This is a genomic window from Streptomyces natalensis ATCC 27448, from assembly GCF_000935125.1.
Lineage (GTDB): Bacteria > Actinomycetota > Actinomycetes > Streptomycetales > Streptomycetaceae > Streptomyces > Streptomyces natalensis.
Genome location: NZ_JRKI01000063.1, coordinates 282568 through 340049 on the forward strand (window position 1 = coordinate 282568; position 57482 = coordinate 340049).

Here is a 57482-nt window from a genome sequence, read left to right on the forward strand (position 1 = left end):
GCCGCAACGACGGAATCAGCCGTCCCGCGCCCGGCGACTGCGCCCGGTAGCGCCGCGACTCCGTCAGGAACGCCTGATAGAACGCCGTGCTCCCGCCGGCCATGGTCACCCCGCGCCGCCGGTAGACCGCGGCCGCGCGCCCCGCCTCGAAGGTCTCCAGCACCACCGCGGGAAAGCCGCTGACCAGCATCGCGATGACGTAATCCGGACCGGCGACATGCGCGTACGGGAACGCGATCGAGCCGATGTCGTCCGCCGACATCCCAAGCGCGGTGGCCAGCCCCACGCCACCGGCGATCAGCGAGGCGTCCGTGTGCTCGACGCCCTTGGGGGAGGCGGTCGTACCGGAGGTGTAGTAGACCCAGGCGGTACGCCCACGGCCGTCGGCCCCACGGCCGTCGGCCCCACGGCCGTCGGCCCCGCGGTCGCTGCTGCCGCTGCTGCCGCCATCCCTGCTGCTGCCAATCCTGCCGCCGCCGTCTTCGCCGTCCTCGCCGGCCGGATCGGGCACCGTGGCCGGATCCCCCGCCGGCAGTCCGCCCGCCAGTGAGACGACCCGCACCCCGTCCCCGGCCAGCTTCCGCGCCATCGCCCCGTAGTCGAACCCCCGCCACACCCCGGGCACGAGAACGAATTCCGCCGCCGATTCGGCCAGGATGAACCCGACCTCCCGCTCGCGGTGCAGATGAAGGACGGGCGTCTGTACGGCCCCCAGCCGGGCCAGCGCCAGCGAGGCCACCACCGTCTCGATCCGCGTCGGCAACTGCCACACCACCCGCGTCCCGGCTCCGATCCCGAGCCCCCGGAACCCGGCCGCCGCCCGCACCGCCTCGTCCCGCACCTCGTCAAAGGTGACGCTGCGCCCGTCCTCCTCGAAGAACATCGGCCGCCCGGCCGAGGCCCGCGCCCGGTACTCGACCAGATCCCAGAGGGTGTGCATGCGGGCGGGGTCGAACATGGCGCCTCCTCGCGGGTCGCGGGTGGCGTGACTGTAGCAGCGAATCTGACGGTGCGTCAGTATGCGGTCGCTACGCGGGTGAGGCGGCGACTCCTGCGACTCCGGCCGCTCCGCCGCAGCGGTGGCGATGCGTCAGGACTGGTGCCACTCCTGGGCGCCGAGGGCCGCGCTGACGGGCATGTGGCGGTCCAGAGGGGCGACGTTCGGAGCGGCGGCCCGGATCCGGCCGGCCGCCGCGGGGGCGCCGATGGCGCCGGCGAGCGCGGCCGCGAGTGCGAGAACGGCTATGGCGTGTGTGCGGCGGTGCATATCGACTCCTCGACGAAGGTGAATGAGTGGTGTGCGTCAAAAGACGAACGGAAAGACGAACCAGAAGACGCACGGAAAGGCGACCGCGGTGGCAGGAGGCCGGAATGCGGCGCGAACACGCCGCAGGGACCGGTGTCGATGGCCCCCCTCCAAGCCATCGAATCCGGCCCCTGCGATCCCCCGATACGTGCTGGCTTACTGCGGCTCGCCGATGGGCATGTGCTTATCGGCGGCAGCCACCGTCGGGGCCGGGCCACCGTCCCCGGTCACCGGCTTGACGGGCTTCTTCTTCGGCACACGGGGTGCGCCGATGGGCATGTGTTTGTCCAGTGGCTTGATGATGTCGCGGTCACCCGCGGGCGGTACCTGTTCGTTGCTCACTGTGATCAACTCCTGTGTGTGGGCGCTTTGGAAGTGCCCGGCCGGCGACTCCCCCGTGGGCCGCCGGACGGGCACTTCAGAGCCGCTCACCCTAGCGGTGGGGCCTGGCTGCCGAGCCGCTTGCCCCCCGAGGCGGCGGATCGACACTAGAGAGAGTGGCCCGCAGCGATGAACGATCGATAAACGCCCGCGATGAGCGTCCCCACCTGCGATGTTGCGCGGCGCAGCGTCACACTACGTGCGCCGGGGTGAGCAGGGCCTGCACTTCGCGGCCTTCGGGCGAACCCAGCTGTTCATAGATGGGCAGGGCTTCCTGCCAGCACACCCGTGCGCGGCCGCGGTGCCCTATGGCGTCGAGGGCGCGCCCCAGCAGCGTCAGGGCATTGGCGCGCCACCGCTCGCCGCCCACCGCGCGCAGGGCCTTGAGCGCCTGTTCGGCGTGTTCGGCGGCCACGGCCGGACGCCCGTTGCCGAGCTCTATCTCGCCCAGCCTGAGCAGCGTCATCCCTTCCCAGAAGCGCTGGCGGTTGTCCTGGAAGATGGTCAGGGCCTCGGTCAGCTGCTGAAGGGCGTCGTTGAGCCGTCCGGCGCGGGTGAGCGCCAGGCCCAGTGAGTACATGCCGTTGGCCAGCCGCCGGGTGGCGCCGAGCCGCCGGTAGATGCCGATGCCCTCCTCGGCGAGCCGGATGGCGCTGTCCACCCGGCCGACCCCCAGGTGCACGCGGGCCAGGTTGCAGAGCGCGCTCGCCTCGGACTGCTCGTTGTGGTCGTCACGGAACGCCGTGCGCGCCTGGCTGAGGTAGAGCTCGGCGTCCTCGTAACGCTGCTGGATGCCGGCGATGATGCCCCGGTCATTGGGCGCGTTGGACGACGAGAACGCATCCCCGGTGGCCAGCCCCAGCAGCATGGCCGACTGCGCATGCGCGTCCGCCTCGTCGAGCCGCCCCGCCAGGGTGTGCACATTCGTCAGCGAGGTGTGCAGACGAGCCTGTGCACGCTCGTCGCCGATGCCCCGGGCGGCGGCCAGCAGGGTCATATTGGCCTGCTCGTACTGATGCGAGTCGGCGCTGGACTCGGCGAGGTCCAGTGTGAGCAGCAGCAGATCGACGGAGCGTCGCAGGGTCTGCGGTGTGGCCGACTGCTGGGCGCAGGCGAGCAGGCAGCGCGCCTCCCCGAACAGCCACTGGAGCGCCTCGGGGCGGTCGGCGAACTCCAGGCCCGGATAGCCGGGCCGTTCCATGTGGTCGATGAGACGGTCGCCCGGCCGCTCCAGCGCGTACATGTGGGCCGCCGTGGCCAGATAGAAGTCCAGCAGCCGCGACAGCGCCGCATCCCGTTCCGACGGCGGCTGTTCGTCCCGTTCGGCGCACGCCCGCGCGTACAGCCGCACCAGGTCGTGGAAGCGGTACCGGCCGGGGGCCGCCGACTCCAGGAGGGAGGCGTCGACGAGGGACTCGATGAGCTCCTCGGCCTCATCAATATCCAGATCCAGCATCGCCGCAGCCGCCGCCAACGAGATATCCGGCCCGTCCGCCAGCCCCAGCAGCCGGAACGCCCGTGCCTGCTGCGGCTCCAGCTGGCCGTAGCCCAACTCGAAGGTCGCCTTGACGGCCAGGTCGCCGGCGCGCAGTTCGTCCAGGCGGCGTCGTTCGTCGGCGAGTTTGCGGGCCAGGGTGGAGACGGTCCAGGTGCGGCGGGCGGCCAGGCGGGAGGCGGCGATGCGGATGGCCAGGGGCAGGAAGCCGCAGGCGCCCACGACGGCCATGGCGGCCTGGCGTTCGGAGGTGACGCGTTCCTCGCCGACGATCCGGGTGAAGAGGGCCAGCGCCTCCTCGGGGCTCATCACATCGAGGTCGATGAGGTGGGCGCCCGCCAGATCGATCATGCGGGCGCGGCTGGTGATCAGGGCGGCGCACCCCTCCGTACCGGGCAGCAGCGGCCGGACCTGGGCGGCGTCGCGGGCGTTGTCCAGGAGGGCCAGGACGCGCCGGCCGGCGAGCGTGGAGCGGTAGAGGGCGGAGCGCTCGGCCAGCCCGTCGGGGATGGCGGAGTCCGGGGTGCCCAGGGAGCGCAGGAAGGCGCCGAGGACGGCCTCGGGTTCGGACGGGGTGTGGCCGGCGCCCTGGAGGTCGACGTAGAGCTGCCCGTCGGGGAAGTGCTCGCGGGCGGCGTGGGCGACATGCACGGCCAGCGTCGTCTTGCCGACGCCGCCGATGCCGGTGAGCGCGGAGACGGCCATCACGCTGCCCTCGGCGGTGGCGAGTTGATCGCCGAGCTCGGCGACGAAGGAGGCGCGGCCGGTGAAGTCGGCGACGGTGGCGGGAAGTTGCTTGGGGCGCAGCACGACGCGGTCGGCGGCGTCCGGGCCGTCCGGGACGACGGCCGGCGCGTCCAGATCGGTGTCGGCGCGCAGGATGCGCTGCTGGAGATCGGAGAGCGAGGCGCGGGGCTCGACGCCGAGTTCGTCGTCGAGCAGCTTGCGGGTGTCGGTGTAGACCGCCAGCGCCTCGGCCTGCCGCCCGCTGCGGTACAGCGCCAGCATCAGCAGCTCGCGCAGCCGCTCGCGCAGCGGGTGGGCGGCGGTCAGGGCGGTCAGTTCGGAGACGGCTTCGGCGTGGCAGCCCAGTTCCAGCTCCAGTTCGAGCCGGGTCTCCAGGAGGGACAGGCGCCACTCCTCCAGCCGGGTGCGCTGGGTCTCGACGTACGGGCCCGCGAGGCCGGCCAGCGGTTCGCCGTCCCACAGGGTCAGCGCGGAGTCCAGCAGCGCCCGGGCGCGGCCGCGGTCCCCGGCGGCGCGCGCCTTCTCCGCCTCCGCCGCGTGCTGTTCGGCGTGGTCGTGGTCGAGGTCGAGGGGGTGGCCGTCCGTCGACCGGATCGCATAGCCGCCGGACTCGCTGACCAGCGCATCGGCGTCCGCGCCGAGCGCCTTGCGGATCCGGGAGGCGTAGGTGCGCAGCGCGGCCAGCGCGGCGTGCGGCGGCTCGTCGCCCCACAGGGCGTCGACCAGTTCGGCCGCGGTGGCGGTGTGCCCGCCGCGCAGCAGCAGTGCGGCCAGCAGCGCCCGCTGCTGCGGGGAGCCCGCCACCAGGGGCGTTTCGCCGCGCCAGGCCCGTACGGGACCGAGCACGGTGAAGCGGAGCCGCTCCTGCCGCTGCCCCGTACCGTCGTCCATCGTCTCCCCCTGCCCTGTCCGATCGTCTACGCGCTGTTCGCGCGCATCCGCTGTGCGCAACGGTCAGTCTGCCTTGTCAGGGCCCCTTGCGTCAGTAGGGGTCCGGAGCGTCCACAAAGCCTCCCCGGGTGTTCATGGGCGCCGACAGGGAGGCGCACGAGGGGGCGCGGAGGCCCGTATTCCGTGCGCCCCCTGTGTGCGCCTCCTGGGTTTCCCTTGGTGTCAGCACCCTGAAGTCCCTTGGTGTTCCCCGGTGTTCGTTCCCGGGGTTCGCTCCCCGGGCATCTGTACGCGGATGAGCCGCCGGTCGGTTCCCGTACCGCGCGGTTTGCGGGCGCGATCGCCGGCGCAGCGATTGCTGACGGATCGTCAGATCGACGCTACCGTGGCGCCATGGAGACCACGGAGACCATGGACGCCACGGAGACCTCCCCGACCTTCCCCCGGATCATTTCGGTGGACGACCACACGGTGGAACCACCCCACGTCTGGCGCGACCGACTCCCCTCGAAGTACCAGGACATCGGCCCGCGCATCCTCCGCGCCCCCGTGAGGTCCATGAGCTTCGTGGGCGGGAAATTCGCCCCCGAGATGGGCGCCCCGGGCGACGACGGCCCGATAGCCGACTGGTGGGTCTATGAGGATCTGCACCGCCCGCTGACCCGCCTCGACACCGCCGTCGGCCACTCCCGTGACGAGATCCGGCTGGAGGGCATCACCTACGAGCAGATGCGCCCCGGCTCCTTCAGCGTGCCCGAGCGGCTGGCCGACATGGACGTCAACCACGTCCAGTCCGCCCTCTGCTTCCCCACCTTCCCCCGCTTCTGCGGCCAGACCTTCACCGAGGCCAAGGACCGCGAGCTGGCCCTGCTGTCCGTGCGCGCGTACAACGACTGGATGGTGGAGGAGTGGTGCGGCCCGCGGGCGCACGGCCGGCTCATTCCCCTGACGCTCATCCCCTTGTGGGACCCGGAACTCGCCGCCACGGAAGTACGGCGCAACGCGGCCCGCGGCGTCCGCGCCGTCTGCTTCAGCGAAATCCCCCCGCATCTGGGCCTGCCCAGCATCCACACCGACCACTGGGACCCGTTCCTGCGCGCCTGCGACGAGACCGGCACCGTCATCGCCATGCACATCGGCTCGTCCTCGAAGATGCCCTCCACCTCCCCCGACGCCCCGCCCGCCGTCGGCTCCACCATCACCTTCGCGAACTGCTGTTTCTCGATGGTCGACTGGCTGATGAGCGGCGCCTTCGACCGCTTCCCCCACCTGAGGATCATGTACGCCGAGGGCCAGGTCGGCTGGATCCCCTACATCCTGGAACGCGCCGACGTCGTCTGGGAGGAGAACCGCGCCTGGGGCGGCGTCGCCGACAAGGTCCTGCGCCCGCCGTCCGAACTCTTCGCCGACCACGTGTACGGCTGCTTCTTCGACGACGCCTTCGGCCTGAAGAACCTGGACGCCATCGGGGTCGGCAACGTCCTGTACGAGACGGACTACCCGCACTCGGACTCGACCTGGCCCAAGTCGAGGGAGGTCGGGGAGTCGCAGATGGGGCACCTGGCCCCGGACGTGGTGGAACGCGTCGTACGGGGCAACGCGATCGAACTGCTGGGGCTCACGGGGGAGGGGCTCTGGGGGGCGGGGGGCCAGGCTCGCCCCATGGCTGACTGAACTTCCTTCAGGTGCCCACCGCGACGGAGCACCGCGAGGCGGCCTTGAAGTCGGCCCAGTCGGTCGTGACAGCCAGGCCCGCGACGGTAGTGCGCGGGCGGCCGCTTGGTCCGGCCGTCAGTATGGTGTCCGCATGATTCGCGCTGTGGTCTTCGATGTCGGCGAGTGCCTGGTCGATGAAACGCGGGAGTACGGCACATGGGCTGATTGGCTCGACGTGCCGCGGCACACTTTCGCAGCGATGTTCGGGGCGGTGATCGCGCAGGGGCGGGACTACCGGGACGTATTCCAGGAGTTCCGGCCCGGCTTCGACCTGTACGAGCAGCGTGAGGCGCGCGCCGCTGCCGGGCAGCCGGAGCACTTCGCCGAATCGGACCTGTACCCGGACGTCCGGCCTGCGCTGGCACAGCTGCGCAGCGAGGGGCTGTGGCTCGGCATCGCCGGGAACCAGACCGTACGAGCGGGGCGCATCCTGCGCAGTCTCTTCGCGGACGACGTCGACCTCATCGGCACATCGGACGACTGGGGGGCCGGCAAGCCGGATCCCGAATTCTTCGCCCGTGTCGCCGCAGCAGTCCCCTTCCGGGCGGAAGAGATCCTCTACGTCGGTGACCGTGTGGACAATGACCTACGGCCCGGTGCGGCTGCCGGAATGCACACCGCTCTCGTCCACCGCGGGCCTTGGGCCACCATCCAGTGGAACACCCCCGAGGCGCGCGAACTGCCGACATTCCGGATCGAGTCGCTTTCGGAACTTCCGGAGGCGATCGCGAAGTTCAACGCGACAGCGCGCTGACGGTCGTTGCCCAGCCGTAGAGGCGCTCATCGAGGTCCCGCACGCACTGATCGTGTTGGTGCGGGGTGAGTGCACGGCGAACTTCCCGGATGCGCTCCATGCCTGTCGCGTACCAGGTGATCTCCAGCTGATCGAGCGCGAGGCAGGCGTACCGGCACGCTTCCTCTGGTTGTCCGGCGGCCGCCTCCACGGCGGCCAAATCGCCGTAGATCACGGTGCGTTGCTTGTACTCCGTGGTTGGCATCTGATCAAGGGCATCCAGCAGTGTGGTGCGCGCCTGCGGCAGGTGCCCGGCCTTCAGCTGAGTGTTCCCCTTGAATGCGGCCAGACGTACCGGAGTGAACCAGTCCATCCATTCCGGGGTGGGGTACTTGGAGCCGTGCGTGAGGGTTTCCTCGCCGTGTCCGATCAGGTGTAGTGCGGTGCGCGTGTTCCCGCACCTGCTTTCGCACTCCGCCTCGACGGCGTCCAGCCACGCCAGCAACTCCGCAGAGGCAGGTCCCCGCCGGGCGTACGTCCGGGCCGCCGCAATGCGTTCCACGACCTTCTCATGGTCACCTGCCCAACCAGGGATGAAGGCGCTGTGGGCGAGGATCGCGGCCCCCAGCAGGGAATCGTCTGCTTCGCCCGCGGCTTGAAGAGCGCGGAGCAAAGTGGGGCCGGCGTCATCAGGCTCGCGAAGATCGAAGAATTCGATGCGCCCCGCGAGCAGCCAGGTCTCGGCGAGGGCCGCCGCCACGGAGTGGCGAGTCCGCCCAGCAGTCTCGGCGAGCAGGGCACACCCCAGGTCCGCGTGAGCGCGGACAGCTGGATGGAGGGTGGCGGGAGCCACGGACCAGTACAGGTGTCGATGGGAGCGGGTGATGCTCTCATAGTCGGATGCCACCGATGCGGGCTGCATGGGTGCGCCGGACTGTGAAGGTACGGCAGGTAGGTGGGCCGCCGCACCGCGTGGTGACACCGGGACGTTTCGCTTCGCGGCCGGGCGGTCGCGGCCCGTGGGGATGACAAACCCAAGTGCTTCTAAGTCCTGGCCGGTGAGTTGCGTGAGACGTTGCTGCATGTCTGGGTGCGGCCAGGGCGGCTTGTCGGATTCCCATCGGCGGACCTGGCGTACGTCGACGCCGAGCGCTTCGGCGAAAGCCTGCTGGGTAAGGTAACCGGCCGCCATGCGAGCCGACTTGAGTCGAACGTTTCCTACAGGCCGCGTCACATTGCACCTCCGTCGTGGGGTCTCTGGGCAGTGTCCCTCCAAAGTCCTTGCTGTGGCTACAGATCACTCGTATGGGGTGCCAAGAGTCCTTATTGACGCGAGGAAATGTCCTTCAGAAGTCCTCGCCATTGGTGAACGGCAGCGCAATTCTTGATTCACGCTCAGCCGAACCCGAACGCCCCAGTGCAGGGGCGGGGTTCCCTACCCGACTGGCCACGTGCAAGACCCCCGCGACGCTGTGGACGTCCGGGGGCGTGGCCTTCAACCCTCTGGAGGTTGACGACAGTGCTTCACGCTATCGGAACGCTCTTTGAATTGCTGCTGTGTCGGTTACTGCCCTCCAGGGGCTGCCACCGCGCAGCCGGCCCCGGCGCCGCCACCCTGTGTGAGGCCGCAACGACTCGCGTGTCTCCCCGCGTGCCCGTCCGGCCGCTTGAGCTGCTGCGTGGCGAGGACTCGTACCTGATCCGCCCGTACGTCCTCACCCCCGAGGAACGGCAGGAACGACGGGCCCAACGCGGTCGGCGACGGACGCTATGGCTGGCCGTGCACGGATACGACGCGGGGCCGCACTGGATTCACGGTGTGGAGGTGACGTCTTGATCGCCGACAGCGCGACGCAGAAGGGCGAGCGGCCTCAGGGCGACACTGGGGACCTTTCGGAGAAGGTCAAGAAGGCGAACGACCAGAGCAAGAAAACGATGGGGAAGCGGTGAAGGGCGGTCGCTGGTCGGCTGATTGGTGGCACCGCCGTGCCCAGCTCACGCAGCCAAAGCAGGCGTCACTCCGGCATAGACGCCAGTTGCAGCGGGAGTTGGACGCGCTGGCTGTCGATCCGGTCTTCGCTGCCGAGTTCGCCACGCAGCTACGCCGGTGCATCGTTCAGCGGTGCGAAGAAGCCCTGTTGGCAGCCATCTTTGACGAAGTGGTGCTCGACTTGGGCGACCGAATCCGATCAACGGGCATGACCGCAGCATCTACAGACTCCGCCCAAGAGAGTGCTCGCTGAGGCGGCGCAGGGTGTACTGGGGAGTCGTCTATGACGTCACTGCTCGGATTCTGCGTCGACACACCCTGTCCTGATGAGGCTCAGACCGGTACCTGAAGCATGTGGGTGCCACCGGCCACGCCCGTTTCGACGGGGCGGGTACGCCCCGCGGCGACTTGCCCGCCGTTCCGGCTTGCGCTTTCCGCTGCGGCAACTTCTACGGTCATGTGTGTGGCCGGAGAGACCGGCCCGGCGAGGGAGGCACCGGCAATGGCCTGGTCGATCGCGGAGGTGGCGCGGATGTCCAAGGTGACATCGCGGACGCTGCGGCACTACGACGAGATCGGCCTGTTGCCGCCCGCATGGATCGGGAGCAACGGGCACCGCTACTACGAGGAGGCCGATCTGCTGCGGTTGCAGCAGATCCTGCTGATGCGGGAGCTGGACCTGGGGCTGCGCGAGATCCAGGCGGTCCTGGACAGCCAGCTCGACCAGGTGGCCGTGCTCCGCGAGCACCACCAGCGGCTGCTCGCGGAACGGGACCGGCTGGAGACGCTGGCCCGTACGGTCGGCCGCACCATCGCCGAACTGGAAGAAGGCAGGGACAACGGAGAGATGACGAAGATCAACAGGCCGGAGAACCTGTTCGAGGGGTTCCAGCCCCCGTCCGAGGCCGAGGCCGAGGTACGGGAGCGGTGGCCGCAGCAGTGGGAGCAGTCCCGGCAGGCCGTCGAGGCGATGACCGCCGAGGACACGGAGCGCTGGCAGCGTGAGGTGACGGCGCAGATGATCCGCATGGCGGAGTTCATGGTGGCCGGCACGCCGGTTGACGACCCCGCGGTACAGGACGAGGTGGACGTCAACTACCAGGGCATCTGCCGGTTCTGGACCCCGACCGCGGCCGCGTACAAGGGAGTGGGCCAGACCTATGTCGACGACCCGCAGATGCGGGCCAACTTCGACAAGATCGCCGACGGTCTGGCCGTCTACCAGCGCGATGCGATGGTCGTCTACGCCGATGCACGGCTGAGCTGACCGCATGCGCACGGCGCGGCGCCATCGGGCTGACCGCGCGCACGGCGCCGGGGGGCTGCAGACCCCCGGCTGTACGCGGCCGTTCCGGCCGCACCACGTTTCGACTGGTCCGTCCTGCTCAGGCCGGTCCGCGGGATTCCGTAGCAGCGCCACCGCCGTGGCCACCAGGTTCCAGTCAGGGGACGCTGTGCCGCTCGCCGAGTGCTCCCCGTGGAAGCCCCCAACACCTCGCGCACGTGCCCACTCCACCGAATCGGCCGCGGCGCGGTCCTTGAGGTTCCAGCGGATGGCGACGTCGACGGTGTTCGCGCCCTCCAGGCCGTAGGTCAGTGCGGCCGCCCACAGTCCGGTCACACCGCCCATCCAGGAGCGACGACAGGTGGACGGGGTGGCCCGGGTGCGCAGAGCCGCGGCGCACCCACGGCAGTCTGTGGCACATCCGAAGCGGTCCCGGTATGTGCCGTGCACACCCCTTGCCTGATGTGGCAACAGTCAGGACGATGGCTCGGCGTTCGCCAAATTGACGATGCGTCAGATATCTGCCCAATGGAGCCGTGAGGAGCCGTCCAGATGGTGCGGACACTGCCCGAGGGACGACTGGTGTACGGGATGCAGCTTCCGGTGCAGTCGCAGAGCACCCTGTACGCGGAGAGCTGGGAGGCGGCGGCCGGGCCCGCCGACCTGGTGGAGATCGCGCGGGCCGCCGACCGGCACGGTTTCGCGTACATCGCCTGCTGCGAGCACCTCGCGATTCCGCAGCGGCTGGCCGCGGCGATGGGCACGACCTGGTACGACCCGGTGGCCACGCTCGCCCATCTGGCGGCCGTGACCGAGCGGGTACGGCTGCTCAGCCATGTCGCCGTAGTGGGGCTCAAACATCCGCTGATCACCGCCAAGCAGTACGCGACGCTGGACCGGCTCTCCGGCGGGCGGCTGATCCTGGGGGTCGGCGCCGGGCACGTACGGGAGGAGTTCGAGGCGCTGGGGGTGGACTTCGGGCGGCGCGGTGCCGTGCTGGACGAGAGCATCGACGCGCTCAAGGCGGCGCTGGGGCCCGAGGAGTTCGCCGAGTTCAAGGGTGTGCGGTTCGCGTTCGCGGGGCTGGGGCAGGCGCCGCGGCCGGTGCAGACGCCGCGGCCGCCCCTCTGGGTGGGCGGCTCCTCGCCCGCCGCCGTACGGCGGGCCGCGGTGCGCGGCGACGGATGGCTGCCGCAGGGCGACCGCCGGGAGCAGCTGCCCGGCCAGATAGACAGGCTGCTGGCCCTACGGGAGGCGGCCGGGATCGAGGAGCCGATCACCGTGGGGACGATCGCCGAACCGCTGTATGTGGGCGAGCCGGGGTGGGAGGTCGGGCGGTGGACCTTGTCGGGGGCCCCGGAGCGGATCGCGGAGTCGCTGCGCGCGTACCGGGCGATGGGGGTGGATCAGATACAGGTGCGGTTCCGCAGCCGGAGCCGAAGCGAACTGGCGGACCAGATGGCCGCGTTCGGGAGTGAGGTCGCGGTGCATTTCGGCGACTGAGCGGCCGAGTGGCTGAGTGGTTGAACGGCTGAATGGCTGAGCGGCTGAGCGGTCTAGTGGTTGAGCGGCTGAGCGGTTGAGTGGCCGGTGGGCCGGTGGGCCGGTGGGTCGTGAGTCGGGTGGGCCGGGCGGGCGGGGGCGCCGTACCCCCGGCACACACACGCACAACGCTGGGAGGCAGGCATGGGAAAGCTGACGGACCGGGTCGTCCTCATCACGGGCGCGGCGCGCGGGCAGGGCGAGCAGGAGGCGCGGCTCTTTGTGGCGGAAGGGGCGCGGGTGATCCTCGGTGACGTACTGGACGGACCGGGGGAGGCGCTGGCCAAGGAGCTGGGGGAGGACCGGGCGCGGTATGTCCATCTGGACGTGAGCCAGGAGGCGGACTGGACGGCGGCGGTGGCCGCGGCGAAGGCGGCGTACGGGACGATCGACGGGCTGGTCAACAACGCCGGGATACTGCGCTTCAACGAGCTGGTCAGCACGCCGTTGGCGGAGTTCCAGCAGGTGGTGCAGGTCAACCAGGTCGGCGCGTTCCTGGGGATGAAGGCGGTGACGCCCGAGCTGGTGGCGGCCGGCGGCGGGACGATCGTGAACACCGCCTCGTACACCGCGCTGACCGGGATGGCCTTTCTGACCTCGTACGCCGCGACCAAGGCCGCGATCGTCGGGATGACGCGGGTGGCGGCGATGGAGCTGGCGGGCAAGGGGATCCGGGTCAATGCGATGTGCCCGGGGGCCGTCGATACGCCGATGACCAACCCGGACCGGGTGGCGGCGGACGGCGGGCCCAAGGCGGCCGACGAGGCGGGCAGTGCGGCACTGGACGAGTTCTACGGGAAGGTCGTCCCGATGGGGCGGATCGGGCGGCCGGAGGAGGTGGCCCGGCTGGCGCTCTTCCTGTCGTGCGAGGACTCGTCGTACATCACGGGGCAGCCGTTTGTGATCGACGGGGGGTGGATGGCGGGGGTCTCGGTGTTCTGAGGGCGCCGGGCTCCGATGGGTTGCCTGACGGGGCGTCAGGTATTGACGGTGGGTGCGGGCGCTGTCAGAGTCGGTCGGGTCGCGAGCTGACGATCCGTCAGATTGTCGAATGTGCAGCGAATGCGCGGCGGGTGCGCGGCGGGCGTAGGGCGGGTGTACGGCGGGCGTACGGCCCTCCGGGGTGCCCGTTCGCGGGTCGCGAGGGCCCCGCTCGCCCGTGCCGGACGGATTGTCAGTGGGGCGGGGTACCGTCGAAGACGTGACGGAGAGTGTTGCGGTATTCGGCGGAACGTAAGCAGACGGACGGTAATCTTCCGGGGGGCGACCCCCGCACCCCGAAGGAGTGAACTCCCTTGGAATTCGGGCTCTTTGTGCAGGGATATGTGCCGGCGGCGCGGGCGAAGACCGACCCCGAGGCCGAGCATCACGCGCTGATGGAGGAGACCGAGTACGTCATCCAGGCGGACAGGTCCGGCTTCAAATACGCCTGGGCCTCCGAGCACCACTTCCTGGAGGAGTACTCCCACCTCTCCGCGAACGACGTCTTCCTCGGCTATCTCGCCCACGCCACCGAGCGCATCCACCTCGGCTCCGGCATCTTCAACCCCCTCGCCCCGGTCAACCACCCGGTGAAGGTCGCCGAGAAGGTCGCCATGCTCGACCATCTCTCCGGCGGGCGCTTCGAGTTCGGGTCCGGTCGCGGTGCGGGGAGCCACGAAATACTGGGGTTCATGCCGGGTGTGACGGATATGAACCACACCAAGGAGATCTGGGAAGAGACCATCGCGGAATTTCCCAAGATGTGGCTCCAGGACGAATACCCCGGCTTCCGCGGCAAGCATTGGCAGCTGCCGCCGCGCAAGGTGCTGCCCAAGCCGTACGGGAGGTCCCATCCGGCGATGTGGTACGCCGCCGGGTCGCCGTCCTCGTACGCGATGGCGGGCAAAAAGGGGCTGGGCGTCCTCGGCTTCAGCGTGCAGAAGGTCTCCGACATGGAATGGGTCGTCGACTCGTACAAAACCGCCGTCAAGGAGGCCGAAGCGGTCGGGGACTTCGTCAATGACAACGTCATGGTGACCTCGACGGCCATCTGTGCGGAGACGCACAAGAAGGCGGTGGAGATCGCCGTCGGCGGCGGGCTCAACTACCTTCAGTCGCTGCTCTTCCGCTACCACGACACCTTCCCGCGGCCCGAAGGCATACCGGAATGGCCCGAGCTGCTCCCCGAGTACACCGAGGAGATCATCGAGCTGCTGATCGCCGAGGAGCTGATGATCTGCGGCGATCCGGACGAGGTGCTGCGGCAGTGCAAGCGGTGGGAACAGGCCGGCGCCGACCAGCTCTCCTTCGGGCTGCCGATCGGGGTGAGCTACCAGGACACCCTCAACACCATCAAGCTCATGGGCGAGCACGTCATCCCGAAGATCGACACCGACCCGGTGCACCGGACGACACGCTTCCGGCAGGCGGGAGCGTGACGACGGGGCAGGGGGCGGGCCGCCGCCGGTAGGGCCGCGGCGCCGCGCCCCATGAACCGCACCGGGCCGGGCCGCCGCCGGTAGGACGCGGCCCGGCCGGTGCCCCAAGAACCGCACCAGAAAGGGATCCCTGCCATGCTCGACCACCTCATCAAGGGCGCGACCGTCGTGGACGGGACCGGTGCGCCCTCCTACCCCGCCGACCTCGGCATCCGCGACGGGCGCATCGCGATCATCGCGAAACCCGGAACGGTCGCCGAACCGGCCCGTACACACGAGGACGCCCAGGGCCTCGTCCTCGCCCCCGGCTTCGTCGACCCGCATACGCACTACGACGCCCAGCTGTTCTGGGACCCGTACGCCACGCCCTCGCTCAACCACGGCGTGACCACCGTCGCGGGCGGCAACTGCGGATTCACCCTCGCCCCGCTGCACCCCGACCGCCCCCAGGACGCCGACTACACCCGGCGGATGATGAGCAAGGTCGAGGGCATGTCCCTGGTCGCCCTGGAGGAGGGCGCGCCCTGGAACTGGCACGGCTTCGGCGACTATCTGGACGCGCTCGAAGGCAGGATCGCCGTCAACGCCGGCTTCATGGTGGGCCATTGCGCGCTCCGCCGGTACGTCATGGGCGCGGACGCGATCGGCGGACAGCCGACGCCCGAGCAGATGGCGCAGATGCTGCGGCTCTTCCACGACGCCATGGACGCCGGGGCCTGGGGCCTGTCCACGACCCAGTCCGCCACCCACTCCGACGGCGACGGCGCACCGGTCGCCTCGCGCCACGCCCGCCCCGAGGAACTGCTCGCGCTCTCCCGGGCGGTGGCCGACCACGAGGGCACCCAGATCGAAGCGATCGTCGCGGGCTGTCTCGACCAGTTCTCCGACGACGAGATCGAACTGCTCGTGGAGATGTCGGCGGCCGCCGGACGCCCGCTGAACTGGAACGTCCTGACCATCGACGCCGCGGTGCCCGAGCGGGTGCCGCGCCAGCTGGCCGCCGGCGAGCGGGCCCGCAAGGCCGGCGGCCGCATCGTGGCGCTGACCATGCCGATCCTCACCCCCATGAACATGTCCCTGGGCACCTTCTGCGCCCTCAACCTCATCCCCGGCTGGGGCGAGATCCTCGGCCTGCCGATACCCGAACGCATCGCCAGGCTGCGCGACGCCGACGTACGGGCCGCGATGCTGCGCCGCGCCACGAGCAAGGAGGCCGGCGTCTTCCGCCGCCTGACGAATTTCGAGCGCTATGTCATCGGGGACACCTACTCCCCGGCCAACGAAGGGCTCACCGGCCGGGTGGTCCGCGATATCGCCGCCGAGCGCGGACAGGACGCCTTCCACTGCCTGGTGGAGATCTGCGCCCACGACGACCTGCGTACGGTCCTGTGGCCGATGCCCACCGACAACGACCCGGACAGCTGGGCGCTGCGGCAGGAGACCTGGCAGCACGAGGACGTCCTGCTCGGCGGCTCGGACGCCGGTGCCCATCTGGACCGCATGTGCGGCGCCCCGTACACCACCCGCTTCCTCGGCGACTGCCTGCGCGGCCGCCGGCTCGTCGGCCTGGAGCGCGCCGTACAGATGCTGACCGATGACCCGGCCCGGCTCTTCGGGCTGCGCGACCGTGGCCGGATAGCCGAGGGCTACCACGCCGACCTGGTCCTCTTCGACCCGCAGCGGATCGACGCAGGGCCCGCCACGCTGGTGCACGACCTGCCCGGCGACAGCCCGCGGCTGGACTCCCGGGCCATCGGCGTGGTGAGCGTACGGGTCAACGGCGTCGAGACCATCCGGGACGACGCGGTGACCGGGGCGGTGCCCGGGACGGTGCTGCGCTCCGGGCGGGACACCAGGACGGTGAGCACCCGGTGAGCGCGGCGCGGAGCACAGCGGCGGGTGGCGGGGCGGCGCACGGCAAGGGCGCCGGTGGCAAGGCGGCCGGTGGCAAGGCGCCCGGCGGCGAGCGGCTGTTCATCGGCGGGGAGTGGGTGACGCCGGACGACGGCCACTACGACGTGATCGACCCCGCGACGGAGGAGGTCGTCGGGCGGGCCCCGGAGGCGAGCCGGGCACAGGTGGCCGAGGCGGTGACGGCGGCCCGCGAGGCATTCGAGGGCTGGTCGCGCACCGCGCCCGAGGAGCGCGCGGCGGTCCTGGGCCGCGCCGCCGAGGTGATGCGCCGCGAGTTCGTCCCGTACGCGGAGCTGGCTCAGGCGGAGACCGGCGCGACCACCGCCACGGCGCGCGGCATGCAGGTGGGGGTGTCCCTCGCGCGTTTCCAGCGCTATGCGCGCGGCGCCCTGGAACCGGTGGAGACCGCGCTGCCGCCACAGGTCAACGAGGCCGGGCATGGGGGCACCTCCCATGCCCTTAAGGCTATGGGGGACGGGAAGGCGGGCATCTTCGGCGCCCTGGCGGTGCGCCGGCCCGTCGGCGTCGTCACCTGCATCACCTCCTACAACAACCCCTGGGCGAACGCCGCGGGCAAGGTGGCGCCGGCCCTGGCGATGGGCAACACCGTCGTCGTCAAACCGGCGCCGCAGGACCCCCTCTCGGTGTACCGGATGGCCGAGGCGCTGGCGGAGGCCGGGGCGCCGCCCGGGGTGGTCAATGTCGTCACCGGGGCGCGGCCGGAGGTCGGCGAGGCGGCGGTCGCGGCGGACGGCGTGGACATGGTCAGCTTCACCGGCTCCACCGCCGTGGGCCAGAAGATCGCCGAGGAGTGCGGCCGCGGAATGAAGCGGCAGCTGATGGAACTGGGCGGCAAGGGCGCGGCGCTGGTCTTCGACGACGCCGACCTGGAGACCGCGGTGGCCGCTATCGGCACCACCTTCTCCTTCTACAGCGGCCAGATCTGCACGGCGCCGACGCGGGTGCTGGCACAGCGCGGGATCCACGACCGCCTGGTGGCCGGGCTCGCGCGGTACGCGGAACGGCTGACGGTGGGCGACCCGCGCGCCCCCGGCACGGTCGTCGGCCCGGTGATCTCCGCCGCACACCGGGACCGTATCGAGGCGTATGCCGAACTGGCCGTGAAGGAGGGCGCGCGACTGGTCACCGGCGGCCAACGCCCTCCGGGGGAACGCGGCTTCTACGTGGCCCCCACGCTCTTCGCCGACTGTACGAACGCGATGCGGGCGGTCCGCGAGGAGATATTCGGGCCCGTGGTGGTGGTCGTCCCCTTCGACGACGAGGAAGAGGGCATCGCCCTGGCCAACGACAGCGACTACGGGCTGCTGGACTACGTCTTCTCCGCCGATGTCGCCCGCGCCTTCCGGGTCGCGGGCCGGCTGCGGGCCGGCGGCGTCGGCATCAACACGGTCGGCCGCAACATGGAGGCCCCCTTCGGCGGCTTCAAACGCAGCGGCGTCGGCCGCGACGTCGGCTCGTACGCGCTGCATGCGTACAGCGAAATGCAGTCGATCGTTTGGCCGGGGTGAAGGGGGAGGGGAGGGGAGGGGAGGGGAGGGGCCGGCCTCCGCCTCTCCCCGGGGCCCCCGCCCCCCCCCCCCCGCCCCGCCCTCCCCTCCCCCTCCACCACCGCTTCGACGCAGCAGTCACTCACGGACGGGCGCCGGCTCACCCCGCCCCCCTCACCCCCGTCCCAGGAACACCGGATTGGTCATCGCCGCCATGGGCCCAGGGAGCCCCGTCGACGTGGGCGGGTGACGGACCTCGGCGCGTATGTAGGCGGCGTTGTCGGGGGTGGTCTGCCAGGTCACGGTGCCCGTACCGGACGGGGGCAGCGCGGTGGTGAACAGGCGTCCCTGGTCGGTGACGAAGGAGACCGCGCAGCCCGGGGCTCCGGAGACCTCCAGGCGGGCGGTGGCCCTGGCCGTACGGGCGAGGGCCAGGCGCTCGGCGATACCGGCATGTTCGCCCCGGTCGCCGCTGACCGTGAAGGTCAGGTCGATCGCCGAGGACTCGGCGATCCAGACCCGGCCGGCCCGGATGCCGTCCTGGAGGGCGCGCCGCGTCAGATCCTCGGCCAGGACGACGGTCTGCGGCAGGCCCACCACATCGGGGTCACGGTGGGCATCGCTGTGGCCGACGGCCGGAAGCCACGAGGAGCGGCCGCGGGTGTGGGCGACCAGGGTGTTGTCCCACTCGGCGAGCGTGATCTCGTCATCGGGCCCGTACGGACCGTTCCATACCTCCACCGCATCCGCGTCGTCGAGGCCGAACTTCCAGTTGCAGCCGATGCAGGTCGCGTGCGGATGCGCGGGGATGACCAGCCCGCCCGCCCGGCGGATGGCGCGGGCGTATCTGCCGAACGCGTTGTCGCGGGCCCGGTAGCGCCAGTCGATGAAGACGCCGGGGTCGGTGCCCATCGCCAGCACATGGCCGTTGCGGGTGGTGACCTCCTCGCCGGTCAGGATCAGCAGGTCATCGCCCCACAGGCCGTCCCAGGCGCGGTGGGAAGCGGTGGTGTTGTGCTCGGAGGTGGTCAGGAAGTCCAGCCCGGCGGCGCGGGCCAGCGCCGCGATCCGGGCCGGGGTGCGTTTGCCGTCGGAGAAGACGGAGTGCAGATGGTTGTCGCCCCGGTACCAGGCGCGGCCACGGCCCCGGGCACGTTCGGGAGGGTAGACGGGGGCCGGGGTGCGCCCCGGAGGGCCGAAGCGGAGGGTGACGGTGATGTCGTAGCTCAGGCCCTGGGGCGCGATGGTGTACGGGCCGAGGGCGATGTGCCAGGTCCCGGCGTCGACGGGGCCCGGGAGATAGCCGGGGGTGGCGTCGTCGGCGCGCAGGAAGAACTCCGTCCGCGCCCCGCCCGACCAGCCGCGGAACCCGGCGCCGCCGAGGGCCGTACCGCGCTCGTCGAAGATGCCGATATCGCAGGCGTTGCCGGGCGTGCCCTCGGGGACGGTGGGCTTGTCATAGGTGTAGGAGACGGCGATCTCCCGTACTCCGTGCGGGACGTCGACCGGAAGGTAGACGAAGTCCGGTGTTCCGAGGGGTAGATGGCCCGTGACCCGGCGCGTCTGCGCGGTGCCGTCGGCCCGGCCCGCAGGCCCGCCCCCGGCCCCGCCACCTGGTGCCGCATCGGCGAAGCGCACGGTGCCGAGTGTCAGCGCGCCCGCCGCACCCGCGACCGCCGAAAGCCGCAGTACATCGCGTCGTTCCATGACCTGTAACCCGTCCCCGTGTCGTCGATGCGTTGGATGTGTTCCCTGTTCCCGGTTTCCTGTTCCCGGTGTCCTTGTGTCCTTGTGTCCTTGTGTCCGCTGTTCTCGCTGTTCGCGTGAAAACTGTTGTACGCGGGTGTGAAGCGGACGGAAAGGGCTGTGGATAACCGTCGGCCGGTGGGGCAGCATGCGGTCACCCCTACGCCTGACGGAGGTGTTCTCAGCATGCGGATCGCGACGACGATCTTTCTGACGGACGAGACGATCCGGCCCGTGCGGCTCGCCCGTGAGCTGGAACAACGCGGCTTCGCCGGGCTCTATCTGCCCGAGCACACCCATATCCCCGCCAGTCGCGATACCCCGGCCCCCATGGGCGACCCGCTGCCGCGCGAATACGGCCGCACCCTCGACCCGTTCGTCGCGCTCGGCCAGGCCGCCGCCGTCACCGACCGGCTGGGTCTGGGTACCGGTATCACCCTGGTCGCCCAGCACGATCCGGTCGGTCTGGCCAAGCAGATCGCCACCCTCGACTTTCTCTCCGGCGGCCGGTTCACCTTCGGTATCGGCTACGGCTGGAACGTCGAGGAGGCCGCCGACCACGGGGTGGAATGGTCGACGCGGCGCGCGCTGACGCGTGACCGGGTGGCGCTGATGCGGGCGCTGTGGGCCGAGGAACCGACGTCCTACAAGGGCGAGTTCGGGTCCGTACGGGCATCCCTGGCGCATCCCAAACCGCTGCACGGCGCGCCGCGCACCCTGATCGGCGGGGCCGCCGGGCCCAAGCTCTTCGGGCAGATCGCCGAGTACGCGGACGGCTGGCTGCCGATCGGCGGACGGGGTCTGACCGAGACCCTGCCGGTGCTGCGGCGGGCCTGGGCGGATGCCGGGCGCGCCGGGGACCCCGTCGTGGTGCCGTATGCGGTCCGGCCCACAGCCGGGAAGCTGGCGCACTACCGCGAGCTGGGCCTCCAGGAGGTGGTGCTCCAGCTGCCGCCGGCGGGGGAGGCGGAGGTGCTGCGGACGCTGGACGACTTCGCGCAGTATTTGTGAGGTGACGTCGCGCACGGGCGGCCGGGCGGGGCTCCAGGGCGCGGGCGCCACCGGGGCCTCAGGGCGCGGGCGGCGGTGCCTAGGACCAGCGGCGTACGGCCACCGGGTGCGGGTCGGTACCGCAGACGGATCCGCCCCGGCCCCGGACGGTCCTAGCGTTGAGGGTGAGCAGTCTTCGCAGATCAACGGTCCAAGGAGAATGTCATGCCCAGCCTCGACCACACGATCGTGCACAGCACCGACCGTTTCGCCGCCGCCCGTTTCCTGGCCGACCTCCTGGGCGCTCCCGAGCCCAAGGCCTACGGTCCGTTCGCCGCCGTCAGGATGGACAACGGGGTGACGCTCGACTACGCCGAGCACGCTGCCGGTGGCAAGGAGTTCGTGCCGACGCACTATGCCTTTCTGGTGACGGAGGACGAGTTCGACGCGATCCTGGGGCGGATAGCGGAGCGGAAGCTGCCCTACTGGGCCGACCCCATGCACTCCCGGGCGCAGCAGATCAACACCCACGACGGCGGCCGCGGCCTGTATCTGAACGACCCCGACGGCCACAACATGGAGTTCCTGACCCGTACGTACTCGGAGGAGCTGCTGACAAGCATGTGACGGAACCGAGGCCGGTCTCCGACCGCACCGGTTGCGAGGGGCCGCCGCCGGGGAGTGCCCCGCATTCGCCGGAGGGAACCTCCGTCTGACGTGACCAGCCGCACACCGACGGCCGGTTGCCGGGCGGCCGCAGTGTCGGTGGGCGCTCGTATGCTCGGAGGATGACTTCCAGCGCGCAGGGACCTGACGAGGGAGCGGGGCAGGAACCGGAGCAGAGGCCGGTCCTGGGATCTGACCCGGAGGCTCGCCCCACGGCGAATGCGATGCGCCGCGCCCTCAAGCGTGCCCGCGATGGCGTGGCGCTGGACGTCGGCGAGGCCGCGGTGCTGTTGCAGGCCCGCGGCGAGGACTTGCACGACCTGTGCGCCTCGGCGGCCCGGGTGCGCGATGCGGGTCTGGAGGCCGCCGGGCGTCCCGGAGTCATCACGTACTCCAAGGGCGTCTTCATCCCCCTGACGCGCCTGTGCCGGGACACCTGCCACTACTGCACCTTCGTCACCGTCCCCGGCAAGCTGCGCCGCGCCGGCCACGGGATGTTCATGTCGCCCGACGAGGTGCTCGACATCGCCCGCCGCGGCGCCGAACTGGGCTGCAAGGAAGCCCTCTTCACGCTCGGCGACAAGCCCGAGGACCGCTGGCCCGAGGCCCGCGAATGGCTGGAGGCGCACGGCTATGACGACACGCTCTCCTACGTACGGGCCATGGCCATCCGCGTCCTGGAGGAGACCGGGCTGCTCCCGCACCTCAACCCCGGGGTGCTGTCCTGGACGGACTTCCAGCGCCTCAAGCCCGTCGCCCCGTCCCTGGGCATGATGCTGGAGACCACCGCCGAGCGGCTGTGGAGCGAGCCCGGCGGCCCGCACCACGGCTCGCCCGACAAGGAGCCCGCCGTCCGGCTGCGCGTCCTGGAGGACGCCGGCCGCTCCAACGTCCCCTTCACCACCGGGCTGCTCATCGGGATCGGCGAGACCTACCAGGAGCGCGCCGAGTCGATCTTCGCGCTGCGCCGGGTCCAGCGCGCGTACCACGGCATCCAGGAACTGATCATGCAGAACTTCCGCGCCAAGCCGGACACGGCCATGCGCGGCAAGCCGGACGCCGAGTTGGAGGAGCTGGCCGCCACCATCGCCGTGGCCCGGCACATCATGGGCCCCTCGACCCGTATCCAGGCGCCGCCCAACCTCGTCGACGGCGCCTATGCGCTGCTCATCGACGCGGGTATCGACGACTGGGGCGGCGTCTCGCCGCTGACCCTCGACCACGTCAACCCCGAGCGCCCCTGGCCGCAGATCGAGGAGCTGACCGAGCGCTGCGCCGCCTCCGGCTTCACGCTGCGCGAACGGCTGCCCATCTACCCCGAGTTCCTCCGCCGCGGCGAGCCCTGGCTGGATCCGCGCCTGCTGCCGCATGTGCGCGCCCTGGCCGACCCGGAGACGGGCCTGGCCATCGAGGACGCCCCCGTGGTGGGCCGCCCCTGGCAGGAGCCCGACGAGGGCTTCACGATGAGCTCCTCGGGCCGTACGGACCTGCACCACACCATCGACACCGAAGGCCGCACCGCCGACCGCCGCGACGACTTCGACGAGGTCTACGGCGACTGGGAGGCGCTGCGCGAGGCCGCCGCCCCCGGGATGGCGCCGTCCCGGATCGACGCGGACGTCCGGCAGGCCCTGTCGCAGGCCGCCGACGACCCCACCCGGCTCTCCGACGACGAGGCGCTGGCCCTGCTGCACGCCGACGGCCCCGCCCTGGACGCGCTCTGCCGTATCGCCGACGAGCTGCGCCGCGCCACCGTGGGCGACGACGTCACCTACATCGTCACCAGGAACATCAACTTCACCAACGTCTGCTACACCGGCTGCCGCTTCTGCGCCTTCGCCCAGCGCCGCACCGACGCCGACGCCTACACCCTGTCCCTGTCCCAGGTGGCCGACCGCGCCCAACAGGCCTGGGACGTCGGGGCGGTGGAGGTGTGCATGCAGGGCGGTATCCACCCCGACCTGCCCGGCACGGCCTACTTCGACATCGCCCGCGCCGTCAAGGAACGCGTCCCCGGGATGCATGTGCACGCCTTCTCCCCGATGGAGGTCGTCAACGGCGCCACCCGCACCGGCCTGTCCATCCGGGAGTGGCTCGGCGAGGCCAAGGCCGCCGGGCTGGACACCATCCCCGGCACCGCCGCCGAGATCCTGGACGACGAGGTCCGCTGGGTGCTGACCAAGGGCAAACTCCCCACCGCCACCTGGGTCGAGGTCATCAAAACCGCCCATGAGCTGGGCATCCGCTCGTCCTCGACGATGATGTACGGCCATGTCGACCAGCCGCGCCACTGGCTGGGCCACCTCCGCCTGCTGGCCGGGATCCAGCGGTCCGCGCTGTCCAAGGGCGTCGCGGGCTTCACCGAATTCGTCACGCTGCCCTTCATCCACACCAACGCGCCCGTCTATCTGGCCGGTATCGCCCGCCCCGGCCCCACCACCCGCGACAACCGCGCGGTGACGGCGATGGCCCGGCTCCTGCTCCACCCGTACATCACCAACATCCAGACCAGCTGGGTCAAACTGGGCACCGAAGGCGCCGCCGAAATGCTCCGCTCGGGCGCCAACGACCTGGGCGGCACCCTGATGGAGGAGACCATCTCCCGGATGGCGGGCTCCAGTTACGGCTCCTACCGCTCCCTACGGGACCTGACCGCCATCGCGGACGCCGCGGGCCGCCCGTCCCGTCCCCGTACGACGACCTACGGCCCGGTCCCCGAGGAACGGCAGGCCGCCGCGCTCGCCTCGGACGGGCATCTGCCGGAGCTGCTGCCGGTGGTGGACCAGTAGGGGAGGAGCGAGCCGGACCGCCCCCGGGGGGCTCACTCCCCCTCATACTCCGCCTCGTGTTGCAGGATGCACTGCTGCCACTGCGACAGTGCCTCCGCGCGGTCGCCCCCGGTGTCCTGGGCGGCGACGATCAGCGCATCGGCGGCCATGGCGGCCAGCCGCACCGCGATATGGCAGACATCGCGCTGGGGGAGCGGCCGGAGAAGTTCCACCGCGCCGTCGCTGTCCCCGGAGAGCGCGGAGGCAACGACCGCCATGGTGGTGCGATCCCACTCGTACTCGGACATGGGGGAAGCATGCCCCGCATGCGCCGCCGCCATGGTCGAACGGATGAGCGCATTCCGGGCCGCCGCGGCGCCCCGGCCTCAGCCCAGCTCCCGGACCGGCTTCCCCTCCAGGAACGCCACGATGTCCTCCACCGCCTGCTGGAAATAGCCCTCGTAGTTGCGGCGGGTGACATGGCCCAGGTGGGGCAGGGCGAGCACGTTCGGCAGGGTGCGCAGCGGGTGGCTGGCGGGGAGCGGCTCCTGCGCGAAGACATCGAGTCCGGCGCCCGCGATGCGTTCCTCGCGCAGCGCGTCGATCAGGGCGGACTGGTCGACGATGGCGGCGCGGGAGGTGTTCACGAGGTAGGCGGTGCGGCGCATCCGGGCCAGTTCCGGAGCGCCGATCAGCCCCCGGGTGCGGTCGCCGAGGACGAGATGGACGGAGACGAAGTCGCTGGTCTCCAGGAGCTCTTCCTTGGAGGCGGCGGCCCGTACGCCGACCTCCGCGGCCCGCTCGGCCGACAGGTTCCGGCTCCAGGCGACGACGTCCATACCGAAGGCCAGTCCGACCCGGGCGACCCGGGCGCCGATCTTGCCCAGGCCGAGCAGGCCCAGCCGGCGGCCGTACAGATCGGCCCCCAGGGTGCTCTGCCAGGGGCCGCCCGCGCGCATCGCCGCGCTCTCGGTGGCGACGCTGCGGGCCAGGCCCAGGATCAGCGCCCAGGTCAGTTCGACGGGCGGTTCGGTGTTGCTGGCCGTCCCGCAGACGGTGACGCCGTGCCGGGCGGCCGCCGCCAGGTCGATGGCGGCGTTGCGCATCCCGGAGGTGACCAGCAGCCGCAGCCGGGGCAGCCGGGCGAGCAGGGAGGCCGGGAACGGGGTGCGCTCGCGCATCGCGACCACGATCTCGCAGTCGCCGATCGCCTCGACCACCTCGTCCTCGGAGGCGAAGGGGCGACGCAGCGTACGGACGTCCACCCGCCCGTCCAGAGGGGACCAGTCGGCGAGCGAGAGGGCGACGCCCTGGTAGTCGTCCAGTACGGCGCAGCGCGGAGTCATGGGGGTCTCTCCCGGCGGGTCGGGGGCGGGCGGAAGCGGGCGGCCACCGGCGGCGCCGGGCCCGGTTCGGCGGCGTAATCCCGGCAATATCCCGGCAATCGCGGCGAGCCGGAACGGCGTCCGTGGGTGACAGCTCACATTACGATCCCGGGCCCGTGGCGATCATTCGCGGTCGATTACAGTGCTGCGCCGGGGAGCCTGCACGGCCCCGGAACGGTGCGAGTTTCTGGAGGTCGCGCAGTGAGTGAGCGCAGCCGGGCCATGGAAGGGTGCGCGCCGCGCGGAGGCGAGGCCGGGCCGAGCGAGGTGCCGGTATGAGTGCCGCGCCGGGGCACACCGCTATCTGGGGCCGCGCCGAACAGCAGGACTTCCGCAGCCGGGTACGTGGCTGTCTGCTCGGCGGAGCCATCGGCGATGCGCTCGGCGCGGGCATCGAATTCGACTCCCTCGAGGCGATCCGCGAGGCGCACGGCGCCGACGGCGTCACCGACCTCGTCCCGGCCTACGGGCGGCGCGGTGCGGTCACAGACGACACCCAGATGACCCTTTTCACCATGGACGGCCTGATACGCGCCCAGGTGCGCCGCGACACCGGGGCCTGGCATCCACCGACCGACGTCCACCGCGCCTATCTGCGCTGGGCCGCCACCCAGCACGACTGGGGCCCGGACGAGCGTCGGAAGGACGACGGCTGGCTGGCCCGCGAGGAGTGGCTCTACTCCCGGCGGGAGCCGGGCCGGGCCTGCCTGACCGGCCTGGGCGACGAGGTGATGGGCACCCTGGAGGCGCCCAAGAACCGCGACTCCAAGGGCTGCGGCGCGGTGATGCGCTCCGCGCCGTTCGGGCTGCTGGTCGGCTGGGAGCCGCAGCTGGTCTTCCAGCTGGCCGTCGAGTGCGCGGCGCAGACCCACGGCCACCCCACCGGCTATCTGGCGGCCGGAGCCTTCGCCGTCATCAGCCACTCCCTGGCCCGCGGCGAGGTCCTCGACGGCGCCGTCCAAAAGGCCCTGGCCCATCTGGCGACCCGCCCCGGCCACGACGAGACCACCGACGCCCTCAAGCGCGCCCTGGGCGCCGTACGGCAGGGCATGCCGACGCCCGCCCGGGTCGAGTCGCTGGGCGAGGGCTGGACGGCGGAGGAGGCGCTGGCCATCGGCGTCTACTGCGCGCTGGTCGCCGAGGACATCCGGCACGGTCTGCTGCTCGCCGTCAACCACGGCGGCGACAGCGACTCCACCGGCGCCATCTGCGGCAACCTGCTGGGCACGCTGCACGGCGAGACCGCGCTGCCGCCCGACTGGCTGGTCGAACTGGAGGGCCGCGAGACGATCCTCCAGCTGGCGGACGATTTCGCGATGGAGATGACCCAGGGCGCCGCGCTGCACGGCCCGGCGGGCTCCTCACCGGGGTGGCTCGCCCGCTACCCGCGCGCCTGACCCCGCGCCGCCGGCCACGCCCCGGGGAAGTTGGTCAGCCAGAAGGCGAACGGCCCCGCCGCGCAGGACGTCAGCGCAGCCGTCGGACCCGAGCGGCGGAAGACCGGCAGCATGCCGAGCAGGAACGATCCCGACCGCGATGGCTCCAGCGCATCAGCTCGCCCGCATTGACCAGCAGCGACTGGCCGGTGACCGCACGGGCCCCGTCCGAGCAGAGGAAGGCCGCGCTTCGGCTTCCTGCGCGCCATCATCCGCTGGTAGTGCGCGAGGCGCTGCGCGGCGTTCTTCCCGTGCTGCGGGTGAGGGAGGTCGTGGGCGTCGGACGTGGTGGTTGCCGTCTCCTTCACGCCCCAGTCGATGCCGATCACCGCACCCGTTTCCGCAAGAGTCTCGGTGTTGGTGGCTACGACGAAGGACGCGTACCAGTGTCCGATGCTGTCGCGGTAGGCGCGCACGCTGGACGGGGTCTTGGGCAGCTCCCGCGACCACACGACGGTCACCGCAATGCCCCCGGCCAGGTGCAGGCGGCCGTCCTTCAAGCGGAATCCGCGCCGGGTGTATTCGAGGGTGGGGAGCGCGTCACGCTTCTTCTTGTACTTCGGCATCCCGGCCCGCTGCCGCATCGGCAACCGTGCCTTGATGTCCTTGAGCGCCTTCGCCCGGGACTTGCCGAAGTCGCGTATCAGCTGTTGCTGCGGAACGCATGCGCCCTCACGCAGCCACGCCGTGCGGGCGCGCGCCTCGGTCAGCATCGCGGCGAGCTGCACCGGGCCACACGTCTCCTTCTCGCCGGTGGCCTTGTTGTGCGCGTACAAGGCCTTCGACTTGGCCACGCACTCGTTCCACACCCACCGACACCGGTCCCACTCCACTTCCAGCGCGGCACGGGCCGACGACGACACACGAACACGGTAGGTGTAGCGGGCGTGCCCGCCACCTGCCGTCTGCACTTCCGTTGTCACGACCATCGACCTATCGGGGGAGTCTGACAGTTGAGAGCCCCCTGCCCTGTGGTTCCTTCAGGAGGACCCGCGTGCGGTCTGGGCGGACCACTTCGCCGACCGGGAGACGGCGGTCGCGGAGTCGGGGCTGGGGAGGGTGGAGCTGGTGGCGCCGTTCATCCCGACCGTCCCGGGAACCGACCGCTATGTGTCCGAACTGCGCTGAGCCGTACGGGAGTTGAGTCGCATGCCGACTGTACGGGCGCGCACCGTACGGCGGTCCACCTGCGCCCGGACAGGGCCGAGCCCCCTCGGCCGGGACGGCGATCCAGTCGAGAGGGCTCGTGTCTGCGCGCTCCGCGCAGAGTGGGGTGCGTGACGGCTCAGCTCACGCCATGTCGAACGAGCCGCCGGCCACGTCCGACACGAAGGTGTTCCAGGCGGCGTTGTCGAAGGTCAGGCGCGGACCCTCGGGGTCCTTGGAGTCGCGCACCGCGATGGCTGCCGTGGTCGGTACGGCCATCTCCACACAGGCGCCGTTGCCGCCGGAGTACGAGGACTTCTTCCAGGAGAACGCGGAATTGGGCTGGACAGCCATTTTCACTCCAACTCACTTTGGGAACTCACGCTGAACTCGGCGGAGTTACCGGGGGATTCGGTACTGCTGACGCTACGCGCCAACATCACGAGCCGCAGGAGTCGTTCACCCATCCGAATGTCATATTCCTTGATCTCTTTTCATGGCGGGTGGCGCCGGTGTACCGTGCGATCCCGGTTTCCGGAATACTCCATTCCGCACCGCAATGCCCCATTTCATCCGGCGGCGTTTCCCCCGGCGTCACCCCATGGCATCCGCGTGCTTCTTGGCCGCCAGAGCGATGAACTCCCGGCTCTGGTCGGCATTCAGCGCCTGCGCGCGCAAGTGCTCGTACATGATCGTGTATTTGTGCACATCGTTGGTTTTCTCCAAATACAGATCACTGGTGACGCCCTCGATGTACACCACACTCGAATCCGAGGCATCGTCGAATTCCAGGATCGAGAACGTCCCCGACATCCCGGCGTGCGCACCCGTGTCGTACGGCAGCACCTGCACCGTCACATGCGGCAGATGACTCATCTCGACGAGATGGTCCAGCTGTTCGCGCATGATCAGATGGCTGCCGACGACCCGCCGCAGCGCGCTCTCGTCCAGCACCACCCACAGCCGCAGCGGGCGCTTGGGGTCGCTGACCCGCTCCTGGCGGCGCATCCGCACCTGGATGCGCTTCTCCAGATTCTCCGGCGCGAGCTCGGGAACGGCGCCGGGAATGACCGCCTCGGCGTAGCCGGGGGTCTGGAGCAGACCGGGCACCAGCAGGGACTCGTACACCCGCAGCGACGCCGCCTCGGTCTCCAGGCCGATGTAGACGCTGTACGGGATGTCGCCGAAGGCGTGCCACCAGCCCTGCTGGCGCGAATCCTTCGCCATCTGCATCAGCGAATCGACTATGCGGTGGTCCTCGACCTCGTACACCGAGCACAGATCGCGGACATCGCGCTGGCTGATGCTGCGGCGGCCGTTCTCGAGCCTGCTGATCTTCGACTGGGAGACCAGCAGGCGCTCGGCGACCTGTTCGGCGGTCATGCCCTTGTCCTCGCGCAGCCTGCGCAGTTCCTGGCCCAGTCGGCGTCGCCTGACAGTGGGGTTGATGTTGGACGCCACGGGTAGTGCACCTCCGGCTCCGTACTGCTGTCGTGTTCTGTCCAGCAGGGTGCCACTCCGATGCCACGCCGCGCAGTCAAATGGGCACAGAAGGCGAGCGGGTGTGCGCGTGGGGTGGCGGTCCGGCCGGTGTCCAGTGCGGCCGGACCGCCACCCCACGCTCTCTTGCTGCGGCTCCCGAAGGGTCCTGTGGGACAGCGGAACTGGGAAGTGGGTCTTGAGGGGTAGCGGTACGCATGCGGTGGTCGCCCGCGGCGCGCATGCGCTCGTGCGGTGGTGCGGCAAAGCGGTCGTGCGGGTCGTGAAAGCGGTTGTGCGGGTCGTGCGGCCGTGCGGTTGCAATGGCGCACGCGCGGTGGTGCGTGTCCGGTGGTGCGCCGTGCCGTGTCAGCGGGCGCCGACGCGGGCCATGCTGCCCCGGCCGTGCCGCGACTGCACCGGCACACCGGCCGCCGGCTGCGCCGTGGCACGCGTCGCGGACTGCCGTACGGGTCCGGCTGCTGCCGCGGCCGGTGCCCGTCGGGGCTGCGCCGCGGCGCCGTTCTGCACATCCATGACGGCGTGCGCCACCAGCCCGCCCATCGGGTCGTGCCGGATCAAGTCCCGGAGACGGGAGCGCGAGGAGCGCCCTTCGTTGCCGGGGTAGAGGTGCTTGCCGAGTCCGACCGCATGGGCCAGCGCGGCGAGCGCCGCGGTCCGCGGGTCCGGTGGTACGCCGGTGCGGATCGCGTTGTCGAGCCGGGCCCTGATTTCCCGGCTGATGGCCGTCTCCGTCGCCTGGTAGCGCGTCGTCGGCAATACCCCGCACATCTGGCCTTCGACGGCATGCACCATGCCGCACCGTTCCAGATGCGTGAGATACGTCTGGCGCAGCCCCAGCCGGGGCCCGCCGATCCAGTGGACCGCACGCACCGGACTGCCGCGTCGGCGCAGCAGTTCGAGCGCGGAGTCCAGAGTTGGATCTCCTGTCGGCCGTGGCATCACCACGGCGATACGATCCCCGTCTGGGGCTATCCGTCCTGCCAGAGCCAGCTCCACTAGCTGGGCCCCGGCCAGGCCGAGGTCGAGCGACTGCGGCTGCGCTGTGGTGCCCGTCGTCGGGTCCAAAGCGAGCAGCAGAAGCTCCTCCGGAATTGTTCTGCGGCTCCTGCCCATCCATGCCTCCCCGCGTGGATGAATGACAGGGTGACCCCTCTCACATTCATCTGTCGAGAGTGCGTGGTGGGTTCGGTAGGGAACCGGTAGGTATGTCGTTCTCGTCTAGCACGTCGGCGACATATTCCGTTGGGGTGCGGAGCGTGCTGGTACGCGTGGCGGTGAGAGGGCGCCGAGCGGACACAGGACACTTGGGAACACTGGCTGTGGTGGAGCGGGCGAGGTTGTGAAGGAGACATCGGTGGCGGGCGAGTCCCCCGACAAGTCGGACAAGAAGCGGACGTCGGGGGAGCCGGCACGCAGCGAACACGATCCGCGCCTTTCGGTCTTCCGTGGGGAATCGGGGAAGCCGGGGGCGTCGGCCGGGGAGGCCGACGATGCGGCGGAGGGGGCGGAGCCCTCGGAGGGGCCGGACTCCTCGGGCGCCTCGGGGGGTTCGGACTCTTCGGGTGCCTCGGAGGGGTCGGATACTTCGGAGGGTTCGGGCGGTCTGGAGCGTTCCGGGCGTTCGGACGGGTCGGAGGGTTCGACCGAGACGGACGAGGCCGACGAGGTCGACGGGGCTGGCGAAGCCGACGAGGCCGAGGAAGCGGCGGACGAGGCGGCGGCCGGGTCCGCTGCCGGGGCTGCGCCCGAGAAGGGCGCTGAGGCGCCGCGAGAGGCCGCGGAGGACGCCGGGGACGGTACCGAGGGTGACGAGGACGGCGAGGGCGGTTCTCGGGCTGCCAAGGGTGCGGGAGAGGGCGCCGATGCGGGTGCTGGCGCCGGTGCGCGTGACGAGGTGCGTGACGAGGCGCGTGACGAGGCGCGTGACGAGGCTCGTGACGAGGCTCGTGACGAGGCTCGTGACGATGCGGTGACGGAGTCGGACCCCGACACCGGCACCGACACCGACGCAGAGCCGGACGCGGCTTCCGAGGATGACGCCGAGCCGGACGCCGAGACCGGGGCGAAGCCCGAGGCCGCTGCCGACGCCAAGGTCGACGACCCCGCCTCCGAGGCCGACGCCAAGCCGAAGGTCGTCGATCAGCCGACCGCCGTCTTCAAGACGCTCGACCCCAAGAAGGACAAGGGCAAGAGCAAGGGCACGGGCAAAGCCGGGGGCAAAAGCGATCAGGCTGCCGCCGACGAGGAGCCGGCCGACGACGCGACGCGGGTGTTTGCCATCGCGAAGGCGACGGCGAAGGGCAAGGCCGCGGCCGGGGAGGCCGTGGACCAGCCCACCACCGCGTTCAAGATCACCCCGCCCGCCAAGTCCAAGCCCGACACCAAGTCCAAGCCCGAGGACGAGTCCAAGCCCGAGGGCACCCCCAAGGCCGCCGACAAGGCCAAGCCCAAGGCTGCCGACAAGGTCGCCGACAAGCCCGAGCCCACCGGCAAGCCCACCGGCAAGCCCACCGAGCGCGACGCCGAGCGCACCAGTCAGTTCGTGGCGCTGAAGTCGGCCGACGACGGGGCGGCGGGCAAGTCGCTCGGCAAGACGGCGGACCGTACCCCGGCCCGTACCCCGGGCAAGGCGGAGGAGACGGCGGCCCCCGCGAAGGCCCCCGGTGCGCTGCCGCCCGAGGCGCCCAAGGCGCCCAAGGAGGCTCCCAAGGAGGCGCCCGCCGCGCCGCGGCAGGAGCCCGGTGCGCTGCCCGAGTCGGAGCGGACCAAGCAGGAACCGCTGCCGCCGCTCGATCTGCTGGCCAAGCTCACCAACACCCCGCCGCCGCCCGAGACACCGCTGCGCACGGTCGTCCGCCGGTTCAAGATCTGGACCCCGCTGGCGGTCCTGCTGGCGATCATCTTCGTGGTCGTCCAGGCGGTGCGGCCGCTGCCCAACCCGACGGTCGTCCTGGGCGACGCCAAGTCCTCGTTCACCTTCGAGGGCGGCGCACTCTCCATCCCGTGGCCTGAGCACGGGCAGGCGGCGGTCAAGGTCGTGGGCTCCGGCGAGGTGGGGACGTTCGGCGACCAGAAGCCGGTGCCGACCGCGAGCGTTGCCAAGATCATGACGGCCTACGTCATCCTCAAGGGCCACCCGCTCAAGAAGGACGACAAGGGCCCACAGATCGAGGTCGACGCCAAGGCGGTGGCCGAGGGCCGCTCCGAGGACGAGTCGCGGATCGACGGGCTCAAGGCGGGGCAGAAGTTCAACGAGCAGGACATGCTCAAGATGCTGATGATCCCGTCCGGCAACAACATCGCCCGGTTGCTGGCCCGTTGGGACAGTCAGTCCGACAACGAGGCGGCGTTCGTCAAGAAGATGAACGCCGCCGCCAAGGACCTGGGCATGACGAAGACCACCTACACCGACCCCAGCGGCCTGGAGAAGACGACGGTGAGCACCGCCGTCGACCAGATCAAGCTGGCCGAGGCCGTCATGAAGTTCGACGCCTTCCGCCCGGTGGTCGCCATGACCAACGCCGATATCCCGGGTCTGCCGGAGCGGATCAACAACAACAACGACAATCTGCTGCTGGCCGGCCTGAGCATCAAGGGCATCAAGACCGGCTCCAGCACGGCGGCCGGCGGCACGCTGTCCTGGGCGGCCTACAAGACGGTGGACGGCAAAGACCGGCTGATCCTCGGCACGATGATGGACCAGCACTTCAAGGGCCTGGACCCCAACGCCTCCAATAGCCTCACCATGGTCAAGGACAACAGCAAGAAGGTCATCGAAGCGGTACGCAACGCGCTGACCTCGGCTACGGCGGTGAAGAAGGGGCAGGTCGTCGGCTACGTCGACGACGGCCTGGACGGCCTGACACCGGTTGTCGCCACCAAGGACCTGAAGACGGTCGGAGTCCCCGGCCAGAAGCTTGTGTTGAGCATCAGCGATGGCGGCAAGACCCTCTCGCACGAGGCGAAGGCGGGGACCACCGTCGGTGTACTGACGGTCGGCACCGGCGAGAGCGCCCAGAAGGTGCCGGTGGCCCTCCAGAAGGACCTCACCGAGCCGTCCTTCGGGGCGAAGCTGACACGCCTCGGCTGAGCGCGGCGCGGCCTGGCGGGGCTCTCGGTTCTGGCGACGCTAGATTCGGGGGCCCCGCCGGCGTTTCCGGCTCCGGCCTCGGCCCCGGGCCTCGCGCCGCCGCTCGTCCTTACGCATGACCGGAGCCCGTCATCGACGTAGCGCACGCACAGAAGACGACCTCCGCGTCCTTGCCGACCGCCGGGGCGGCCCGCGGCCCCTGGGCGGCCCGGGGCGCGGTGGTGCTGCCGCCCTCGGGGCTGATGTTGCTGCTGGGGGCCTGGGGGATCCGCCGCCAGGATGCCGTCTGGCGCGACGAGGCCGTCACCGACGACATGGCGCACCGCAGCCTGGCCGACCTGTGGCCGACGCTCCAGCACGCCGATGTCGTCCACGGCCTGTACTACGCGCTGATGCACGCCTGGTTCCTGGTCTACGACGTGACCCTCGGCACCGCCCTCGGCGAGGCGATCGGCCTGCGGCTGCCGTCCGTCGCCGCGATGACCGCCGCCGCGGCCGGGGTCGCCCTGCTGGGCCGGCGTCTGGCCGGGCACCGGGCGGGCCTGTTCGCCGGTCTCGCCTTCGCGTTGGTCCCCGTGGTGCAGCAGTACGCGCAGGAGGGCCGCTCGTACGCGATGGTGTGCGCGCTGGTCGTCTGGGCGACGTACGTCCTGGTGCGCGCCGCCGCCCGCCCGTGCCGCCCGCTGTGGTGCGCGTACACGGCCCTGATGCTGTGCGCCTGCCTGCTGCACGAGTTCGCCGCGCTGGCGCTGCCCGCGCACGGCGCCGCCGTCCTCCTCGCCCGGCTGCCCCGGGAGACGCTGCGCGCCTGGGCCCTGGCCACCGCCACCGTCTTCGCGGGTCTGGCCCCGCTGGCGGTCTACAGCACCCGGCAGTCGGCACAGCTCGCCTGGCTGATGTGGCCCGACCCCGTCCAGCTGCTGACGTTCGCGGTGCTGGCGGTACTGGGGATCGTCTGCGCCAGGACCCGGGTCCTCACCCACGCCTCAAGGGCGCGGGAAATGCCCCCACCCGGCCCACCCGGCCCACCCGGCCCGCCCGGCCCGATCGGCCTGCGCGCCCTCGCCCTCCCCCTGCTCCTCCTGCCCACCGTCTTCCTCTTCCTCCTCTCCTACGCCGAACCGGCCTATGTCGACCGCTATGTGCTCTACTACGTCGCCGGTTTCGCCCTGCTCGCCGGAGCCGCGCTGGCCCGGTTGCTGCACCCGGCCGGCGACGGCGGCCGGACCCGGGCGAGCCGACTGCGCCGGACGGCGGCGCTGGCCCTGGTGGCGGCGGCGCTGCTGCCCGTCGACGTCCATCTGCGCAGCCCCGACAGCCGGGTCGACGACAGCACCGCGGTCGCCCGGGCCGTGAAGGAACTGGCGGCCCCCGGCGACGGCCTGCTCTTCCTGCCCGCCCGGCGCCGTATCTGGCGCGCGCCGCACCCACAGGAGTTCCGCGGTCTGACCGATCTCGCCCTGGCCAGGAGCCCGCGGGCGTCCCACACCCTCTACGGCATCGAACGCTCCGGCGACGCCATCCGCGCCCGTGTGCTCACTGCCCGCCGCATCATCGTCGCCACCGACCCCGACGGTCAGCCCCTCGACACCGACGACCAGGAAATCGCCAAACGCACCACGCTGCACCACTCCTTCGCACTCTGCGCCCAACGCGAGGTCCGCGGCGCCCGGGTCATGCTGTATGTGCGTCCGGGGGAGTGCGGGTCCCGCTAGGCGCCAGATTGGCCGCGGGTGGGCCGCAGGAAGGGGCGATCGGCCTGCCGCACCCGGTCCGTCGCCCGTTGCCTTGTTGCCCCTGCCGTCACTCCAGCCCCGCCCCCGCGCTGTCGATGCCGAGCAGCTCGTGCAGCGCGGTCGCGCCGTCCGGGGTGAGGCGTACGGCGCGGCCGGTGCCGATGCGGCGGATCCAGCGGCGTTCCAGCAGGCGGTCGCAGAGCCGGGCGCCGGCCGTGCCCGCCAGATGGGGGCGGCGTTCGGTCCAGTCCAGGCAGCCGCGGGCCTGTGGTCGGCGCCCGCTGCACAGCGCGGCCGCCTCGATGCCCAGACCTTCGGTCAGCCACGTCCGCCCGGCGTCGGTGAGCGCGAAACCGCCGTCCTGGTCGAGCAGGCCGCGTGCGGTCATCGCGTCCGTCAGGGCCACGCCGAGGCGTCCGGCCAGGTGGTCGTAACAGGTGCGGCCCCGTGCGAGCGCCGCGGACGCGCTGACGGCGCGCAGTCCGCGCGGTGGGGCGGCCGGTGGGCCCAGGTGGGCGGCGAGGGATTCGATCAGTTCGGCGACGCGGGGGCTCGCGAGGCGGACGTACCGATGGCGGCCCTGACGGTGCTCGGCCAGCAGTCCGCCCTCGGCCAGCCGGGTCAGATGCTCGCTGGCGGTGGACGCTGCGACCTGCGCATACGTCGCCAGTTCACCTGCCGTCCAGGCCCGCCCGTCCAGCAACGCCAGGCAGAACGCGGCCCGGGTGCGGTCGGCCAGCAGCCCGGCCAACCGGGCCAGCTCGGCGGCGGAGGCGGGGCCGGACAGGGGGCCTGGCAGAGGGGCGGGGCGGGGGGAGTGGGTGGGGCCGGGAGTGGATCCAGGCGTGCGTCCGGGCGTGGGCCCGGGGGTGGGTCCGGGTGTCGATTTGCGTGTGGAGGTGGGCTTGGCGGACATACCGTCATTGTCCGCCGCGACAGTTCGGCCGTCGCCGAAATGATGCGCGCTTACGGTCCCCGTATGAGCCGTACGAACACCGCGAACTCCGCCACCCGCAGGGCCTTCCACGCCCTCCACCGCGCCCCTGACGGACCCCTGCTGCTGCCCAACGCCTGGGACGTCGCCTCGGCCGTCGCGCTGGCCGACGCCGGGTATGCGGCGGTCGGGACGACGAGCCTGGGCGTCGCCGCGTCCCAGGGGTACCCCGACGGGCGTGGCCTGGCCGGGGTGCGGGAGGCGACGCTGGCGCTGGCTCGGCGGCTGGGGGGCCGACTGCCGTGCCCGTACACCGTCGACATCGAGGGCGGCTATGGGGACGACGGCGGCCACGGGGACGAGGGCGGTGGCGACCACGCGGCCGGACGGGCAACTGGACGGGCCACTGACCGGGCGGCCGAACGGGTGGCCGCGCTGGCCGCGGAGCTGGCGTCCGCCGGGGCCGCCGGTATCAACCTGGAGGATGGGCTACCGGGCGGGGGAGGGCTGCAACCGCCGTCCCATCAGGCGGAGTTGATCGCCGCGGTGAAGGAGCGGGTGCCGGATCTCTTCCTCAACGCGCGGATCGACACCCACTGGCTGGTCGACACCCCGCCGCCGCTCTCCGCCACGCTGGCCCGCGCCGAGGTCTACCTGGAGGCGGGCGCGGACGGTGTTTTCGTACCGGGTGTGGTGGCGGACGAGGAGATCGCCGCCCTGGTGGCCGCCGTCCCCGCCCCGGTGAACATCCTCTTCGCCCCCGGACGGCACACGGTCGGCCGACTGGCGGAGCTCGGCGTACGCCGTATCAGCACCGGGTCGCTGCTCTTCCGTACGGCGCTGGGAGCCGCCCTCGCGGTGGCGGAGTCGGTCCGAATGGGGGAGGACGGGGTGGGGGAGAGCGTAACGGAGCGTGGGATTCCGGCGGGTGGCTCCCCGGCGGGTGGCATTCCGGCAGGTGGCGCCCCGGGGTACGCGGAGGTGCAGCGGCTCATGGGGCCGCTGCGGAAGAAGGGCCCGTTGGGGTGACCTCAGGCGCGCTGGGTGCCCCGGCGGCCGGCCTGGCCCCCGTGCTCGTCATGGCGTCGGCGCACCACGGCGATGCCCACGCCCGCGACGCCGAGCGCGCTCGCCCCGCCGATGAGCGTCCCCTTGGGCAGATGGCCGATCCGCTGGGCCACGCCCGCCAGCCCGTTGTCCGGCAGCATGATCTCGCTACGGCTGGTCGAGGGCGCGGTGGAGTCGGCGGCGAAGGCGGCCCCGGCGGGCAGCGCCAGGGCGGCCAGCGCTCCGGTTGCGACGACGGCGGTACGGAGCATGGAGCGGCGCTGGGCCGGCATGGGTTCTCCTCATCGGGGGCGGCTCGTGGCTGCCGTGGACAGTGGTGGTGTGCCCACAGCACGTTACTGAGCGTGTTTAACGACGACCCATACGTTGTGTAACAGTCACCAAGATCTCTGCTGTAGGTCGTGTGACGGGGTGGCCTTGGGTAGCTTGGTCGGGCCGGGTGTCATATCGGGGCAGACTGCGCTTATCCGTCGCCCGGTCGGGCGCGTGTGACGGTGCTGCGGAGGCGAAGGGTGGCGGTGAGATGCGATGGCTGCCGCGGCGGGCCCGTACCGCCCTGACCTCCCTCGCCGCACTGGCACCACTTCTCGCCCCCGTCACCGGCTGCGCGAGCCTGGAGGGGCTTCAGAACGAGGGTGCGGCGCGGGATGTGAAGGCGCCGCTCGCGCTGTGGCCGGGGTATGCGCCCGCCCCGCTCCGCCGGGAGGAGAACCCCGCCGCCCGCAAGGCCGTACCGGGGCTCGCCCGCATCCCCAGCGGCAGCATGGCGGCCGCGGACCCGCTCACCGTCCTCGACGCCGACATCACCTCCGGCGGCGGCACGGCGCCCACCCCGGCATCCGTACGCCGCCCCGTTCTGCACGACGTCACCGGCGACCGCAAACCCGACCTGATCATGGTCGTCGACCTGGGCCCCCGCACCAGCGAGCTGCGCGTCTACAGCGTCCAGAAGAAGATCGTCACCCGGGTGCTGCTGCTGGGCGGGGTGCTGGCCGGGGTCGAACTGGCGGCGGGTCATCTGGTCGTCCGCGAGCCCACCAAGGACCTGCGCTACGTCAGCGTCACCGACTACGCCTGGAACGGCGACGCGATGGAACTGTGGGACCTCACGCTCGATGACGCCCGCACGCGCCAGACGCCGTCGCCGTATCCGTCGCCGGCCCCGGCGCTGACCCCGGGAACCCTGCCGTGAGGCGCCTCTCGGTCTCCCTGCGCTGGAAGATCGCGCTGACCGTGACGGCGGTGAGCTGCGCGGTCGCCGCCGCCCTGGGCGTGCTCGTCCACAATGCGGTGGCCCGTCAGACCGTCGGCGAGGTCCGTAAGGACGCCGGTAAGGACCTCGACACCGCCCTCGTCCTCTTCGAGTACGGCACCTCCCGCGAAGGCATCAACTCCGTTCTCGACCCGCCCGAACTCCCCGCCGAACTCCGCAAGTTGGTGCACAGCGGCAAGCGCGGCAGCATGGTCGGCGTGTACCACGGACGGTCGGTGATGTGGGTGGCGGCGCCCGCGGGTAGCCAGATCATGGCGGTGTGGTCGCCGTATGGGAGCACCCGGCGCAACCTGGAGGAATTCGACACCGCGATCCTCGGCTCGGCCGTCCTCGCCGCCACGGCCGTTGCGCTCGCCGGGCTGTTCGTCGCCCACCGCATCAGTCGTCGGCTCGCCTCCACCGCCGCGGTCGCCCGCCGGATCACCGCGGGCGATCTCGACGCACGGGTCGGTGGCGGCGCGGGCCGGCAGCCGGGGCGCGGCCCGGCCGGTCACGACGAGGTGGAAGCGGTGGCCGCGGCGCTGGACTCGGTGGCCGGTTCCCTTCAGAGCCGCCTTCAGGTCGAACAGCGCTTCACCGCCGATGTCGCCCATGAGCTGCGTACGCCGCTGACCGGCATCCTCGCCTCGGCCGAACTGCTGCCGGAGGGGCGCCCCAAGGAGATGATCAACGACCGGCTGCGGGCGCTGCGCCGGCTCACCGAGGATCTGCTGGAGATCTCCCGGCTGGACTCCGGAGCCGAGCGCCCCGATCTCGCCGGATACGAACTCGGCCCGCTGGTCGACCGCGCGGTGCGCACCACCGGGTTCGACACCGAGGTACGGCTCACCGCGGGCTCGGACCCGGACACGGTCGTCGAGACGGACCGTCGCCGGCTCGACCGCATCATCGCCAACCTCGTCATCAACGCCCACCGGCACGGCGCGCCCCCGGTCGTGGTCACCGTCGACGCGCCGCGCGGCGGCACCGTCTCCGTGGTGGTACGCGACCGCGGTCCGGGCTTCTCCGACGCGCTGCTGGAGCACGGCCCGCAGCGCTTCCGCACCGATGCCCCGGGCCGCGGCAAGGGCCATGGCCTCGGCCTGACCATCGCCGTCGGGCAGGCCGCCGTCCTCGGCATCGACCTGCGCTTCGACAACGCCCCGGACGGCGGCGCCCGCGCGACGATCCAGCTACCCCGATATCCGGAAACCCGGCACTGAGCCCCTGGCCCACCGCCCCACGCGCGCAGCGGCCACGCCTCCCCCTCACCAATCGATGTCCGCGTACTCCCCTTCCACGCCACCGGCCGCACCGGCGTGCTCGTCTCCCGCCGGGCCCGGGGCCTCCCGGTCCTCCGGCGGCGGCTCCTCCTCCCACACCGGCTCCGACGAGTGCCCCGCACCTGCGGCCGGTCCCGGAACGCTCGCGGCCGGGGCCGCGGGCGGGGGCGGGCTCTCCTCCCCCGCCAGCACCTCCAGAATCTGCTGCCCGTACTTGGCGAGCTTGTTCTCGCCGACGCCGTTGACCGTCCCCAGCGCGGCCGTCGTCGTCGGCCGGGCCGTGGCGATCTCCCGCAGCGTCGCGTCATGGAAGATCACATACGCGGGCACGCCCTGCTCCTTGGCCGTACGGCCCCGCCAGGCCCGCAGCGTCTCGAAGACCGGCAGCGCCTCCGCCGGCAGATCCACCGGCGCCCGCTTGGCCTTCGACCCGGCCTGCGACCTGGCCGCCCGCGGCGCCTTCTCCGGCTCCCGCCGCATCGCCACCGTGTGCTGACCGCGCAGCACCTCACCGCTGGCGTCCGTCAGCACCAGCGTGCCGTACTCCCCTTCGACGGCGAGCAGACCCTGGGCGAGCAACTGCCGTACCACGCCGCGCCATTCGGCTTCCCGCAGATCGGCCCCGATCCCGAAGACGCTCAGCCCGTCATGATCGAACTGAATGACCTTGGCGGTCTTCCGCCCCATCAGGATGTCGATGATCTGGCCCGCCCCGAACTTCTGCCGCCGCTCGCGCTGGAGGCGCACGATCGTCGACATCAGCTTCTGGGCCGCGACCGTGCCGTCCCAGGTCTGCGGCGGCGCCAGACACGTATCGCAGTTGCCGCAGGGGCCGCTCTCCTGCCCGAAGTAGGCCAGCAGCCGCACCCGCCGGCACTCCACCGTCTCGCACAGCGCGAGCATCGCCTCAAGATGGACGGCCAGCCGGCGCCGGTGGGCGTCGTCCCCCTCCGACCCGTCGATCATCTTGCGCTGCTGGACCACATCCTGGAGTCCGTAGGCCAGCCAGGCCGTCGACGGCTGCCCGTCGCGCCCCGCGCGGCCGGTCTCCTGGTAGTAGCCCTCCACCGACTTCGGCAGGTCGAGATGCGCCACGAACCGGACGTCCGGCTTGTCGATCCCCATCCCGAACGCGATGGTGGCGACGACCACCAGCCCGTCCTCCCGCAGGAACCGCGACTGGTGCGCCGCCCGCATCCGTGCGTCCAGCCCCGCGTGGTACGGAACCGCGTCGATCCCGTTGTCCACCAGGAACTGCGCCGTCTTCTCGACCGAGGCCCGGGAGAGGCAGTACACGATCCCGGCGTCGCCGGCATGCTCCGCGCGCAGCAGCTCCAGCAGCTGCTTCTTGGGCTCGCTCTTGGCCGCGATCCGGTACTGGATATTGGGCCGGTCGAAGCTCGCGACGAAGTGCCGGGCCTGCTCCATCCGCAGCCGCGCGGTGATCTCCTTGTGCGTGGCATCCGTGGCCGTCGCGGTCAGCGCGATCCGCGGCACGTCGGGCCAGCGCTCGTGCAGCATCGACAGCGCCAGGTAGTCCGGCCGGAAGTCGTGCCCCCACTGCGCCACACAGTGCGCCTCGTCGATCGCGAAGAGCGAGATCTTTCCCCGGTCCAGCAGGCTCAGCGTCTGCTCGACCCGCAGCCGCTCCGGCGCCAGATACAGCAGATCCAGCTCCCCGGCCAGGAACTCCGCCTCGACCAGCCGCCGCTCCTCCAGATCCTGCGTCGAATTGAGGAACCCGGCCCGCACGCCCAGCGCCCGCAGGGCATCGACCTGGTCCTGCATCAAGGCGATCAGCGGTGAGACGACGATCCCGACACCGCTTCTGACCAGCGACGGAATCTGATAGCACAGCGACTTTCCGCCGCCCGTGGGCATCAGGACGACCGCGTCCCCGCCCCCTATGACGTGCTCGATGATCTCCTGCTGACTGCCACGGAACGCGTCATACCCGAACACCCGGCGCAGCACCTGCACCGCCTCGCTCACGTCCGACACGCTTTCCGTCTCCATGTCCACGACCACTTCCACGTCCGCCTCACCCATCCCTGAAGCGTACGAGCTACCGCACCGTCGCCGTGCAGCCTGTGGACAACTCACCCTCACAACGATCTCCAGGGTGGTTGGATCATTTCGGGACCGATGACAGATGACATGACTCCATCAGGAGTGCTGTCCTGATCTGGCCGCCGATCGGAGGATTCGGCGGAATGGGAGGAGATGGCGTATGACCGACGTCGCGGAGCTGATCTGCTATCCCATCAAGGGGTGTGCGGGCACGTCGATGGGCGATGCGCTTCTCACGCCGGCGGGTCTTGCGCACGACCGCAGCTTCATGGTCATCAGCGAGGACGGGGTCTACCGCACCCAGCGCCGTCATCCCCGCCTCGCCCTGATCCGGCCCGCCGTCAGTGCCGACGGCACCCGGCTCACGCTCGACTCGGCCGATCCGGCGGGCGGTTACGGCACGGTGCGCCTCGATGTGACCACGTCCGCGCCGCGCCGCGACGTCGATCTGTTCGGCGCCGCCTTCCAGGGGATCGACCAGGGCGACGACGCGGCCGCCTGGCTCTCGGAGTTCCTCGGCACGCCCAGCCGCCTGGTCCGTGTGCCGCCGGAGCACGACCGGGTCGCCGACGGCCTGACCCCCGGCCCCTCCGGCTACGCCGACAGCTGTGCCGTGCACCTGCTGGCGCGCTCCTCCCTCGCCCTCCTCAACCGGCGGATGGCCGAGCGCGGCGCCCCGCCCCTGCCGATGAACCGCTTCCGCCCGAACGTCGTCGTCGACAGTCGCAGCGGCAGCGGCCCCGACCGCGGCGCTGACGGCGATGGCGCCGACTGGGCGGCCGTACCGCACACCGAGGACCGCGTACGCCGACTCACCATAGGCGGGGCCGAGTTGGGCTACGCCAAGCTCGCGGTGCGCTGCGCGGTCGTGTTGGTCGATCAGGACGCCGGGGCGCGGCAGGGGCGGGAGCCGCTGCGTACGCTCGCCGGATACCGACGAGCGGCGAGCGGGGGCGTCGTGTTCGGCGCGAAGTTCGCCGTGCTGCGGCCGGGGAAGCTGTCGGTCGGTGACGAGGTGGCCGTCGAGGAGTGGGGCGACGCCGAGCTGTAGGAACCCCTCGTGCGGCCGGCGTGCGGCGGTGCCCGTCCTGTTGGGCGCCTACGGGCGTGGCGGCGGGCCGGGGGCTCTTCCCCTCCGGGCCGGGGCCCGGAGGGGAAGGTGGGATCAGTCCTCGTAGTAGTTGTTGACGATGACCTCGGGCTCGTCATCGTCGAACGCCTCGTTCAGCAGCGCACCGCCGACCAGACCGGCCGCACCCGCGCCGATGAGCGCACCCGCGCCGAAGCGGCGGCCGCCGCCCTGCTGCTGCGGGTCCTGGGGGTAGCCCTGCTGCATCGGCGCCTGCGGGTAACCCTGTTGGGCCGGCTGCGGATAGCCCGCCTGGGGTGCGGTGTAGTACGGCGGTGGGGTGGTCTGGACCCGCTGGGCGCAGCCGGCGCAGGTCTGGATCTGGCGGGGTACGCCCCACTGCGGGGACCACATGACGGGCGTCATGCCGGGGCCGTGGTTGGGGTCGAAGAAGCAGGTCATGGCGGAACTCCCTGTCGGTTGTGGTGGTGTGGTGGCGGCGCCGTGGCCCGGCGTCTCCCAGCCGGTGGCGGCCGCCGTTGCCGCTGCGGCCCCTGTTGCCGCAGCGGCCGTTACGGGAGAGGCCGCTGCTGCCGGAGGGGCGGGCGGCGCGGTGGGCGGGGTGGGCGCCGCCGGCTGCGCCGCGGCGGCCGGATCCGGGCGCAGGACGTCGACGCCGAAGTCCTGCGCGATACCGGCGAGCCCGGCGGCGTAACCCTGCCCGATGGCGCGGAACTTCCAGTCCGAGCCGTGGCGGTAGAGCTCGCCGAAGACCATGGCGGTTTCGGTGGCGGCGTCTTCGCGCAGGTCGTAGCGGGCGATTTCGGTGCCGTCGGTCTGGTCGACCACGCGGATGTAGGCGCTGCGGACCTGGCCGAAGTTCTGGCCGCGCTGCTCGGCCTCGTACAGGGAAACCGGGAAGACGATTTTCGCCACCCCGGCGGGGACCGCGGTGAGGTCGACCTCGATCCGCTCGTCGTCGCCGCCGCTTCCGCCGCGCGGGTCGCTGCCGCAGTGCCGTACCGAACCGTCGGGGCTGCGGAGGTTGTTGAAGAAGACGAAGTGCTGGTCGGAGAGGGCCCGTCCGGACTGGTCGCACAGCAGCGCGCTGGCGTCCAGGTCGTAGCCGGCGCCTCCGGAGCCCCCTACCTGCCAGCCCAGCCCCACGCTCACGGCAGTCAGACCGGGGGCCTGTTTGCTGAGCGACACATTGCCGCCCTTGGTCAGGGCCACACTCATCTGCTTCCTCCACAACTGTCCCGAAACCGTCCGACGTCCGGCGTCCTTCGCCTTCAACGCAAGGGAATCTCGCGGGGTTCCCGGATTGCGCAATCAGTAAAGTATGTCGACTTGGGTGCGGTAGGTCGGCAGCGCCGCGTGAGCCGCAGCAACTCCGCCATCGGGGAGGGGACGACGGGAGAGGCCGAGCCCCCTCGCTCAGGCCCGTGGGCCCGTATAGCGCGTCCTGACGGCGGCGAGCGCAGCGCCGTACAGGGTGAGGACGGCCGCGAGCAACGCGTAGTACAGGGGCGGCGGAGCCGACATGCCCAGTGCCGGGCCCAGAGGGGACAGCGGCAGCAGCACGCCGATGACGGCCAGCGCGCCGACGGCGAGGCGGACGGGGCCCATGGCCCGGCCTTCGGCGGTGCGGCGGCCGGTGCGCAGGAGCAGCATCACCATCGCCTGGGTGAGGAGATTCTCGGTGAACCATCCGGCGTGGAACGTCTCCGGGCCCCCAGAGGCCGTCGTGGTGTGCGCGGCGAGGGCGAGGACGCCGAAGGTGGCGAGGTCGGCGGCGGCGTTGAGCAGGCCGAATGCGGTGATGTAGCGGAGGAAGGTGCGCGGCCGCAGTATGGCGGGTCGGTTCGCGGTGGCGGTGGGGTGATGCCCGGTGACGGGGCCGGGCCGGTCGAAGGCGAAGGCGAGCTGGGCGGCGTCGAAGCAGAGGTTCTGGACCAGGACCTGGGCGGGGAGCATCGGCAGGAACGGCAGCAGCAGGCCGGCCGAGAGCATGGCGATGACATTGCCGAGGTTGGAGGAGAGGGTGATGCGCAGGTAGGCGGTGATGTTGCCGCTGCTGATGCGGCCGACGGTGAGGGCGCGGTCGATGGTGGTGAGGTCCTTCTCGGCGAGGACGACATCGGCGCCCTCGCGGGCGACGGTCACCGCATCGCGTGGACAGATGCCGACATCGGCTGCGCGCAGGGCGGGCAGGTCGTTGACGCCGTCGCCGAGGTACCCGGTGGTGTGGCCGCTCTCGCGCAGCGCGGTGACGATGCGGGCCTTGTCCTGGGCCGTACAGCGGGCCACGACCGTGGCCCGGCCGACGGCTTCGGCGAGCGGCGGCCCGCTCAGCCTGCCGAGCCGGTCGGCGGTGAGGACCTCGCCGGGCTCCAGTCCGAGGTCGCGGCAGGCGCGGGCGGCGGTGCCGGGGTGGTCGCCGGTGAGGACCTTCACCGCGACGCCGCGCCGGGCGAGGTCGTCGAGCGCATCGCCGGCGGAGGGGGCGAGCGCATCGCGGAGTGCGACGAAGCCGAGGAAGGTCAGTCCGCGTACGTCCTTGTCGCTGTACGCGCCGAGGCGGGCGGGGCGTTCGGCGCGGGCGACGGCCAGCAGACGCAGGCCGCCGGCCGCTTCCCTGGCCGCGAGGCCGAGAAGGCGTTCGCGCTCCTCGTCGTCGAGCTCGGCTTCCGCACCGTCGGTGGCCAGCCGTCCGCACCGGGCGAGGACGTCCTCGGCGGCACCCTTGACGACGAGGGTGTGCCTGCCGTGCCGCCCGGGACGGCGGACCACGGCCGTGGCGAGCCGGTGGACGGGGTCGAACGGCAGCGCCGCGATCCCGTCGTCGCAGGACGGGTCCGACGCCAGGGCCTCGACGGCTCCCGGCTCCTCGACGGTCCCTGGCTCCCCGACGGTCCCTGGCCCCCCGACGGTCCCTGGCTCCCCAACCGCCCCCAGCCCCCCAACCGCCCCCAGAATCGCCTCATCGAGGGCATCCGGGGCGGGCAGTTCGGCCAGTTCCAGGGTCCAGAAGCTGTTGACCGCGGCCCAGCGCAGCACCTCCGGGTCGTCGCCGCCACGGGCGTCCATGGAGCGTTCCACCACCGGCCGGTCCTGCGTCAGGGTGCCCGTCTTGTCCAGGCACAGGACGTCGATCGCCCCGAGATCGTGCAGCGCGGGAAGCCGTTTGACGATCACGCCGCTGGTGCGGGCCAGGGCGGAGGCGCCGCGGGCCAGCGCCGCGGTCACGATGACGGGCAGCATCTCCGGGGTGAGACCGACCGCGACGGCAATCGCGAACGGCAGCGTCTCCAGGCCCCGCCCCCGCACTGCGGCATTCGCCATCAGCACCAGCGGCGGGGTCAGCAGCATGAAGCGGATCAGCGTCCAGGCGATGCCGTGGACCGAGCGGTCGAACGCGGTCTGTACCCGCCGCCGCGCCGGACCGCCGTACGCGGCGGCGAACCGGGTGTCCGCCCCGGTGGCCACGACCAGGGCGGTAGCGCTGCCCGAGGCGACGCTACTGCCCTGGAAGCACAGATGCGGCGGCTCCGGCAGGTCCGCACCCCCGTCGGCGGGCGCGTCGAGCGCCTGCTTCGGCACGGGCAGGGACTCGCCGGTCAGCGCGGCCTGATGCACCGTCAGCCCGCTGGCGCGCAGCAGGCGCACATCGGCCGGCACCAGATCTCCCGGCCCCAGGCGGATCACATCCCCGAGGACGAGCTGGTCGACCGGGATCTCACGGACACGGGGCGGCACGCCGTCGGCCGCCCGACGTTGCACGGAAGCCGTGGCGGCGACCAGCTCGCGCAGCGCGGCCATCGACCGGCCGGCCTGATGCTCGCCGCCCGAGCGCAGTACGCAGCTCACCACGACCAGCAGCATGATCACGCAGGCGGTGCCCCAGGACGCGATGGCCGCCGACACCAGCCCCAGGCACAACAGCACGGCGGTGAACGGATCGCGCAGACTGCCCAGAAAACGCTGAGGCCAGGACGGCGACCGCCACCCGGGTACGACGTTCTCCCCGTCCCTGACCAGGCGCTCCTCGGCCTGCTCCTCGGTCAGCCCGCGCGGCCCGCTGTCCAGCAGCCGCATCAGCTGGAGCGGGGTGAGCCCGGCCGGCGTCCCGGCCCCGGCCCCGTCGCAGCGCAGATCCCGGTTGGTCCGTACGCCCCTGGCCTCCAGGCGCGTACGGACCGATAGCCGCGTACGTACCGATGGCTGCGTACGGGCCGATAGCCGCGTACCGCCCGTACCCGGTGCCGAGGTCGTCTCAGGCACCGAAGCGACGGTGGTCTGCGGACGACGCGTGCCCGGAGCGGGCGGCCAGCTGGACGACCAGCAGCCGTACCACCGCCACCACATCGGGATCGTCGACGAAGTACACGACCCGGCGGCCCTCCCGGCGCGAGCGCACCAGCCCGGCGAGCTTCAGCTTCGACAGATGCTGGCTCACCGCCGGCAGCGCACCGCCCACCCGCTCCGCGAGTCCGCTCACATCGCTCTCACCCTGAGCCAGCGCCCAGACGATGTGCAGCCGGGGCGGCGAAGCGAGCAACCCGAACATGGCGGCCGCCTCGCCCAGCACCTCCGCGGAGGGGTCCACCATGCCGCCCGCGCCTCCGCTGCCCATCACCACTGCCCGTCTCCGTCCCCCGTGGGATGCCGTCCTGGCCCCAAAGCGCCCAGTCTAGGTGTCGTGGGTCGCGCGGTCGGGGCGTATCGCGCCTTGCGGCTTCGGGGCGCAAGGGGACGGGGCGCCGCCGGCCCTGCCGCCTACCGGCCGGGGCACCTACGCAGGCGGGCGGCCCGAAGCCGCTGCCAAGTCGGGCCCGTGCGACCGCCCTTCGCGAGTTCCGGCACTGAGCGAGGCGTACGGGGAGCAGGCAAACGTAATCGGCCCCGGACGCACGGTCCGAGGCCGAGTGCAACGCCTCCCTGGGAGAGAAACCCCAGATCGGCGGCTTGAGCACGGGGTGCCCCCGGCAGGATTCGAACCTGCGACACCCGCTTTAGGAGCGAGGTTGGGCGATCACGGGTGTGACCTGCGGATTTCCTAGCTCGGGCAGAGCCCGTCGGACCTCACCACTGTGTACCGCGGTTCCCCGTGAGTCCCCGTCCGTTCTGGCACGAGAGTGGCACGGCACACTGACACCCGTGAATGACACGGTAGCTGTCGCTTTGATCACGGCCGTATCCACGCTGTCGGCTGGCGCGGTGACTGGCGGGTTCGCCTTCTGGGGCACCGGACGGCAAGCAAGGGAACAGGCACAGCAAGCTCGCGAAGAACGCGCCGAGCAGCGCGCCACCCGGCAGCGAGAGGTTCGCCGGGACGTGTACGTCCGCTTCCTCGATCTGGCAGTTCAGGTCGATCAGCACATGGACTTCATCTGGATCGAACCCGGGCCTTCGATCACCGCCGAAAAGATCGAGCAGATGGTCGAGCTGACGCGTCAACTGTGGAAGGCTCTTCCAGCCGTCTTGCTAGAGGGTCCCCCCGCTGTTGCCGAAGCGGCCCGCGCATTCGCCGGTGCGGTTGCCGAGGAGTGCGACACCCTTGAAGAGATCGCCGGGAACACTGGCGAGCATCCGCTCTATGTCACCAGCGACGGCTTCACAAGCCTCACTGACCAGCGGGTCAATACTCAACGCCGCTTCATTGAGACTGCTAGAGAGACCCTTGGCGGCCATCTGGCGCCCCTTGATTCACAAGCTTAGCGAGCGCGCACTTCCTGTACCCACCACTCTCCCCAGCTTCCATCCCGTCCGCCGTCGACCCACACACCGTGGAGCGGGCGTGGTTCATGGCGTCCAGGTGGAGCGCGCCACTGTACGAACGACCTGGACGCCATGGGCCGCGTCTGCTCGGCTCTGCCTGGGTCGACGGTGGTCGGGATGGAAGCACCCCGCGCAAGCCACTACGGACCCGCAGTCGGGAACGGCGCCCCCTCCATCCCGGTGCCGGCCGATCCCCCGCCGGAGGCATCGCCTTGACGGCGGACCGCTCTATACGGTGATCGACTCATGGCCACCGGCCCAATCCACATGTGGGCGCGCGTCGGCGCAGCGCGGGCGGAGCGGGCCGAAGGCAGGAGCGTCGCCCGCAGCGGAGCCGGGAAGCGCGCCCGGCGGAGCGGAGCGCAGCCGGGGCTTGATGAGGTAGAGAAACCTGTAACAGGTCCGGGCCCCCGGCCGAAGATCAGTTGCCTACCAGCGGTGTCAGCTTGCGGCCGTCATGCGTCCGGATGTGCGGCGCCTCGTCGCGCAAAGCGTCCGTGATGCGCACCGCGTAGACCTCGCTCATCGCGGCTACTGCCTCGTCCGGGGTGAGCCATGCAACAGCGGTCGACTCGTCCGAGAGCTGTTCGTGACCGCCTTCGGGCTGACACCGGAACACCAGGGCGACAACGCCAACCGTCATGTTCTTGTAGACGCCGGTCAAGCGCTCCACGCGCACCTTGATCCCGGTCTCTTCGTACACCTCGCGGCGTACCCCATCCTCGACGGCTTCCGTACGCTCAAGCACCCCGCCGGGCGGCTCCCACGTGCCGTTGTCGGCACGGCGGATCACCAACACACGCCCATCCTCACGCACAACGACTCCCGCCACGGAGACCGAGTGGAGCGGCGTTGACGGGTTCTGCGGGCGGCTGTTACTCATGTACAGGAGAATAGGGGAGACTGTAGGACTATGGCGACAGGCGACGTGACATCTTCGGCCAAGGCAAAGTACCTCCAGATCGCGGATGATCTCGCAACACAGATCAGGTCGGGGGCATTGAAGCCTGGGACTCCGGTACCCAGTGAGACTGAGCTAATGACTCGGTACAGCGTCGCCTCGGGAACGGTACGCAAGGCGGTGGCCGAGCTTCGTGCAGCGCAGTTGATCGAGACCCACCATGGGCGAGGTTCCTTCGTCCGCTCGCGGCCCCCTGTCCAGCGGAAGTCATCCGATCGCTTTCGTCGGGCACACCGCAAAGCCGGTAAGGCTGCCTACCTCGCCGAAGCCGAGCAGTCTGGCGGCACTCCCTCTGTGAACGTGCTCTACGTCGGCCCCGTCGACGCGCCGGCCGAGATTGCGGAGCGACTGAACGTCACGACAGGGACCAAGGTCCTCGCCCGTAAACGCAGGTACTTCCGCGACGGCATCCCCACTGAAGAGGCAACGTCCTACCTGCCATGGGATGTGGTGAAGGACATCCCCGAGATGTTCGCCGAGAACCCCGGCGGTGGCGGCATCTACGCGCGCCTTGAAGAGCACGGCCACATGCTGGCGGAGTTCGTTGAGACCGTGAAGGCGCGACTGGCGACCAAGGCTGAGGCGACCGCCCTTGCCCTGAGCCCCGGCGCCCCGGTTATCCACCTGGTCCGCAGTGCCTTTTCGGACGATGGGCGAGTGGTCGAGGTATGCGATACCACCATGGCCGCTGACCAGTTCGTTTTGGACTACCGCTTCCCTGCGCGGGACTGAGAGCCCCGTCTCTTTCAAGCCACTTCGCGGCCTGGCTCCCCAGAACGCTTGACTCCTGTACATGAGTTAGGCACTCTTCTACATGTAACTCCTGTACATAAGTGCAGGAGATCAGCTCTACTAGAGGAGACGCGATGCCGTCCTTCAAGATCGACACTTCGACCGCTGTGGTGTTCGTGGCGACCGCGCCGACGCCGAAGCTCGCGAACGCCAAGACGGGTGAGCGGGCCATGGACCGGGAGACCGGTGCGGCGCTGTCGACCGTGGGCCTGCTGGTCTCGGACGATGGGGAGGGGAACCTGTATCAGGTGACCATCCCGGAGACGGGTTACCCGGAGGGCCTGGCGCCGGGCATGCCGGTCAAGGTCATCGGCCTGAAGGCCCGTGACTGGGAGAACGAGTTCAACGGCCAGAAGCGGCACGGGATTTCGTTCCGCGCGGTCGCGATCACCCCGGCGGCCTGACCATGACCGACCTGACGATGTTGATGGAGGCCACGGGAGCCCTGGCAGGTGTCGGCGGCCTCGGCTACGCGAAGATACGCGCGCCGCGCGTGTACTGGTCGCTGGTCGGGATGCCGGCCACCTGGGGCCGCTTCACCCTCTCGTACCGCTCCACGATGGACGTGTGCGGGCTGACGGTGCACCCGTCGGGCCTGCGGGCGTTCATGACCCGCAACGTCGCTCGCCGTGAGGTTCAGCCGGTCCCGCCGAAGATCCGCCGGGTACGTGGCACGTCGACCGGGCTGCGGGTCACTCTGCGGCTTCCCGCTGGCCTGGAGCCCGCCGACGTGATCGCCTCCTCGGAGCGGCTTCGGCACGCCTGGGGCGTCCACTCGGTGACTGTGGTCGAGACGAAGCCCGGTTTCGTCGAACTGCGGATGACCGGCTATGACGTGCTGCGCCGGGTGCGGATGCCCCGCAAGGCTCGCCCGCACGGCATGGCCGTTCCGGTCGCGGTGCGGGAGGACGGGACTGCTTTCGAGCGGGACTACCGCAAGGCACCGATGGCGCTCACCCTGGGGGCCAACCACTCCGGCAAGTCCATGTATCAGCGCAACCTGATCAAGGGGCTGGCGCAACTGCCGGTGGCCCTGGTCGGCGTTGACTGCAAGCGTGGGGTGGAACAGTCCGCGTTCGCGCCCCGCCTGTCGGCGCTGGTCACCAACCCCGACGATGCCGCCTCACTGCTCGGCGTCCTGGTCGCGGAGATGGAAGACCGCTTCGACCTGCTGAGCCGTCACGGCGTCTCGGACCTGTGGGAACTGCCCGACGAGGTGCGCCCGGTGCCGGTGGTCGTCCTGGTCGACGAGGTGGCGGAACTGTTCCTGATCTTCTCCAAGAAGGATGAGGAGCGCCGGGAACGGATCGTCACGGCGCTGATCCGGCTGGCGCAGATGGCCCGCGCGATCGGCATCTACCTGGAGATCTGCGGGCAGCGCTTCGGCTCTGACCTGGGCAAGGGCGCCACCATGCTCCGCGCTCAGCTCACCGGCCGCGTGGTGCACCGCGTCAACGACAAGCAGACAGCCGAAATGGGCCTGGCGGACGTGGCCCCGGACGCGGTCCCGGCCGCGAGTCTGATCCCGATGAACCGCCCCGGAACCGCTGTCGCGGCGGACTCCTCCGGCGGCTGGTCGAAGATCCGCACCCCGAACACCAGCCGCGATGAAGTCGTGGCGGTCTGCCGGGAGTTCGCCCACCTGGTCCCGGATCTGCCGTTCCTCTACCCGTTCCGCCCCTACGTGCCCGCCCCCACATCGGCGGCCGGTCCGTCGCTGGTCAAGCCCCGCCCGGTCACCGAGTAACACCCGCTCCGTCCCGGTCGGCGCGACCGCTTCGCGTCAGGTCCCTACCCCGCCATGCCCGAGTACAGGGAGGTACGCACATGTCCGCCTCGATGTCCTTCCACGGGGACCCCTCCACCTGGGTCCACTTCCACGACTACGGCACCGACCGCCCGCCCATCCTGGCCCTCGACGGAGACGGCTACCACCTGACCATCTCGGTCTTCGAGAGCCGCTCGCCCGCCGACCACAAGGAATTCGCCGAGAAGCTGGCCCAGACCGTGACCGGCTACCTCGCGGCCGTGGACCGCTGGGCCGCTGCCCAGGTCGCCGACACCGCGACCACGCAGGACGGGTGATCGCCGTGGCCGCTCGGAAGACCCCCGCCCCGGCGACCGCCGACCCGGAGCCCGCGAAGTGCCCAACCTGCCACGGCTCCGGAGAGGTCTTCCGCACCGTCCGCGTCGGCCGCAAGCGCCGCACCGTCGGCCAGCAAACCGGCCTCTGCCTGAACTGCCTCGGTTCCGGCGAAGCCCCCACCGGCTGAACCCCCGCCGGGGCCGGGCGGCCGGACACCGCTCCCCGCCCGCCCCTGGCCCGACTCCCCTGAAGGGAGGTACCCCGCATGTCCCGCTCGATCCGCTTCGACGCCGTACTCGTACAGGCCGTCATCGCTGGCGCGCTGTCCTTCGCCCACCTGCACGATCTGGCCGAAGCGGCCGGACAGTCCGGCTGGAAGGCATGGGCCTACCCGGTCTCAGTTGACCTGCTCTTGGTCGCCGCCTGGCGCCGACTGCGCACGGCCCGCCGCGACCGCTCCGCCTGGATCTGGTTCGTCATCGCCCTGTTCGCCTCACTTGGCGCGAACATCGCGACCGCCGGACTTCTCGACCTGGCCCACGTGCCCGCCTGGCTGTGCATCCTCGTCGCCGGTTGGCCCGCACTGGCCTTTCTCGGCGGAACTCTCCTGGTCCACTCGCCGACCGACCCGCCCGCTCCACAGCATGTGGACGAACCGGCGGCGCCGGAAGTTGAGATGCACCGCACCGACGAACCGGCTCCCGCCGCGACGGTCCCGAAGCTGACCCCCGCCCCGCCAGAGCCCGCGCCCGCCGCCCCCGCCGTTCCGGCCGCGCTGCTCGATCACGCCCGGAAGATCGCTGACACCCACAAGGCCTCTACCGGTTCCCCGATGCCCGCCGACGCTCTGTCCGCCCGACTCCAACTGCCCGCCCCGATGGCCGACGCCATCGCCGCCGAACTCCAGCTCACCTGACCAGGAAGGGAGATACCGCCCGTGACCGCCTACCGCCGGTTCCGCAACGTGATCCGCATCGGGCCCGTGCAGGTCGCCACCTCCTATGACGGCCGTGGCCGCGACAAGCACACCGCCGCCTGCACCGCGCCCGGCTGCGGCTTCGCTGCCGACTACGACACCCGCGCCGGGGCCGAACTCGCCGCCCGCACCCACCGCTGCAAGGCCTGAGGGGAGATCTCCATGGACGTACCGCTCTGGCTCGCCCTGCTCGTCGTCGGATGGCTCGGCGTCAAGCTCGCCCGTCCGCCGTGGTGGTTGGTCGCTGTGCTCCTGGTCGGCGGCTACCTCGTCGCCGGAAGCTTCCTCGCCCCCGCCCTCGGCACCGTCCTCAAGTAGAAGGGAACCGCCTCGTGTTCACTCCGAAGTATCCGCCCCAGGACACCGCACCGCCCGCCACGGCCACCGCCCCGACCGCCTATACCCCGGCACCTGTCCAGCCGACGGCCACCGCCCCGGTCGCTCCCGTCTCGAACCGGCCGGCCGTCCAGCTCACCCCCGGCAGCGCGCTCGCCCTCGCGGCCGGCGGCGGTGCCGTGGTCCTCGTCGTCGGCGCGGTCCTGGTCTCCATGCTCCTCGCGGTCGCCATCACCGCCACGTCCGTGGCCGTGTGCGCGGTCGTCCTCCGCTCGCTCCTCAATCAGGAAAGGAACCGCTGACATGGGCATCTTCAGCCGGAAGAACAACGACACTCCGTCCAACCCGGAGATGGCCGAACTCGGCCGTGAGTACGCCATCGCCAAGCGCCACGGCGACCGCAAGACCGTCGGCCGCATCAACCGGCGGATCGGCGAGTCCGGCATGAGCGACAGCGACCGGGCCTCGTTCCAGCAGGGCCGCGACGCCTACGACTCGATCCCGCCCATCCCGCGCGGTCGCAACCGCCGCCGCTGAACGGCCCCGGGGCGGCTCTCTCGCCAAAGAACCGCCGCCCCGGCGCCTGCAACCACTTCCAGATCCATCGGACCCGAAAGGGAGCACCCATCATGCCCCAGTACGCCCAGAACACGCCGGTCTGCCGCGACTGCGACGGCTTCCCCGTTGTTGCCATCGCCACCGGTACCCGCCACGCCGACGGCACCCGCGCCACCCTCCGCGTCACCTGCCCGACCTGCAAGGGCACCGGTCACACCGCCCCCGCCGCCACCCTCGCCCGCGCCGGGCGGTGACCGCCGTGGCTGACCTCACCCCGACCTCGGACCGCCCTGGCCTGCACGTCAGCAAGCCGTCCCCGTCCGCCCCCGCCACTGCATCGGCCGTCTGCCACTGCGGCGCGAGTGCCACCGCCACGGGTGACGCCCAGGTCAAGGCGCTGGTCGACGGCTACACCGCCAACCACGGCCCCGCCCACGACAGGAGGTGACACCTTGACTGATACCGCCACCATGGCGGGCCTGGACCCGGCCACCCTCGCCGACGTGCTGAGGCTGGCCGGGTCTTCGGACCTCGACCGCATCCAAGACCAGATCCGGCGTACTGGCGGCTGCTCCGATCCAATCCACCTGCAAGGCTCCACCGTTACCCGTGACGCTGCCACGGGCTACGTACTGCACTCGTACTCGACCGACACTGAGCCCGGTGGTCGGCTCCGGATCGCGTGCGGCAACCGCCGTGCCTCGCGCTGCCCGTCCTGCGCCTGGACCTACGCGGGCGACACCTACCACCTCATCCGCGCTGGACTCGTCGGCGACCCCGCCAAAGGCACCCCGCACACCATCCGCGATCATCCCCGGGTCTTCGCCACGCTCACCGCGCCCTCGTTCGGCCCCGTCCACAACCGCCCCGGTAACCGGCCGTGCCGTTGCGGCGCCCGTCACGCTGAGGACGCGCCCGAACTCGGCACCCCGCTCGACCCCGAGTCGTACGACTACGCGGGCGCGGTGCTGTGGAACAACAACGCATCCGACCTGTGGCGCTACTTCACGATCTACCTGCGCCGCGAGATCGCCCGCCGGGCCGGACTCACGCAGAAGGACGCCCATGAACAGTCCCGGATCTCCTTCGGCAAGGTCGCCGAGTATCAGAAGCGCGGGGCCGTGCACTTCCATGCCGTGATCCGCTTCGACGGTCCCGACGGTCCCGACAGCCCGCCCCCGGCCTGGGCCACCCTCGACGTTCTCACCGATTCGATCCGCGCCGCCGCTGCCCGCGTCGCTGTCGACGTACCGCCCGCGGGAGACGAGCCCGCCCGCGTGCTGCGCTGGGGCACACAGCTCGATGTTCAGCCGATCGGCGCCTTCGGCCACGGTGAAGAGATCACTGAACAGGCCGTGGCCTCCTACGTCGCCAAGTACGCGACCAAGGCCGCTGAGACGACCGGCACTGTTGACCGCCGCATCGGCAACAAAGAGGCCCTGGTCCTGCTCGGCGTGCCCGAACACCCCGCCCGGCTCATCACCGCCTGCCTCGACCTGCACGCGCTCTACCCGGACCGCAAGCTTCGGGACTGGGCACACATGCTCGGCTTCCGGGGCCACTTCTCCACCAAGTCCCGCCGCTACTCCACCACCCTCGGCGCCTTGCGCCAGACCCGCGCCGACTACCGCGCCGCCCAACAACGCTCCGCCCTCGGCCTGCCCGACCCCGACCACACCCCGGCGGCAACAACCCTGACCCTCGCCCACTGGACCTACGCCGGACACGGCCACACCCCCGGCGAATCCTGGCTCGCCGCCAACATCCGCCGCGACATCCAGCACAACCGCGAGATCGTGCGAGAAGTCCGGGCAGACCTGTCCAACCTCGACATGGCGGGGGAGTGGTGATCGTGGATCGACTCCTCAGCGTTCAGCAGGTCGCCGAACTGCTTGGCACCGGCGTGCGTTTCCCCCGGCGCTTGATCGAAGAACGGAGGATCACCTTCGTCAAGGTTGGTCGGCATGTCCGGATCCCGGAGAGCGTCCTGTCCGCCTACGTCGCTGAGCACACTGTTCAGCCGGTGACCGTACGTCGAGCCGCATTGAGGGGGGCTGCCTGATGGCGAACAACCAGGGCAGGCGGCGGCGTTTTGGCTCGGTCCGGCAGCTCAAATCCGGACGCTGGCAGGCTCGTTACCGCGACCCGAACACGGGCCAGCTCCGCAGCAGTGAGGAGACGTACGCGACCAAGACCGATGCCGAGGTCGCCTTGACCCTCATCGAGTCGGACATCACTCGCGGTCAGTGGTCCGACCCCGATGCGGGCAAGGTCCACTTTGGCGAGTACGCGTCGGCGTGGCTCAAGGACCGCAAGCTTGCAGACCGTTCGCGCGAGCGGCACGAGTCCGTGATCCGGTTGCATCTGCTGCCCACCTTCGGTGAGCGGCCGTTGTCCTCGATCACGACAGCGCGGGTCCGGGCCTGGCGTACGGCCTGCTTGGAGCGGACTGGTGAGCCGACCGTGGTCAAGGCGTACCAGATTCTGCGGGCGATCCTGAACACGGCCGTTGATGACGAGCTGATCAGGCGCAACCCGTGCCGGATCAAGGGCGCTGACCGGTACGACGTGCCAGAGCGGCCCGTTCTCACCGTGGCGGAGGTGTACGCCGTGGCCGACGCGATCACCCCGCGCTACCGGCTGCTCGTTCTCCTCGCTGCCTTCACCGGCCTGCGCTTCGGTGAGCTGGCCTCGCTCCGCCGACGGGACGTCGATACGGACAACGCCGCGCTCATGGTCCGGCGCTCACAAGCCGAGATGCAGACGGGTGCCCTCTTCGACAAGGCGCCCAAGTCCGATGCCGGTGTCCGGCCGGTGGCCTTCCCGAATGAACTCCTGCCGGACGTGAAGCGGTGCCTCGATGCCTACGCTGGATCCGGCCGTGATGGTCATGTCTTCCTCGGTCCCCAGGGCGGTCGGCTC

Annotated in this window: 52 protein-coding genes and 2 pseudogenes (2 of these 54 only partly in view); 34 read left to right on the top strand and 20 right to left on the bottom strand. The window is 71.0% G+C overall.

Going from position 1 to position 57482, the window contains the following annotated elements:
• The 4 genes from SNA_RS37830 to afsR all read right to left on the bottom strand — a co-directional run.
• On the bottom strand, positions 1 to 958 hold the 5' portion of the coding sequence (locus SNA_RS37830; protein WP_078970487.1) for a class I adenylate-forming enzyme family protein. Its footprint begins 851 nt before the window's first position; the window shows 958 of its 1809 coding nt (coding positions 1-958); its start codon is at positions 956 to 958; its stop codon lies off the left edge, out of view.
• A gap of 132 nt (positions 959 to 1090) precedes the next feature.
• A complete protein-coding gene (locus SNA_RS43025) occupies positions 1091 to 1267 on the bottom strand; it encodes a hypothetical protein (RefSeq protein ID WP_157880197.1) in 177 nt (58 codons plus the stop codon).
• A gap of 195 nt (positions 1268 to 1462) precedes the next feature.
• Entirely contained in the window at positions 1463 to 1648 is a 186-nt protein-coding gene (locus SNA_RS37835) for a hypothetical protein (RefSeq protein ID WP_044368855.1), read from the bottom strand.
• A gap of 229 nt (positions 1649 to 1877) precedes the next feature.
• Positions 1878 to 4880: an SARP-family global regulator AfsR gene (gene afsR / locus SNA_RS37840; RefSeq protein ID WP_476718260.1), complete on the bottom strand. Its 3003-nt coding sequence runs from the start codon at positions 4878 to 4880 to the stop codon at positions 1878 to 1880.
• Positions 4881 to 5213: 333 nt separating this feature from the next.
• Here afsR and SNA_RS37845 point away from each other — a divergent pair, with 333 nt between their 5' ends.
• Together SNA_RS37845 and SNA_RS37850 are read left to right on the top strand one after the other, a co-directional pair.
• Complete coding sequence (locus tag SNA_RS37845; protein WP_338059858.1) at positions 5214 to 6494, top strand: amidohydrolase family protein; 1281 nt, start codon at positions 5214 to 5216, stop codon at positions 6492 to 6494.
• Positions 6495 to 6627: 133 nt separating this feature from the next.
• Entirely contained in the window at positions 6628 to 7290 is a 663-nt protein-coding gene (locus SNA_RS37850) for an HAD family hydrolase (RefSeq protein ID WP_030073617.1), read from the top strand.
• On the opposite strand, the gene SNA_RS37855 is transcribed toward SNA_RS37850, so the two are convergent.
• Complete coding sequence (locus tag SNA_RS37855) at positions 7271 to 8461, bottom strand: helix-turn-helix domain-containing protein (RefSeq protein ID WP_241780000.1); 1191 nt, start codon at positions 8459 to 8461, stop codon at positions 7271 to 7273. The two genes, SNA_RS37850 and SNA_RS37855, sit on opposite strands and share 20 nt — an antisense overlap.
• A gap of 1300 nt (positions 8462 to 9761) precedes the next feature.
• Between SNA_RS37855 and SNA_RS37860 the strand changes: the two genes are divergently transcribed.
• From SNA_RS37860 to SNA_RS37885, 6 genes are all read left to right on the top strand, one after another.
• Complete coding sequence (locus SNA_RS37860) at positions 9762 to 10526, top strand: MerR family transcriptional regulator (RefSeq protein ID WP_030073613.1); 765 nt, start codon at positions 9762 to 9764, stop codon at positions 10524 to 10526.
• A gap of 570 nt (positions 10527 to 11096) precedes the next feature.
• Complete coding sequence (locus tag SNA_RS37865) at positions 11097 to 12047, top strand: LLM class F420-dependent oxidoreductase (RefSeq protein WP_044368864.1); 951 nt, start codon at positions 11097 to 11099, stop codon at positions 12045 to 12047.
• Positions 12048 to 12230: 183 nt separating this feature from the next.
• Entirely contained in the window at positions 12231 to 13028 is a 798-nt protein-coding gene (locus SNA_RS37870; protein WP_030073607.1) for an SDR family NAD(P)-dependent oxidoreductase, read from the top strand.
• A gap of 353 nt (positions 13029 to 13381) precedes the next feature.
• On the top strand, positions 13382 to 14506 hold the full coding sequence (locus SNA_RS37875) for an LLM class flavin-dependent oxidoreductase (protein WP_044368866.1): 1125 nt from the start codon (positions 13382 to 13384) through the stop codon (positions 14504 to 14506).
• Positions 14507 to 14641: 135 nt separating this feature from the next.
• Positions 14642 to 16381, top strand: coding sequence for an N-acyl-D-amino-acid deacylase family protein (locus SNA_RS37880; RefSeq protein ID WP_044368869.1), 1740 nt, complete (start codon positions 14642 to 14644; stop codon positions 16379 to 16381).
• Between the two features lie 116 nt (positions 16382 to 16497).
• Positions 16498 to 17949, top strand: coding sequence for an aldehyde dehydrogenase family protein (locus SNA_RS37885; protein WP_420823547.1), 1452 nt, complete (start codon positions 16498 to 16500; stop codon positions 17947 to 17949).
• Positions 17950 to 18102: 153 nt separating this feature from the next.
• On the opposite strand, the gene SNA_RS37890 is transcribed toward SNA_RS37885, so the two are convergent.
• Positions 18103 to 19635, bottom strand: a complete 1533-nt coding sequence (locus SNA_RS37890) for a CehA/McbA family metallohydrolase (protein WP_030073514.1) — start codon at positions 19633 to 19635, stop codon at positions 18103 to 18105.
• A 225-nt stretch (positions 19636 to 19860) separates the two neighbouring features.
• On the opposite strand from SNA_RS37890, the gene SNA_RS37895 reads away from it, so the two are divergent.
• The 3 genes from SNA_RS37895 (at position 19861) to SNA_RS37905 (ending at position 24119) form a co-directional block, all read left to right on the top strand.
• On the top strand, positions 19861 to 20685 hold the full coding sequence (locus SNA_RS37895) for a TIGR03619 family F420-dependent LLM class oxidoreductase (RefSeq protein WP_044368870.1): 825 nt from the start codon (positions 19861 to 19863) through the stop codon (positions 20683 to 20685).
• Positions 20686 to 20889: 204 nt separating this feature from the next.
• On the top strand, positions 20890 to 21291 hold the full coding sequence (locus SNA_RS37900; RefSeq protein WP_030073509.1) for a VOC family protein: 402 nt from the start codon (positions 20890 to 20892) through the stop codon (positions 21289 to 21291).
• Positions 21292 to 21452: 161 nt separating this feature from the next.
• Complete coding sequence (locus SNA_RS37905; RefSeq protein WP_275042047.1) at positions 21453 to 24119, top strand: bifunctional FO biosynthesis protein CofGH; 2667 nt, start codon at positions 21453 to 21455, stop codon at positions 24117 to 24119.
• A gap of 32 nt (positions 24120 to 24151) precedes the next feature.
• Here SNA_RS37905 and SNA_RS37910 read toward each other — a convergent pair whose 3' ends face one another.
• Entirely contained in the window at positions 24152 to 24406 is a 255-nt protein-coding gene (locus SNA_RS37910; protein WP_044368956.1) for a hypothetical protein, read from the bottom strand.
• A 78-nt stretch (positions 24407 to 24484) separates the two neighbouring features.
• Positions 24485 to 25444 carry a D-2-hydroxyacid dehydrogenase family protein gene (locus tag SNA_RS37915; protein WP_030073507.1) on the bottom strand — a complete coding sequence of 320 codons (960 nt, stop codon included), beginning with the start codon at positions 25442 to 25444 and terminating at the stop codon, positions 24485 to 24487.
• A gap of 314 nt (positions 25445 to 25758) precedes the next feature.
• Between SNA_RS37915 and SNA_RS37920 the strand changes: the two genes are divergently transcribed.
• A complete protein-coding gene (locus tag SNA_RS37920; protein WP_030073505.1) occupies positions 25759 to 26880 on the top strand; it encodes an ADP-ribosylglycohydrolase family protein in 1122 nt (373 codons plus the stop codon).
• Positions 26881 to 27028: 148 nt separating this feature from the next.
• On the opposite strand, the pseudogene SNA_RS44600 reads toward SNA_RS37920, so the two are convergent.
• The 5 genes and pseudogenes from SNA_RS44600 to SNA_RS37940 all read right to left on the bottom strand — a co-directional run.
• Positions 27029 to 27109, bottom strand: a pseudogene (locus SNA_RS44600) (SDR family oxidoreductase); the annotation flags it as partial.
• Positions 27102 to 27848 (bottom strand): annotated as a pseudogene (locus SNA_RS37925) (RNA-guided endonuclease InsQ/TnpB family protein); the annotation flags it as partial. The pseudogenes SNA_RS37925 and SNA_RS44600, both read right to left, overlap by 8 nt.
• 361 nt (positions 27849 to 28209) lie before the next feature.
• Positions 28210 to 28419: a DUF397 domain-containing protein gene (locus tag SNA_RS37930; RefSeq protein ID WP_030073501.1), complete on the bottom strand. Its 210-nt coding sequence runs from the start codon at positions 28417 to 28419 to the stop codon at positions 28210 to 28212.
• 240 nt (positions 28420 to 28659) lie between these two features.
• Positions 28660 to 29526: a helix-turn-helix domain-containing protein gene (locus tag SNA_RS37935; RefSeq protein WP_030073499.1), complete on the bottom strand. Its 867-nt coding sequence runs from the start codon at positions 29524 to 29526 to the stop codon at positions 28660 to 28662.
• A gap of 387 nt (positions 29527 to 29913) precedes the next feature.
• The gene (locus SNA_RS37940) at positions 29914 to 30681 is read right to left on the bottom strand and encodes a GOLPH3/VPS74 family protein (RefSeq protein ID WP_044368876.1); all 768 of its coding nucleotides are present in this window, start codon (positions 30679 to 30681) and stop codon (positions 29914 to 29916) included.
• 241 nt (positions 30682 to 30922) lie between these two features.
• On the opposite strand from SNA_RS37940, the gene SNA_RS37945 reads away from it, so the two are divergent.
• Positions 30923 to 33658, top strand: coding sequence for a D-alanyl-D-alanine carboxypeptidase (locus tag SNA_RS37945; protein WP_044368879.1), 2736 nt, complete (start codon positions 30923 to 30925; stop codon positions 33656 to 33658).
• Positions 33659 to 33900: 242 nt separating this feature from the next.
• Complete coding sequence (locus SNA_RS37950) at positions 33901 to 35373, top strand: glycosyltransferase family 39 protein (RefSeq protein ID WP_420823548.1); 1473 nt, start codon at positions 33901 to 33903, stop codon at positions 35371 to 35373.
• Between the two features lie 88 nt (positions 35374 to 35461).
• On the opposite strand, the gene SNA_RS37955 is transcribed toward SNA_RS37950, so the two are convergent.
• A complete protein-coding gene (locus SNA_RS37955) occupies positions 35462 to 36310 on the bottom strand; it encodes an ArsR family transcriptional regulator (RefSeq protein ID WP_078970490.1) in 849 nt (282 codons plus the stop codon).
• 63 nt (positions 36311 to 36373) lie between these two features.
• Between SNA_RS37955 and SNA_RS37960 the strand changes: the two genes are divergently transcribed.
• Entirely contained in the window at positions 36374 to 37357 is a 984-nt protein-coding gene (locus SNA_RS37960) for an isocitrate lyase/PEP mutase family protein (RefSeq protein WP_044368885.1), read from the top strand.
• Between the two features lie 2 nt (positions 37358 to 37359).
• On the opposite strand, the gene SNA_RS37965 is transcribed toward SNA_RS37960, so the two are convergent.
• Positions 37360 to 37668: a hypothetical protein gene (locus SNA_RS37965; protein ID WP_030073430.1), complete on the bottom strand. Its 309-nt coding sequence runs from the start codon at positions 37666 to 37668 to the stop codon at positions 37360 to 37362.
• A 251-nt stretch (positions 37669 to 37919) separates the two neighbouring features.
• Between SNA_RS37965 and SNA_RS37970 the strand changes: the two genes are divergently transcribed.
• The gene (locus SNA_RS37970; RefSeq protein ID WP_044368888.1) at positions 37920 to 38588 is read left to right on the top strand and encodes a hypothetical protein; all 669 of its coding nucleotides are present in this window, start codon (positions 37920 to 37922) and stop codon (positions 38586 to 38588) included.
• On the top strand, positions 38585 to 39871 hold the full coding sequence (locus SNA_RS37975) for a sensor histidine kinase (RefSeq protein WP_044368891.1): 1287 nt from the start codon (positions 38585 to 38587) through the stop codon (positions 39869 to 39871). The genes SNA_RS37970 and SNA_RS37975 overlap by 4 nt, the downstream gene beginning before the upstream one ends.
• A gap of 45 nt (positions 39872 to 39916) precedes the next feature.
• Here the strand turns inward: SNA_RS37975 and recQ are convergent, their stop codons facing one another.
• Positions 39917 to 41980: a DNA helicase RecQ gene (gene recQ / locus SNA_RS37980; protein ID WP_078970491.1), complete on the bottom strand. Its 2064-nt coding sequence runs from the start codon at positions 41978 to 41980 to the stop codon at positions 39917 to 39919.
• Positions 41981 to 42161: 181 nt separating this feature from the next.
• Between recQ and SNA_RS37985 the strand changes: the two genes are divergently transcribed.
• Complete coding sequence (locus SNA_RS37985) at positions 42162 to 43052, top strand: MOSC domain-containing protein (RefSeq protein ID WP_044368894.1); 891 nt, start codon at positions 42162 to 42164, stop codon at positions 43050 to 43052.
• 114 nt (positions 43053 to 43166) lie between these two features.
• On the opposite strand, the gene SNA_RS44920 is transcribed toward SNA_RS37985, so the two are convergent.
• The 3 genes from SNA_RS44920 to SNA_RS38000 all read right to left on the bottom strand — a co-directional run bounded on the left by SNA_RS44920 (position 43167) and on the right by SNA_RS38000 (position 47706).
• Complete coding sequence (locus tag SNA_RS44920) at positions 43167 to 44309, bottom strand: TerD family protein (protein WP_044368896.1); 1143 nt, start codon at positions 44307 to 44309, stop codon at positions 43167 to 43169.
• 198 nt (positions 44310 to 44507) lie between these two features.
• Positions 44508 to 47168 (bottom strand): cation-translocating P-type ATPase, encoded by a 2661-nt coding sequence (locus SNA_RS37995; protein WP_420823549.1) that lies wholly within the window; start codon positions 47166 to 47168, stop codon positions 44508 to 44510.
• A 178-nt stretch (positions 47169 to 47346) separates the two neighbouring features.
• Positions 47347 to 47706, bottom strand: a complete 360-nt coding sequence (locus tag SNA_RS38000) for an ArsR/SmtB family transcription factor (RefSeq protein ID WP_030073407.1) — start codon at positions 47704 to 47706, stop codon at positions 47347 to 47349.
• A 524-nt stretch (positions 47707 to 48230) separates the two neighbouring features.
• On the opposite strand from SNA_RS38000, the gene SNA_RS38005 reads away from it, so the two are divergent.
• On the top strand, positions 48231 to 48791 hold the full coding sequence (locus SNA_RS38005; RefSeq protein ID WP_157880198.1) for a hypothetical protein: 561 nt from the start codon (positions 48231 to 48233) through the stop codon (positions 48789 to 48791).
• Between the two features lie 481 nt (positions 48792 to 49272).
• Here the strand turns inward: SNA_RS38005 and SNA_RS38010 are convergent, their stop codons facing one another.
• Positions 49273 to 49746, bottom strand: coding sequence for an NUDIX hydrolase (locus SNA_RS38010; protein WP_078970493.1), 474 nt, complete (start codon positions 49744 to 49746; stop codon positions 49273 to 49275).
• 18 nt (positions 49747 to 49764) lie between these two features.
• On the opposite strand from SNA_RS38010, the gene SNA_RS38015 reads away from it, so the two are divergent.
• From SNA_RS38015 to SNA_RS38080, 15 genes are all read left to right on the top strand, one after another.
• Positions 49765 to 50544 (top strand): GntR family transcriptional regulator, encoded by a 780-nt coding sequence (locus tag SNA_RS38015; RefSeq protein WP_030067611.1) that lies wholly within the window; start codon positions 49765 to 49767, stop codon positions 50542 to 50544.
• Between the two features lie 134 nt (positions 50545 to 50678).
• The gene (locus tag SNA_RS38020; RefSeq protein WP_030067612.1) at positions 50679 to 51008 is read left to right on the top strand and encodes an SCO3933 family regulatory protein; all 330 of its coding nucleotides are present in this window, start codon (positions 50679 to 50681) and stop codon (positions 51006 to 51008) included.
• A gap of 2 nt (positions 51009 to 51010) precedes the next feature.
• Positions 51011 to 52351 carry an FtsK/SpoIIIE domain-containing protein gene (locus SNA_RS38025; protein ID WP_030067613.1) on the top strand — a complete coding sequence of 447 codons (1341 nt, stop codon included), beginning with the start codon at positions 51011 to 51013 and terminating at the stop codon, positions 52349 to 52351.
• An 80-nt stretch (positions 52352 to 52431) separates the two neighbouring features.
• Complete coding sequence (locus SNA_RS38030; RefSeq protein WP_030067614.1) at positions 52432 to 52689, top strand: hypothetical protein; 258 nt, start codon at positions 52432 to 52434, stop codon at positions 52687 to 52689.
• Positions 52686 to 52877, top strand: coding sequence for a hypothetical protein (locus SNA_RS38035; RefSeq protein WP_030067615.1), 192 nt, complete (start codon positions 52686 to 52688; stop codon positions 52875 to 52877). Before SNA_RS38030 ends, SNA_RS38035 begins: the two co-directional genes overlap by 4 nt.
• 78 nt (positions 52878 to 52955) lie before the next feature.
• Positions 52956 to 53606 (top strand): DUF2637 domain-containing protein, encoded by a 651-nt coding sequence (locus tag SNA_RS38040; protein WP_030067616.1) that lies wholly within the window; start codon positions 52956 to 52958, stop codon positions 53604 to 53606.
• 21 nt (positions 53607 to 53627) lie between these two features.
• Positions 53628 to 53816 (top strand): mobile element transfer protein, encoded by a 189-nt coding sequence (locus SNA_RS38045; protein ID WP_030067617.1) that lies wholly within the window; start codon positions 53628 to 53630, stop codon positions 53814 to 53816.
• A 12-nt stretch (positions 53817 to 53828) separates the two neighbouring features.
• Entirely contained in the window at positions 53829 to 53984 is a 156-nt protein-coding gene (locus SNA_RS41880; RefSeq protein ID WP_086083352.1) for a hypothetical protein, read from the top strand.
• A gap of 14 nt (positions 53985 to 53998) precedes the next feature.
• Complete coding sequence (locus tag SNA_RS38050) at positions 53999 to 54304, top strand: hypothetical protein (protein ID WP_030067618.1); 306 nt, start codon at positions 53999 to 54001, stop codon at positions 54302 to 54304.
• A 1-nt stretch (position 54305) separates the two neighbouring features.
• Positions 54306 to 54539, top strand: a complete 234-nt coding sequence (locus SNA_RS38055) for a hypothetical protein (RefSeq protein ID WP_030067619.1) — start codon at positions 54306 to 54308, stop codon at positions 54537 to 54539.
• A gap of 92 nt (positions 54540 to 54631) precedes the next feature.
• Positions 54632 to 54814 (top strand): hypothetical protein, encoded by a 183-nt coding sequence (locus SNA_RS38060; RefSeq protein WP_044368902.1) that lies wholly within the window; start codon positions 54632 to 54634, stop codon positions 54812 to 54814.
• 5 nt (positions 54815 to 54819) lie between these two features.
• A complete protein-coding gene (locus SNA_RS38065) occupies positions 54820 to 55008 on the top strand; it encodes a hypothetical protein (RefSeq protein ID WP_030067621.1) in 189 nt (62 codons plus the stop codon).
• Between the two features lie 4 nt (positions 55009 to 55012).
• Entirely contained in the window at positions 55013 to 56410 is a 1398-nt protein-coding gene (gene repSA / locus SNA_RS38070; protein ID WP_030067622.1) for a replication initiator protein RepSA, read from the top strand.
• Positions 56404 to 56622 carry an excisionase family DNA-binding protein gene (locus SNA_RS38075; RefSeq protein ID WP_030067623.1) on the top strand — a complete coding sequence of 73 codons (219 nt, stop codon included), beginning with the start codon at positions 56404 to 56406 and terminating at the stop codon, positions 56620 to 56622. Before repSA ends, SNA_RS38075 begins: the two co-directional genes overlap by 7 nt.
• A protein-coding gene (locus tag SNA_RS38080) for a tyrosine-type recombinase/integrase (protein ID WP_030067624.1) crosses the window boundary here: on the top strand, positions 56622 to 57482 show its 5' portion. The gene runs 264 nt beyond the window's last position; the window shows 861 of its 1125 coding nt (coding positions 1-861); its start codon is at positions 56622 to 56624; its stop codon lies off the right edge, out of view. Before SNA_RS38075 ends, SNA_RS38080 begins: the two co-directional genes overlap by 1 nt.

Coding starts and splice junctions, on each gene's coding strand:
- SNA_RS43025 (WP_157880197.1), bottom strand. CDS start 1,267: ATGCACCGCCGCACACACGCCATAGCCGTTCTCGCACTCGCGGCCGCG.
- SNA_RS37845 (WP_338059858.1), top strand. CDS start 5,214: ATGGAGACCACGGAGACCATGGACGCCACGGAGACCTCCCCGACCTTC.
- SNA_RS37850 (WP_030073617.1), top strand. CDS start 6,628: ATGATTCGCGCTGTGGTCTTCGATGTCGGCGAGTGCCTGGTCGATGAA.
- SNA_RS37855 (WP_241780000.1), bottom strand. CDS start 8,461: ATGGCGGCCGGTTACCTTACCCAGCAGGCTTTCGCCGAAGCGCTCGGC.
- SNA_RS37860 (WP_030073613.1), top strand. CDS start 9,762: ATGGCCTGGTCGATCGCGGAGGTGGCGCGGATGTCCAAGGTGACATCG.
- SNA_RS37865 (WP_044368864.1), top strand. CDS start 11,097: ATGGTGCGGACACTGCCCGAGGGACGACTGGTGTACGGGATGCAGCTT.
- SNA_RS37870 (WP_030073607.1), top strand. CDS start 12,231: ATGGGAAAGCTGACGGACCGGGTCGTCCTCATCACGGGCGCGGCGCGC.
- SNA_RS37880 (WP_044368869.1), top strand. CDS start 14,642: ATGCTCGACCACCTCATCAAGGGCGCGACCGTCGTGGACGGGACCGGT.
- SNA_RS37890 (WP_030073514.1), bottom strand. CDS start 19,635: ATGGAACGACGCGATGTACTGCGGCTTTCGGCGGTCGCGGGTGCGGCG.
- SNA_RS37895 (WP_044368870.1), top strand. CDS start 19,861: ATGCGGATCGCGACGACGATCTTTCTGACGGACGAGACGATCCGGCCC.
- SNA_RS37900 (WP_030073509.1), top strand. CDS start 20,890: ATGCCCAGCCTCGACCACACGATCGTGCACAGCACCGACCGTTTCGCC.
- SNA_RS37905 (WP_275042047.1), top strand. CDS start 21,453: ATGACTTCCAGCGCGCAGGGACCTGACGAGGGAGCGGGGCAGGAACCG.
- SNA_RS37910 (WP_044368956.1), bottom strand. CDS start 24,406: ATGTCCGAGTACGAGTGGGATCGCACCACCATGGCGGTCGTTGCCTCC.
- SNA_RS37915 (WP_030073507.1), bottom strand. CDS start 25,444: ATGACTCCGCGCTGCGCCGTACTGGACGACTACCAGGGCGTCGCCCTC.
- SNA_RS37920 (WP_030073505.1), top strand. CDS start 25,759: ATGAGTGCCGCGCCGGGGCACACCGCTATCTGGGGCCGCGCCGAACAG.
- SNA_RS37930 (WP_030073501.1), bottom strand. CDS start 28,419: ATGGCTGTCCAGCCCAATTCCGCGTTCTCCTGGAAGAAGTCCTCGTAC.
- SNA_RS37940 (WP_044368876.1), bottom strand. CDS start 30,681: ATGGGCAGGAGCCGCAGAACAATTCCGGAGGAGCTTCTGCTGCTCGCT.
- SNA_RS37950 (WP_420823548.1), top strand. CDS start 33,901: ATGTTGCTGCTGGGGGCCTGGGGGATCCGCCGCCAGGATGCCGTCTGG.
- SNA_RS37955 (WP_078970490.1), bottom strand. CDS start 36,310: ATGTCCGCCAAGCCCACCTCCACACGCAAATCGACACCCGGACCCACC.
- SNA_RS37960 (WP_044368885.1), top strand. CDS start 36,374: ATGAGCCGTACGAACACCGCGAACTCCGCCACCCGCAGGGCCTTCCAC.
- SNA_RS37965 (WP_030073430.1), bottom strand. CDS start 37,668: ATGCCGGCCCAGCGCCGCTCCATGCTCCGTACCGCCGTCGTCGCAACC.
- SNA_RS37970 (WP_044368888.1), top strand. CDS start 37,920: ATGCGATGGCTGCCGCGGCGGGCCCGTACCGCCCTGACCTCCCTCGCC.
- recQ (WP_078970491.1), bottom strand. CDS start 41,980: ATGGGTGAGGCGGACGTGGAAGTGGTCGTGGACATGGAGACGGAAAGC.
- SNA_RS37985 (WP_044368894.1), top strand. CDS start 42,162: ATGACCGACGTCGCGGAGCTGATCTGCTATCCCATCAAGGGGTGTGCG.
- SNA_RS44920 (WP_044368896.1), bottom strand. CDS start 44,309: ATGAGTGTGGCCCTGACCAAGGGCGGCAATGTGTCGCTCAGCAAACAG.
- SNA_RS37995 (WP_420823549.1), bottom strand. CDS start 47,168: ATGCGGCTGCTGGACAGCGGGCCGCGCGGGCTGACCGAGGAGCAGGCC.
- SNA_RS38000 (WP_030073407.1), bottom strand. CDS start 47,706: ATGGGCAGCGGAGGCGCGGGCGGCATGGTGGACCCCTCCGCGGAGGTG.
- SNA_RS38015 (WP_030067611.1), top strand. CDS start 49,765: ATGGCGACAGGCGACGTGACATCTTCGGCCAAGGCAAAGTACCTCCAG.
- SNA_RS38020 (WP_030067612.1), top strand. CDS start 50,679: ATGCCGTCCTTCAAGATCGACACTTCGACCGCTGTGGTGTTCGTGGCG.
- SNA_RS38025 (WP_030067613.1), top strand. CDS start 51,011: ATGACCGACCTGACGATGTTGATGGAGGCCACGGGAGCCCTGGCAGGT.
- SNA_RS38030 (WP_030067614.1), top strand. CDS start 52,432: ATGTCCGCCTCGATGTCCTTCCACGGGGACCCCTCCACCTGGGTCCAC.
- SNA_RS38040 (WP_030067616.1), top strand. CDS start 52,956: ATGTCCCGCTCGATCCGCTTCGACGCCGTACTCGTACAGGCCGTCATC.
- SNA_RS41880 (WP_086083352.1), top strand. CDS start 53,829: ATGGACGTACCGCTCTGGCTCGCCCTGCTCGTCGTCGGATGGCTCGGC.
- SNA_RS38055 (WP_030067619.1), top strand. CDS start 54,306: ATGGGCATCTTCAGCCGGAAGAACAACGACACTCCGTCCAACCCGGAG.
- SNA_RS38060 (WP_044368902.1), top strand. CDS start 54,632: ATGCCCCAGTACGCCCAGAACACGCCGGTCTGCCGCGACTGCGACGGC.